The sequence below is a fragment of the Streptomyces sp. PA03-3a genome, assembly GCF_033792735.1.
Classification (GTDB): Bacteria; Actinomycetota; Actinomycetes; order Streptomycetales; family Streptomycetaceae; genus Actinacidiphila.
Genome location: NZ_JARAVM010000038.1, coordinates 1 through 56454, shown reverse-complemented (window position 1 = coordinate 56454; position 56454 = coordinate 1). Strand labels below are relative to the sequence as shown.

The 56454-nt window shown below is 72.0% G+C and carries 54 protein-coding genes (1 of these 54 only partly in view); 10 read left to right on the top strand and 44 right to left on the bottom strand.

Features of this window, described 5'->3' with window-relative positions:
- Both PV342_RS33765 and PV342_RS33760 read right to left on the bottom strand, forming a co-directional pair.
- Positions 1-100, bottom strand: the start of a protein-coding gene (locus PV342_RS33765) for an MFS transporter (RefSeq protein WP_400803123.1). The gene continues 1166 nt to the left of window position 1, outside the view; only the first 100 of its 1266 coding nucleotides appear in the window; its start codon is at positions 98-100; its stop codon lies off the left edge, out of view.
- A 22-nt stretch (positions 101-122) separates the two neighbouring features.
- Entirely contained in the window at positions 123-734 is a 612-nt protein-coding gene (locus PV342_RS33760; RefSeq protein WP_361005812.1) for a helix-turn-helix domain-containing protein, read from the bottom strand.
- Positions 735-816: 82 nt separating this feature from the next.
- On the opposite strand from PV342_RS33760, the gene PV342_RS33755 reads away from it, so the two are divergent.
- Complete coding sequence (locus tag PV342_RS33755) at positions 817-1320, top strand: NUDIX hydrolase (RefSeq protein ID WP_500320001.1); 504 nt, start codon at positions 817-819, stop codon at positions 1318-1320.
- Positions 1321-1323: 3 nt separating this feature from the next.
- Complete coding sequence (locus PV342_RS33750) at positions 1324-2511, top strand: MFS transporter (protein WP_400803116.1); 1188 nt, start codon at positions 1324-1326, stop codon at positions 2509-2511.
- Between the two features lie 27 nt (positions 2512-2538).
- Here PV342_RS33750 and hisF read toward each other — a convergent pair whose 3' ends face one another.
- The 8 genes from hisF to hisD are packed head-to-tail and all read right to left on the bottom strand — an operon-like array spanning position 2539 to position 8292.
- The gene (hisF, locus tag PV342_RS33745) at positions 2539-3303 is read right to left on the bottom strand and encodes an imidazole glycerol phosphate synthase subunit HisF (RefSeq protein WP_400803114.1); all 765 of its coding nucleotides are present in this window, start codon (positions 3301-3303) and stop codon (positions 2539-2541) included.
- Complete coding sequence (locus PV342_RS33740; protein WP_386989351.1) at positions 3300-3716, bottom strand: RidA family protein; 417 nt, start codon at positions 3714-3716, stop codon at positions 3300-3302. The genes hisF and PV342_RS33740 overlap by 4 nt, the downstream gene beginning before the upstream one ends.
- Positions 3713-4447 carry a bifunctional 1-(5-phosphoribosyl)-5-((5-phosphoribosylamino)methylideneamino)imidazole-4-carboxamide isomerase/phosphoribosylanthranilate isomerase PriA gene (priA, locus tag PV342_RS33735; RefSeq protein WP_018557165.1) on the bottom strand — a complete coding sequence of 245 codons (735 nt, stop codon included), beginning with the start codon at positions 4445-4447 and terminating at the stop codon, positions 3713-3715. Before priA ends, PV342_RS33740 begins: the two co-directional genes overlap by 4 nt.
- 13 nt (positions 4448-4460) lie before the next feature.
- Complete coding sequence (gene hisH, locus PV342_RS33730) at positions 4461-5111, bottom strand: imidazole glycerol phosphate synthase subunit HisH (protein WP_386989346.1); 651 nt, start codon at positions 5109-5111, stop codon at positions 4461-4463.
- Positions 5112-5123: 12 nt separating this feature from the next.
- Positions 5124-5276 (bottom strand): CG2302 family histidine operon protein, encoded by a 153-nt coding sequence (locus PV342_RS33725; RefSeq protein WP_018557163.1) that lies wholly within the window; start codon positions 5274-5276, stop codon positions 5124-5126.
- Complete coding sequence (gene hisB, locus PV342_RS33720; protein WP_319661088.1) at positions 5276-5869, bottom strand: imidazoleglycerol-phosphate dehydratase HisB; 594 nt, start codon at positions 5867-5869, stop codon at positions 5276-5278. Before hisB ends, PV342_RS33725 begins: the two co-directional genes overlap by 1 nt.
- A gap of 3 nt (positions 5870-5872) precedes the next feature.
- On the bottom strand, positions 5873-6973 hold the full coding sequence (locus tag PV342_RS33715) for a histidinol-phosphate transaminase (RefSeq protein WP_329188437.1): 1101 nt from the start codon (positions 6971-6973) through the stop codon (positions 5873-5875).
- Positions 6970-8292 (bottom strand): histidinol dehydrogenase, encoded by a 1323-nt coding sequence (gene hisD, locus PV342_RS33710; RefSeq protein WP_400803107.1) that lies wholly within the window; start codon positions 8290-8292, stop codon positions 6970-6972. Before hisD ends, PV342_RS33715 begins: the two co-directional genes overlap by 4 nt.
- 157 nt (positions 8293-8449) lie before the next feature.
- Here hisD and PV342_RS33705 point away from each other — a divergent pair, with 157 nt between their 5' ends.
- The 4 genes from PV342_RS33705 (at position 8450) to PV342_RS33690 (ending at position 11547) form a co-directional block, all read left to right on the top strand.
- Positions 8450-10021: an oxidoreductase gene (locus tag PV342_RS33705; RefSeq protein ID WP_500319997.1), complete on the top strand. Its 1572-nt coding sequence runs from the start codon at positions 8450-8452 to the stop codon at positions 10019-10021.
- A gap of 159 nt (positions 10022-10180) precedes the next feature.
- Positions 10181-10888: an LON peptidase substrate-binding domain-containing protein gene (locus PV342_RS33700; RefSeq protein ID WP_026250632.1), complete on the top strand. Its 708-nt coding sequence runs from the start codon at positions 10181-10183 to the stop codon at positions 10886-10888.
- A gap of 17 nt (positions 10889-10905) precedes the next feature.
- Positions 10906-11406, top strand: a complete 501-nt coding sequence (ybaK, locus tag PV342_RS33695; protein WP_392605535.1) for a Cys-tRNA(Pro) deacylase — start codon at positions 10906-10908, stop codon at positions 11404-11406.
- A 66-nt stretch (positions 11407-11472) separates the two neighbouring features.
- Positions 11473-11547 (top strand): 50S ribosomal protein bL37, encoded by a 75-nt coding sequence (locus PV342_RS33690; protein ID WP_472975013.1) that lies wholly within the window; start codon positions 11473-11475, stop codon positions 11545-11547.
- Between the two features lie 15 nt (positions 11548-11562).
- Here PV342_RS33690 and PV342_RS33685 read toward each other — a convergent pair whose 3' ends face one another.
- The 5 genes from PV342_RS33685 to PV342_RS33665 form a co-directional block, all read right to left on the bottom strand.
- Complete coding sequence (locus tag PV342_RS33685) at positions 11563-12171, bottom strand: ABC transporter permease (protein WP_400803102.1); 609 nt, start codon at positions 12169-12171, stop codon at positions 11563-11565.
- Positions 12172-12236: 65 nt separating this feature from the next.
- The gene (locus tag PV342_RS33680; RefSeq protein ID WP_386989333.1) at positions 12237-13067 is read right to left on the bottom strand and encodes an ABC transporter permease; all 831 of its coding nucleotides are present in this window, start codon (positions 13065-13067) and stop codon (positions 12237-12239) included.
- Positions 13064-13186 (bottom strand): hypothetical protein, encoded by a 123-nt coding sequence (locus tag PV342_RS33675; protein ID WP_500319994.1) that lies wholly within the window; start codon positions 13184-13186, stop codon positions 13064-13066. The genes PV342_RS33680 and PV342_RS33675 overlap by 4 nt, the downstream gene beginning before the upstream one ends.
- Positions 13183-14154 (bottom strand): ABC transporter ATP-binding protein, encoded by a 972-nt coding sequence (locus PV342_RS33670; protein WP_386989673.1) that lies wholly within the window; start codon positions 14152-14154, stop codon positions 13183-13185. Before PV342_RS33670 ends, PV342_RS33675 begins: the two co-directional genes overlap by 4 nt.
- 103 nt (positions 14155-14257) lie before the next feature.
- Positions 14258-15505, bottom strand: coding sequence for an NYN domain-containing protein (locus PV342_RS33665; RefSeq protein ID WP_386989330.1), 1248 nt, complete (start codon positions 15503-15505; stop codon positions 14258-14260).
- Positions 15506-15709: 204 nt separating this feature from the next.
- Here PV342_RS33665 and PV342_RS33660 point away from each other — a divergent pair, with 204 nt between their 5' ends.
- Positions 15710-15880, top strand: coding sequence for a hypothetical protein (locus PV342_RS33660; protein WP_179279628.1), 171 nt, complete (start codon positions 15710-15712; stop codon positions 15878-15880).
- Positions 15881-15972: 92 nt separating this feature from the next.
- On the opposite strand, the gene dnaE is transcribed toward PV342_RS33660, so the two are convergent.
- The 6 genes from dnaE to PV342_RS33630 form a co-directional block, all read right to left on the bottom strand.
- A complete protein-coding gene (dnaE, locus tag PV342_RS33655) occupies positions 15973-19551 on the bottom strand; it encodes a DNA polymerase III subunit alpha (RefSeq protein WP_500319991.1) in 3579 nt (1192 codons plus the stop codon).
- 116 nt (positions 19552-19667) lie between these two features.
- Positions 19668-20642, bottom strand: a complete 975-nt coding sequence (locus PV342_RS33650) for a zinc metalloprotease (RefSeq protein ID WP_500319989.1) — start codon at positions 20640-20642, stop codon at positions 19668-19670.
- 288 nt (positions 20643-20930) lie between these two features.
- Positions 20931-22499 carry an alkaline phosphatase D family protein gene (locus PV342_RS33645; protein ID WP_500320016.1) on the bottom strand — a complete coding sequence of 523 codons (1569 nt, stop codon included), beginning with the start codon at positions 22497-22499 and terminating at the stop codon, positions 20931-20933.
- Positions 22500-22722: 223 nt separating this feature from the next.
- Positions 22723-23529 carry a DsbA family protein gene (locus PV342_RS33640; RefSeq protein WP_361005868.1) on the bottom strand — a complete coding sequence of 269 codons (807 nt, stop codon included), beginning with the start codon at positions 23527-23529 and terminating at the stop codon, positions 22723-22725.
- 53 nt (positions 23530-23582) lie between these two features.
- Positions 23583-24227 carry a hypothetical protein gene (locus PV342_RS33635; RefSeq protein WP_391577174.1) on the bottom strand — a complete coding sequence of 215 codons (645 nt, stop codon included), beginning with the start codon at positions 24225-24227 and terminating at the stop codon, positions 23583-23585.
- Between the two features lie 75 nt (positions 24228-24302).
- Positions 24303-25619 carry a DUF2252 domain-containing protein gene (locus tag PV342_RS33630; RefSeq protein WP_500319986.1) on the bottom strand — a complete coding sequence of 439 codons (1317 nt, stop codon included), beginning with the start codon at positions 25617-25619 and terminating at the stop codon, positions 24303-24305.
- Between the two features lie 157 nt (positions 25620-25776).
- On the opposite strand from PV342_RS33630, the gene PV342_RS33625 reads away from it, so the two are divergent.
- Positions 25777-26313 (top strand): VldE C-terminal domain-containing protein, encoded by a 537-nt coding sequence (locus PV342_RS33625; RefSeq protein WP_386989315.1) that lies wholly within the window; start codon positions 25777-25779, stop codon positions 26311-26313.
- 786 nt (positions 26314-27099) lie between these two features.
- Here the strand turns inward: PV342_RS33625 and PV342_RS33620 are convergent.
- The 4 genes from PV342_RS33620 to PV342_RS33605 all read right to left on the bottom strand — a co-directional run bounded on the left by PV342_RS33620 (position 27100) and on the right by PV342_RS33605 (position 29866).
- Complete coding sequence (locus tag PV342_RS33620) at positions 27100-27522, bottom strand: hypothetical protein (protein ID WP_500319984.1); 423 nt, start codon at positions 27520-27522, stop codon at positions 27100-27102.
- Positions 27523-27672: 150 nt separating this feature from the next.
- The gene (locus PV342_RS33615) at positions 27673-28263 is read right to left on the bottom strand and encodes an XRE family transcriptional regulator (protein ID WP_018557132.1); all 591 of its coding nucleotides are present in this window, start codon (positions 28261-28263) and stop codon (positions 27673-27675) included.
- A gap of 490 nt (positions 28264-28753) precedes the next feature.
- On the bottom strand, positions 28754-29206 hold the full coding sequence (locus PV342_RS33610) for a hypothetical protein (protein WP_018557130.1): 453 nt from the start codon (positions 29204-29206) through the stop codon (positions 28754-28756).
- Between the two features lie 51 nt (positions 29207-29257).
- On the bottom strand, positions 29258-29866 hold the full coding sequence (locus tag PV342_RS33605) for a dienelactone hydrolase family protein (RefSeq protein WP_329188415.1): 609 nt from the start codon (positions 29864-29866) through the stop codon (positions 29258-29260).
- 79 nt (positions 29867-29945) lie between these two features.
- Here PV342_RS33605 and PV342_RS33600 point away from each other — a divergent pair, with 79 nt between their 5' ends.
- Positions 29946-31049 (top strand): mechanosensitive ion channel family protein, encoded by a 1104-nt coding sequence (locus PV342_RS33600; RefSeq protein ID WP_400803075.1) that lies wholly within the window; start codon positions 29946-29948, stop codon positions 31047-31049.
- Between the two features lie 16 nt (positions 31050-31065).
- Here the strand turns inward: PV342_RS33600 and PV342_RS33595 are convergent, their stop codons facing one another.
- From PV342_RS33595 to PV342_RS33575, 5 genes are all read right to left on the bottom strand, one after another.
- Complete coding sequence (locus PV342_RS33595; protein ID WP_361005903.1) at positions 31066-32661, bottom strand: Na+/H+ antiporter; 1596 nt, start codon at positions 32659-32661, stop codon at positions 31066-31068.
- Between the two features lie 36 nt (positions 32662-32697).
- Positions 32698-33135, bottom strand: coding sequence for a GNAT family N-acetyltransferase (locus tag PV342_RS33590; protein ID WP_400803072.1), 438 nt, complete (start codon positions 33133-33135; stop codon positions 32698-32700).
- Positions 33128-34063: an RluA family pseudouridine synthase gene (locus PV342_RS33585; RefSeq protein ID WP_202470412.1), complete on the bottom strand. Its 936-nt coding sequence runs from the start codon at positions 34061-34063 to the stop codon at positions 33128-33130. The genes PV342_RS33590 and PV342_RS33585 overlap by 8 nt, the downstream gene beginning before the upstream one ends.
- A 58-nt stretch (positions 34064-34121) precedes the next feature.
- Positions 34122-34682: a signal peptidase II gene (gene lspA / locus PV342_RS33580; protein WP_018557124.1), complete on the bottom strand. Its 561-nt coding sequence runs from the start codon at positions 34680-34682 to the stop codon at positions 34122-34124.
- 147 nt (positions 34683-34829) lie between these two features.
- The gene (locus tag PV342_RS33575; RefSeq protein WP_400803070.1) at positions 34830-35957 is read right to left on the bottom strand and encodes a TraR/DksA family transcriptional regulator; all 1128 of its coding nucleotides are present in this window, start codon (positions 35955-35957) and stop codon (positions 34830-34832) included.
- Between the two features lie 554 nt (positions 35958-36511).
- On the opposite strand from PV342_RS33575, the gene ileS reads away from it, so the two are divergent.
- Entirely contained in the window at positions 36512-39640 is a 3129-nt protein-coding gene (gene ileS / locus PV342_RS33570; RefSeq protein WP_400803067.1) for an isoleucine--tRNA ligase, read from the top strand.
- A 269-nt stretch (positions 39641-39909) separates the two neighbouring features.
- Here ileS and PV342_RS33565 read toward each other — a convergent pair whose 3' ends face one another.
- The 14 genes from PV342_RS33565 to PV342_RS33500 form a co-directional block, all read right to left on the bottom strand.
- Positions 39910-41145, bottom strand: coding sequence for a DivIVA domain-containing protein (locus PV342_RS33565; RefSeq protein ID WP_386989295.1), 1236 nt, complete (start codon positions 41143-41145; stop codon positions 39910-39912).
- Between the two features lie 46 nt (positions 41146-41191).
- Positions 41192-41482, bottom strand: a complete 291-nt coding sequence (locus PV342_RS33560; RefSeq protein ID WP_018557120.1) for a YggT family protein — start codon at positions 41480-41482, stop codon at positions 41192-41194.
- Positions 41483-41544: 62 nt separating this feature from the next.
- Positions 41545-42126, bottom strand: coding sequence for a cell division protein SepF (locus tag PV342_RS33555; RefSeq protein WP_018557119.1), 582 nt, complete (start codon positions 42124-42126; stop codon positions 41545-41547).
- Positions 42127-42189: 63 nt separating this feature from the next.
- A complete protein-coding gene (locus PV342_RS33550) occupies positions 42190-42951 on the bottom strand; it encodes a YggS family pyridoxal phosphate-dependent enzyme (RefSeq protein ID WP_500319979.1) in 762 nt (253 codons plus the stop codon).
- Positions 42923-43663 (bottom strand): peptidoglycan editing factor PgeF, encoded by a 741-nt coding sequence (gene pgeF, locus PV342_RS33545; RefSeq protein ID WP_386989670.1) that lies wholly within the window; start codon positions 43661-43663, stop codon positions 42923-42925. The genes PV342_RS33550 and pgeF overlap by 29 nt, the downstream gene beginning before the upstream one ends.
- 15 nt (positions 43664-43678) lie before the next feature.
- Complete coding sequence (gene ftsZ / locus PV342_RS33540) at positions 43679-44899, bottom strand: cell division protein FtsZ (RefSeq protein ID WP_361014120.1); 1221 nt, start codon at positions 44897-44899, stop codon at positions 43679-43681.
- A 246-nt stretch (positions 44900-45145) separates the two neighbouring features.
- Positions 45146-45919 (bottom strand): cell division protein FtsQ/DivIB, encoded by a 774-nt coding sequence (locus tag PV342_RS33535; RefSeq protein ID WP_400803060.1) that lies wholly within the window; start codon positions 45917-45919, stop codon positions 45146-45148.
- Between the two features lie 184 nt (positions 45920-46103).
- Complete coding sequence (murG, locus tag PV342_RS33530; RefSeq protein ID WP_018557114.1) at positions 46104-47195, bottom strand: undecaprenyldiphospho-muramoylpentapeptide beta-N-acetylglucosaminyltransferase; 1092 nt, start codon at positions 47193-47195, stop codon at positions 46104-46106.
- A gap of 6 nt (positions 47196-47201) precedes the next feature.
- A complete protein-coding gene (ftsW, locus tag PV342_RS33525) occupies positions 47202-48602 on the bottom strand; it encodes a putative lipid II flippase FtsW (RefSeq protein WP_400803057.1) in 1401 nt (466 codons plus the stop codon).
- A 40-nt stretch (positions 48603-48642) separates the two neighbouring features.
- A complete protein-coding gene (gene murD, locus PV342_RS33520) occupies positions 48643-50052 on the bottom strand; it encodes a UDP-N-acetylmuramoyl-L-alanine--D-glutamate ligase (protein ID WP_361006054.1) in 1410 nt (469 codons plus the stop codon).
- 80 nt (positions 50053-50132) lie between these two features.
- Entirely contained in the window at positions 50133-51197 is a 1065-nt protein-coding gene (gene mraY / locus PV342_RS33515; protein ID WP_018557111.1) for a phospho-N-acetylmuramoyl-pentapeptide-transferase, read from the bottom strand.
- Positions 51197-52621: a UDP-N-acetylmuramoyl-tripeptide--D-alanyl-D-alanine ligase gene (locus PV342_RS33510; RefSeq protein WP_391577191.1), complete on the bottom strand. Its 1425-nt coding sequence runs from the start codon at positions 52619-52621 to the stop codon at positions 51197-51199. The genes mraY and PV342_RS33510 overlap by 1 nt, the downstream gene beginning before the upstream one ends.
- Positions 52618-54213 (bottom strand): UDP-N-acetylmuramoyl-L-alanyl-D-glutamate--2,6-diaminopimelate ligase, encoded by a 1596-nt coding sequence (locus PV342_RS33505; protein ID WP_500319976.1) that lies wholly within the window; start codon positions 54211-54213, stop codon positions 52618-52620. Before PV342_RS33505 ends, PV342_RS33510 begins: the two co-directional genes overlap by 4 nt.
- Positions 54214-54382: 169 nt before the next feature.
- Positions 54383-56454 (bottom strand): peptidoglycan D,D-transpeptidase FtsI family protein (locus PV342_RS33500; protein WP_500319974.1); only part of this gene is annotated, 2072 nt, incomplete at its 5' end.

Here is a 56454-nt window from a genome sequence, read left to right as displayed (position 1 = left end):
AGGCGGTGAACGCGGCCAGCCAGCGCAGGACGTTGGCGTCCCGGTGGGCGGGGGCTCGGGAGGGGGACAGGGGCGGTGCGGCGATGGCGGGCGCCGTCATGAGGTCGCGCCTCCTTCGGGGTTCACGGCCGGTAGGGGAATCCGTACAGGTGCACCGCGACGTGCTCGCGGCCCTCGGTGTCGCCCGCCTCCTCGGCGGCGCGCCCGCGGTCGGTCCAGCGCTTCATCAGCTCGCCCAGCTCCTCGCCGAACCGGTGCATCTCCTCGGCGGTGAGCCGGGGCATGTACTCGGAGCTGAAGGAGGCGTCGGTCCACTCCTTGCCCCAGGCGAGCTGCTGGTCGAGATAGGCGGAGTAGCGCGCGTACCGGGTGGCGAGGAGCTGCCGGGTCACCTCGCCCATGACGGCGGCGCCCTCGGGGCGGTCGGCGAAGTCCGAGGTGCGGAAGGTGAATCCGCGCTCGGAGCTGACCTTCCACCAGCGCTCGCGGCCGTCCGAGCTCTGCCCTGGGGCCTCGGTGATGAAGCCGTGCGCGGCGAGCCTGCGCAGGTGGTAACTGACCAGCGAGACGGCCTCGTCGACCTGGTCGGCCAGCTGGGAGGCGGTCGCGGTGCGGGCGGTGAACAGGGCGCGGTAGAGCTCGATGCGCAGCGGGTGCGTGAAGACCTTGAGCGCGTCGAGGTCGGTGATCCTGCGGGGGTCCGCGCCGGTCTCTTCCGGCTCTTCCTCGGGCATACCCGGGAGGCTAGACAGGAAAGGAAATTTGCGCAACAGAAATTGCGCAACAAATCCTGTGCATCGGCTACGCTCTGCGGCCATGGACGCGAACCAGGGTGGGCCGGCAGCAGACGTCGAGGTGACAGGGATCGCGGTGCCGGTGCCGCGCCCGGGCGAGACCTGGGCCGTCGGCGCGGTCGTCCTCGACGCGGACGGCAGGGCCTTCGCCCAGCGCCGCTCCCCCGGCCGCCGGCTCTTGCCGGACTGCTGGGACCTCGTCGGCGGCCATGTGGAGCCCGGCGAGACCCTCCTGGCGGCCCTCGCCCGCGAAGTGGAGGAAGAGACCGGCCGGCGACTGCGCACCGTGCGGCGGCTGATCGGGGTGTCCACCTGGGAGGGCGACGACGGCCAAGGCCTGCGCCACGAGGCGGACTTCGTCGTCGACGTCGACGGGGACCTCGCACGTCCGCGCCTGGAGCCGGGCAAGCACACGGCCTACGGCTGGTTCGGCCCCGAAGACCTCGAACGGCTGAAGGAGAACCGGGCACCTGGTGAGACCCTGGTGCACGACGTGATCGCCGCAGCGCTCGACCTCCGTGGGTGACGTGTGCCGTACCTGAAGCTGCTCCGCCGGCCCCATGTGGGCCGGTTGCTGTCCGGTTCCCTCGTCGGACGGCTGCCGACCGCCATGGCGGCCCTGGCCATCGCGCTGGCGCTGCGCGCGGCGGGCGCCGACTACCGGCTGGTCGGCGCCGCCGGCGGCGTCTACGCCGTGTCCGGGGCGATCGGCGGGCCGCTCCTGGGACGGTGGGTGGACCGGCTGGGGCAGCCGCGCGTGCTCGTCCTCTCCTCCCTGGTGTCGGCCGCCGGCTTCGCGGCGCTGGCCGCGGCGCCCGGCAGCACGGCGGTGGCCGTATTCGGCCCGGCCGTCGCCGGGGCCGCGTCGCCTCCGCTGGAGCCGTGCCTGCGGGCGCTGTGGCCCGATCTGGTCGAGCCGGACGAACTGGAATCGGCCTACGCCGTGGACGCGGGCGCGCAGGAACTGGTCTTCATCGGCGGCCCGCTGCTGGTCGGCGGCCTGGCCGTGGCGGGCCCGGCCCGGCTGGCGCTGGTGGCCGCGGCGGTCCTCGGGGTGGTGGGCGCGCTCTTCGTCGCGACCTCCGCGCCCTCGCGCGCCTGGGCCTCCGCCGCCCGTTCCGTCCACTGGCTCGGGCCGCTGCGCAGCCGGGCCCTGGTCGTGCTGCTGTGCGCGCTGACCGGCTGCGGCTGGGCCCTGGGCACGTTCAACGTCTTCGCCGTCGCCTATGCCGAGCGCCACCCGCTGCCCGGCGGCGCGGGCACCCTGCTGGCGCTGAACTCCACCGGCGCCCTGATCGGCGCCCTGCTGATCGCGGCCCTGCCCTGGCGGGCGGACGCGGCCACCAAGGCGGCCGTCACCGGAGCCGGGATGGCCCTCACCTTCTGGCCCTTCACCCTGGTCCCCGGACCGCTGCCGATGGCGCTGGTCGCCCTGTTCAGCGGGGTGTTCTTCGCGCCGCTGCTCACCGTGGTCTTCCGGCTTACCGGCGAACTGGCCCCGGCGGGCACCGTCACCGAGGCCTTCGCCTGGCTGGTCACCCTCGTCACCACGGGCATCGCGGGCGGCTCCGCCGTCAGCGGCCTGATCCTCGCCGACGGCTCCCTCCCCACGGCCGCCGTCAGCGCCGCGAGCGGCGTCACCCTCTCGGCCCTCACCCTCGCCGCCGCGCGCCCGGTCCTGGCCCGCGGCCGGGTCACCGTACAGGCGGCCGGCTAGCCGGCGCGGCCGCCGCCGTCACATCGGTCAGCGCACCGGGTGCCCGGCGTCGCGCAGCGTCCGCTTGACCTCGCCGATGCGCAGATCGCCGAAGTGGAAGACGGAGGCGGCCAGGACGGCGTCGGCACCGGCGGCGACGGCCGGGGGGAAGTCGGTGAGCCGGCCCGCGCCGCCCGAGGCGATGACGGGGACGGTGACGTGCCTGCGGACGGCGGCGATCATCTCGGTGTCGTAGCCGTCCTTCGTGCCGTCGGCGTCCATCGAGTTGAGCAGGATCTCGCCGGCGCCGAGCTCGGCCGCGCGGTGCGCCCACTCCACCGCGTCGATGCCGGTGCCCTGGCGGCCGCCGTGCGTGGTCACCTCGAAGCCGGACGGGGTCCCGGCCTCGGTGCGGCGGGCGTCCACGGAGAGCACCAGCACCTGCCGGCCGAACCGCTCGGCGATCTCGCGCAGGAGGTCGGGCCGGGCGATCGCGGCGGTGTTGACGCCGACCTTGTCGGCCCCGGCGCGCAGCAGTTTGTCGACGTCGTCGGCCGAGCGCACGCCGCCGCCGACGGTGAGCGGGATGAAGACCTGCTCGGCGGTGCGCCGCACCACGTCGTAGGTCGTCTCGCGGTTGCCGGAGGACGCGGTGATGTCGAGGAAGGTCAGCTCGTCGGCGCCCTCGGCGTCGTAGAGCTTGGCCATCTCGACGGGGTCGCCCGCGTCCCGCAGGTTCCGGAAGTTGACGCCCTTGACGACCCGGCCGCCGTCCACGTCCAGGCAGGGGATGACTCGGACCGCCAGGGTCATTGCTCTCGTGCTCCTCGGAATGCTCGGAATGCCTCGAGTTCCACTTCGACCAGGACCCGCGGGTCCATGAACCCGGAGACCACGACCATCGTGGTGGCCGGGCGGGCCGCGTCGAAGAACTCCTTGTGCGCCCGCCCGGCCTCGTCCATGTCGCGGGTGTGGGTGAGGTAGATCCGGACGCGGACGACGGACCCGGCGTCCAGGCCGAACTCCTCCAGCGCCGCCAGGGCGTTGGAGAACGCCACCCTGGCCTGTTCGTACGGGTCGCCCTCGCCGTGGAGCACGGTGCCGACGAACGGCATGGTGCCCGCGACGTGGACGCGGTCCCCCGCCGCGACGGCACGTGCGAATCCGAACTGCTCCTCCCAGGGGCTGTCGCTCTGCACTCGCCGCACCTCGGGGGTCTCCGTCATCGGGACACTGCCTCCAGGGCCTCTTCCAGGGTGAACGCCTTGGCGTAGAGGGCCTTTCCGACGATGGCTCCCTCGACCCCCTCGGGAACCAGGGTGGCGATGGCCCGCAGATCGTCGAGGGAGGAGACGCCGCCGGAGGCGACGACCGGCCGGTCGGTGGCCGCGCAGACGTTCTTCAGCAGCTCCAGGTTGGGGCCCTGGAGGGTGCCGTCCTTGTTGATGTCGGTGACGACGTAGCGTGCGCAGCCCTCGGAGTCGAGGCGGGCCAGTGTCTCGTAGAGGTCGCCGCCGTCGCGGGTCCAGCCGCGGCCGCGCAGGGTGGTGCCGCGGACGTCCAGGCCGACCGCGATCCGGTCGCCGTGCTCCGCGATGACCTTGGCGACCCACTCCGGGGTCTCCAGGGCGGCGGTGCCCAGGTTGACCCGGGTGCAGCCGGTGGCGAGGGCCGCGGCCAGCGTGTCGTCGTCGCGGATGCCGCCGGACAGCTCGACCTTGACGTCCATGGAGCGGGCGACCTCGGCGATCTGCGCGCGGTTGTCCCCGGTGCCGAACGCGGCGTCCAGGTCGACCAGGTGCAGCCACTCGGCACCCGCCTGCTGCCAGGCCAGTGCGGCGGCCATCGGGTCGCCGTAGGACGTCTCGGAACCGGACTCGCCGTGGACGAGGCGGACGGCCTGCCCGTCGCGGACGTCGACGGCGGGAAGGAGTTCGAGGCGGTGCGTCGTGCTCATGGCGGCGTACGTCCTAGTCCTTGAAGGTGTCGAGCCAGTTGGTCAGCAGCTGGGCGCCGGCGTCGCCGGACTTCTCGGGGTGGAACTGGGTCGCCCACAGCGGGCCGTTCTCCACCGCGGCGACGAAGGGCTCGCCGTGGGTGGCCCAGGTGACCTTCGGGGCCGCGATGGTGGGGTTGGCGGTCTCCAGCTCCCAGGTGCGCACCGCGTAGGAGTGCACGAAGTAGAAGCGGGCGTCGGCGTCCAGTCCGGCGAACAGCCGTGAGTCCTCCGGCGCCTTGACGGTGTTCCAGCCCATGTGCGGCACGACCGGCGCGCGCAGCGGCTCGACGGTGCCGGGCCACTCGTCGCAGCCCTCGGTCGTGACGCCGTGCTCGACGCCCTTCTCGAAGAGGATCTGCATGCCGACGCAGATCCCCATCACGGGCCTGCCGCCCGACAGCCGGCGCCCGATGATCCACTCACCGCGCACCGCCTTCAGCCCGGCCATGCAGGCCGCGAAGGCGCCGACGCCGGGGACGAGGAGCCCGTCGGCGTTCATCGCCTCGTCGAAGTCGGCGGTGATCTCGACGTCCGCGCCGACCCGGGCGAGCGCGCGCTCGGCGGAACGGACGTTGCCGAAGCCGTAGTCGAGGACCACGACCTTCTTGGCGGCCTTGCTCATCTGCCGGCCCCCCTACAGCCGCAGCAGACCGGCCGCCAGCGACATGGCGGATCCGATACCGAGCAGCACGACGACGCCCTTGGGCAGCTTCTGCTTCCAGAAGGAGTACACCCCGCCGGCCAGGAACAGGCCGAGCAGGATGAAGAGGACCGAGGCCTTGCTCATCAGAGGGCGCCCTTCGTCGACGGGAGGATGCCCGCGGCGCGCGGGTCGCGCTCGGAGGCGTAGCGCAGGGCCCGGGCCAGCGCCTTGAACTGGCACTCCACGATGTGGTGGGCGTTGCGCCCGTACGGCACGTGGACGTGCAGCGCGATCTGCGCCTGGGCGACGAAGGACTCCAGGATGTGCCGGGTCATCGTCGTGTCGTAGGAGCCGATCATCGGCGCCATGTTCTCGGGTTCGGTGTGCACCAGGTACGGGCGGCCCGACAGGTCGACGGTGACCTGGGCGAGGGACTCGTCCAGGGGCACGGTGCAGTTGCCGAAGCGGTAGATGCCCACCTTGTCGCCGAGCGCCTGCTTGAAGGCGGCGCCCAGTGCGAGGGCGGTGTCCTCGATGGTGTGGTGGGTGTCGATGTGCAGGTCGCCCTCGGTCTTGACCGTGAGGTCGAACAGGCCGTGGCGGCCGAGCTGGTCGAGCATGTGGTCGTAGAAGCCGACTCCGGTGGAGATCTCGGTCCTGCCGGTGCCGTCGAGGTCGAGCTCGACGACGACGGACGTCTCCTTGGTCGTGCGCTCCACGCGGCCGACGCGGGTCATGGGTTACTGCTCCTTCTTGAGCTCGCGTACCGCTTCGAGGAACGCGTCGTTCTCGGCCGGGGTGCCCGCGGTGACCCGCAGCCAGCCCGGTACGCCGTTGTCGCGGACGAGCACGCCGCGGTCGAGGATCGCCTGCCAGGCGCGGTGGCTGTCCTCGAAGCGGCCGAACTGGACGAAGTTGGCGTCGGAGTCGGTGACCTCGCAGCCGATCGCCCTCAGCTCGCCGACCAGGCGGTCCCGCTCGGTCTTCAGCTGCTCGACGTACCCCAGCAGCGTATCGGTGTGCTCCAGGGCGGCCAGCGCGGTGGCCTGGGTGACGGCGGACAGGTGGTACGGCAGCCGCACCAGCTGGACGGCGTCGACGACCGCGGGGTCGGCGGCGAGGTAGCCCAGTCGCAGCCCGGCGGCGCCGAAGGCCTTCGACATGGTGCGGCTGACCACCATGTTGGGGCGGCCCTCGATCAGCGGCAGCAGGGACGGGCGGTGGCTGAACTCGCCGTACGCCTCGTCGACCACCACCAGGGAGGGCCGGGCGGCCTGGGCGGCCTCGTACAGCGCCACGACGGTGTCGGCGGCGACGGCGGTGCCGGTGGGGTTGTTGGGCGAGGTGACGAAGACCACGTTCGGCCGCCGCTCGGCGATGACCCGCTCGGCGGCGGCCACGTCGATGGTGAAGTCCTCGCGGCGCGGGCCGGCGATCCAGCCGGTGCCGGTGCCGCGGGAGATCAGTCCGTGCATGGAGTACGAGGGCTCGAAGCCGATCGCGGTGCGCCCGGGGCCGCCGAAGGTCTGCAGCAGCTGCTGGATGACCTCGTTGGAGCCGTTGGCGGCCCACACGTTGGCGAGGCCCACCTCGTGACCGGCGGTGCGGGTCAGGTACTTCGCGAGTTCGGTGCGGAGCTCCACCGCGTCCCGGTCGGGGTAGCGGTTGAGGTCGCGGGCGGCCTCGCGCACCCGCTCGGTGATCCGGTCGACCAGCGGCCCGGGCAGCGGGTACGGGTTCTCGTTGGTGTTCAGGCGTACGGGCACGTCGAGTTGCGGGGCGCCGTAGGGCGACTTGCCGCGCAGTTCGTCCCGGATGGGCAGGTCGTCGATGCCGGTCACGAACCCGGTACCGTCCAATCGAATCGGGCGCGGACCGCGGCGCCGTGCGCGGGCAGGTCCTCGGCGTCGGCCAGGGTCACCACGTGCGGGGCGATCTCGGCGAGCGCCTCGCGGGTGTAGTCCACGACGTGGATGCCGCGCAGGAAGGACTGCACGGACAGGCCCGAGGAGTGGCAGGCACAGCCGCCGGTGGGCAGCACGTGGTTGGAGCCCGCGGCGTAGTCGCCGAGCGAGACCGGGGCGTAGGCGCCGACGAAGACCGCGCCGGCGTTGCGCACCCGGGCGGCGACGGCGGCGGCGTCGGCGGTCTGGATCTCCAGGTGCTCGGCCGCGTAGGCGTCCACCACCTGCAGGCCCTGCTCGATCCCGTCGACCAGGACGATGCCGGACTGGCGGCCGGACAGCGCGGGCGCGATCCGGTCCTCGACGTGCTTGGTGGCGGCGATCTGCCGCTCCAGTTCCTTCTCCACCGCCTCGGCGAGGTCCACGGAGTCGGTGACCAGGACGGCGGCGGCCAGCGGGTCGTGCTCGGCCTGGCTGATCAGGTCGGCGGCGACGTGCACCGGGTCGGCGGTGGCGTCGGCGAGGACGGCGATCTCGGTGGGGCCGGCCTCCGCGTCGATGCCGATGCGGCCCTTGAGCAGGCGCTTGGCCGCGGCGACCCAGATGTTGCCCGGGCCGGTGACCATGCTCACCGGACGGCACTCCTCGGTGCCGTAGGCGAACATCGCGACGGCCTGGGCGCCGCCCGCGGCGTACACCTCGTCGACGCCGAGCAGCGCGCACGCGGCGAGGATCGTCGGGTGCGGGAGCCCGCCGAACTCCTTCTGCGGCGGCGAGGCCACGGCCATCGAGCCGACCTTGGCCTCCTGCGCGGGCACCACGTTCATCACCACGGAGGACGGGTAGACCGAGCGCCCGCCGGGAACGTACAGACCGACCCGCTCGACCGGCACCCAGCGCTCGGTGACCGTGCCGCCCGGCACGACCTGCGTGGTGTGGTCGGTACGGCGCTGCGCGCCGTGGACGAGCCGGGCGCGGCGGATCGACTCCTCCAGCGCGGCCCGCACCTTCGGGTCCAGCTCCTGCAGGGCCCGGGTCAGCGCCTCGGCCGGGACGCGTACCCGGTCGATGGTGACGCCGTCGAACTTCTCCGCGTAGTCGATCAGTGCCGCGGTGCCACGATGCTTCACGTCCTCGCAGATCGGGCGCACCGTCTCCAGTGCGGCCTCGACGTCGAGCTCGGCTCGGGGCAGCAGGTCGCGGTCGACGCCGTCCGCCGGGAAGGCGTCGCCGCGCAGATCGATTCGGGAGATCACCCTCCCAAGTGTAGAGAACCGCCCCTGCGGGCTCGGCCGGGTATCAGTCCGTGATACGCCCGCCGTGTCGAGGCCAAAGATCGCCCCCGCTTGTCGCCCGCGGGCGTGCCCACCGATAGCGTTTCGGTCGTCGCTGTGAGCCACGGGAGGGAGACCGGTGACCGAGCCGTCGGACGTCGCGCCGCCGCACGACTGGACCGCCGTGGAACAGGGCCTGTGGCAGGCCTTCCGCCGCGGGGAGCTGTACGACCTGCGCACCGGCATCCCGGAGCGGGACGACCCGGCCGCCGACCGCTTCTGGGGCCCGGACCGCACGGTGCGGGCCGAGGTGATCGCCAAGCTGCTGCTCGACGGGCCGCAGGCCGCCTCGGGGCGCGTGTCGTGCGTGAAGCTGTCCGGGGCCCAGATCAGCGGGCAGCTCAACCTCTCGGGCGGCACGGTGGTGCCGTACGTGGAGCTGCACGACTGCCGCTTCGAGCAGCAGGTGCTGCTCGCGGAGTGCACCTTCACGACCCTGCGCATGGTGCGCTGCGCCATACCGCGGCTGGAGGCGGCCCGGCTGCACACCTCGGGCGACCTGCACCTGCCGCAGTGCACGATCGAGGGCGGGATACGGCTCACCGACGCCCACATCGGCACGGACCTGCTGCTCAACCAGATCACCCTGCGCAAGGACCGGCACGGCCGGGCGCTGGCGGCCGACGGGCTGAGCGTCGCCCAGGACGTCGAGGCCGAACTGATCGAGGCGACCGGCGAGATCAGCCTGCGCAGCGCCCGCATCGGCGGTCGCCTCAGCCTGCGCGGCAGCCGGCTGCACAATCCGTACGGGCGCTACGCGCTCAACGCGGCCCGCGTCACCGTCGAGCACACCCTCTACCTGAGCGCGGGCTACGTCGGCACCGGCGGCTCCGGCAGCGGCACCCCGCCGCTGGGTGTGCGCACCCGGCGCTTCAGCTCGGACGGCGGGGTGCGGCTGGACGACGGCCGGTTCGGCAACGCGGTGATCATCCACCAGGCGCGGTTCCAGCTCGCCGGGGGGCAGCAGCTGTCGCTGCGCCGGATCCAGACACCCGAGCTGCGGCTCACCCTGGACCAGCCGCCGACCGGGACGATCTCGCTGGCCGGAGCGCGCGTGGGCAACCTCACGGACAGCCGCACCTGCTGGCCCGAGGCCGGCGGCCTCGACCTGACCGGCTTCGCCTACGGCTCCCTCAGCCCCGAGGGCGCCTTCCCGCTGCGCGCCCGGATCGCCTGGCTGGCCGCGGCCACCCCGGAGTACAGCCCCGAGCCGTACGAGCACCTGTCGGCCGCCCTGCGCGCGAGCGGCGAGGACGCCGACGCCCGCGAGGTGCTGCTGGCCAAGCACCGCAGGCGCCGCGAGACCCTCCCGCTCGCGGGCAAGCTGTGGGGCTACCTGCAGGACGTGACCGTGGGCTACGGCTACCGCCCGGGCCGGGCCGCCATCTGGATGGCGCTGCTCTGGGCCTTCGGCGCGGTGTTCTTCAACGTCCACGGCGAGCCGCATCCCGTCGACGGCGGCGCCTTCCCCCACTGGAGCCCCTCCCTCTTCGCCCTCGACCTGCTCCTCCCGGTCATCAACCTCGGCCAGGACAACGCCTGGCGCCTCGGTGGCAGCGCCCAGTGGGCCGCCGCCGTCCTCACCATGCTCGGCTGGATCCTCGCCACCACCGTCGCCGCGGGCGCCTCCCGCCTCCTCCGCCGCGGCTGAGGCCCCGGCTGAGGCCCGCCGAGGCCCCGGCCGAGGTCCTCGCCGAGGTTCCTGCGGGGGCGCGCTCCTGGCGCGGACGGCCCGTTCGGGGCGAAAACGGACGGGGCGGGACGAGGGCGACGATGGGGGTGGGCGTCACAGGCCCTAGGCTTGCTGACCGTGACCGCTCGTCTTCCGCTCTTCCCGCTCGGCTCCGTCCTCTTCCCGGGGCTCGTGCTGCCGCTGAACGTCTTCGAGGAGCGCTACCGCGCGCTCTTCCGCGACCTGCTCGCCCTGCCCGAGGACGCACCGCGCAGGTTCGGCGTCGTGGCGATCCGCGACGGCCACGAGGTCGCCCCCGCGGGGGCCGAGGAGGCGGCGGCCGGGTACGCGGCGGACCTGTCCGGGGCGCTGTACGCACTGGGGTGCACCGCGGACGCGGCGACGATCGGGGAGCGCGAGGACGGCGGCTTCGACGTCGTGGCGACCGGCACGACGCGCTTCAGGCTGCTGTCGGTGGACGCCTCGGGGCCCTATCTGACCGGTGAGGTCGAGGAGGTCGCGGAGGAACCCGGCACCGGCTCGGGGGCGCTGGCGGCCGACGTGGCGCGGGCGTTCCGTACCTACCAGAAGCGGCTGGCCGGCGCACGGGAGCGGAGCCTGGCGGGCAGCCAGGAACTGCCGGACGATCCGACCGTGCTGTCGTACCTGGTGGCGGCCGCGACCGTCGCCGGGACCCCGGCCAAGCAGGCCCTGCTGGAGGCGCCGGACACGGCGGCCCGGCTGGAGGAGGAACTGCGGCTGCTGCGCCGCGAGGCGGCCGTCATCGACAAGCTGGGCGCCCTGCCCGCCGTGGACCTGACGCGGCAGGTGCCGAGCCCCAACTGACGTATCCTCGCAGCGCCATGGTCAAGAAGAAGCAGTCATCCTCCGGCGGCACGCCCGCCACCGTCGCCCTGGAGAAGGCGAACGCCGCCTTCACCGTGCACGCGTACGCCCACGACCCCGCCTCGGAGCTCGGCTACGGGGAGGAGGCCGCACAGGCGCTGGGCACCTCCCCCGACCGGGTGTTCAAGACCCTCGTCGCCGACGTGGACGGGGCGCTGACCGTCGCCGTCGTCCCCGTCGCGGGCTCGCTGGACCTGAAGGCGCTGGCCTCCGCGACCGGCGGGAAACGCGCCGGCATGGCGGACCCGGCCGCCGCCGAGCGGACCACCGGCTACGTCAGGGGCGGCATCTCCCCGCTGGGGCAGCGCAAGCGGCTGCGCACGGTGGTGGACGCGTCGGCGCTGGAGCACGCCACGGTCTTCGTCTCGGCCGGCAAGCGCGGCCTGGAGGTCGAACTGTCTCCGCAGGACCTGGTGCGGCTCACGGACGCGGTCGTCGCACCGATCGGACGCGCCTGACCCCTGGACGGCGCAGCCCTACGGGCGCACTCTGCCCGGAAGCGCACCCGGCTCAGGGGAGGCCCGATGTCCAAGCGCACCCGCAAGCGCAGGTGGCGGATCAAGAAGCGCAGGGCCAACCACGGCAGGCGCCCGGCGTGACCTCCGGGCCCCGGGTCAGACGCCCGGGGGCGGCGGCTTCCATTCCACGGCGGGGGGCTGCTCGTCGCGCGGGCCGAAGCCCGTGGTGAGCAGCAGATGGGTGAGGACGGCCCCTATGGGCCAGGCCAGGAGCGCGCCCTTGGCCTGCAGTTCGAGGGGGCCGTCGAACACCTTCTTCGCGCCGACCGCCCTGGCGTGCGCGATCAGGTCGCTGGTGGGGCCGAGCCAGGTGCCCAGCCGCCAGGCCAGCACGGAGCCCACTACGGCGCCCGCGGCCATGCCGAGGACCACTCCGACGCCGCCGCGCCGGTTCCGCCAGAAGACGACCGCCCCGGTCAGCACCCCGATACCGAGCCCGAGCAGCACGAAGGTGCCGTCGGCGCCGATCGCCTGCTCCCCCTCGGTGTCCTTGAGGTAGACCGCCTTGCCGTCGGAGACCAGCGGGATCCGCGGCGCCAGCCACAGCCACAGCAGGCCGAGGACCACACCCGCCACAGCCACGAGCACCGCGGTCAGTGCGCCGCTCTTGAGCTCCCGGACGGGGTCCATGCGGCTCTCCTGCTCCGGGAACGGCGGCAGCGGCGCGGGCGGCCATTGGTCGTGAGGGGTCAGGGGTGCGGTCACCCTGCCATCGTGCCAGGTCCGTCCGTGGCCCGCGTCACCGGCACCTCACCGCCGCCACCCGGCGGTCACCGGCAGGCGGCACGACGGTAGGCCCAGGTGGCCGCCGCCAGCGACACCAGGCCCACGGCCGCGCACACCGACAGGTCGGCGGTGACCGCCAGCCAGTCGGGGCGGTCGTCGAAGCTGCGGATGAGGGCCTCCACACCGTAGGTGGAGGGCAGCAGATCCCGTACGTAGCGGATGGGCTCGGGCAGGTTGCCGGCCGGCAGCACGCCCAGCAGCAGCGCGGCGGACATGCCGAGCTGGCCGGCCAGGGTGGCCAGCTCCTGGCGCGGCGCGAGCAGCCCGAGCGCCGCGCCCAGCCCGGACAGCGCGGCCCCCGCCAGCGGGATGACCGCGGCGAGGATCCACAGGTTCGCGAAGGGCAGCTGGAACAGCGCGCAGCCGATGCCCGCCGTCACGAGCGTCCCGGGCACGGTGAAGGAGGCGTACGCGCCGGCCGCGCCCAGCACCACGGCGGCCGGGGGCACCGGAAGGGTCGCGTAGTGGTCGAGCCCGCCGGAGGCGCGCAGCTGCCCGAAGTACTGGGCCAGCAGGTTGAGCGCCACAAAGGCGACGACCAGCACGCTTGATCCGGCCACCACCGCGCGTGCGGCCGGGCCGCCGTCGACGACGCCCCTCATCATGATCATGATGCCGACCGACTGGAAGGTCGCCACGAACAGCAGCGGGATCCGGGCGACCTTCGCCCGGGACATCTGCGCCCGGTACACCGCGGCCATCGCCGGCAGCAGCCGGGCGCGCGGGGCCAGCGTGGCGGCCTCCGCCCCCAGGGGGGCAGCGGGCGCCGCCGGTGCCGCCGTACGGGTGTCCGCGCCCGCGGAGATGATCGTCACTCCGCGCCGCCCCGCCGCGCCATGCCGTGCGCCCCGTCCAGATCCGTGTCCAGATCCATGTTCCGGTCCATGTTCCGGTCCGGGTCAGGGGTCAGGTCTCCGCCGTTGCCACCGTTCACGCCTTGACCAGTCCCTTCCTCCGACCGCCGAGCGCCAGGTAGACATCCTCCAGGCTCGGCGCCGTCAGGGTGAAATCGTCGAGCGCGGTGAAGGCCGGCCCGCCGGTCAGCTCCGCGACCACGGCACGGGCCCGCTGCTGCGGCAGCCGCAGCGTCCAGCGGCGTCCGGTGACGCGGGCCGTCTCGCGCAGCGCCGCCACGCCGGGCACGGCCAGCGGGGGCTCGTCCCGCCACACCAGGTCCAGCCGTACCTCGTCGGCGACGAGCGCCTTGAGCCCGGCCGGGGTGTCGCAGGCGATGACCCGGCCCTCGTCGATGACCGCGACGCGGTCGAGCACGGTCTCCGCCTCGATCACGTTGTGGGTGACGAGCAGCACCGTGGTGCCGCGTTCGGCGCGCCGCCGGTCGACCGCCGCCCAGACCGCGCGCCGGGCGACCGGGTCCATGGCGGTGGTCGGCTCGTCCAGTACGAGCACGGGCCGTTCGCCCACCAGGGCGGCGGCGAAGCAGGCCAGCCGCCGCTCCCCGCCCGACAGGCGCTTCAGCGGCCGCGAGGCGAGGGCGGTCAGTTCCAGTTCCTCCAGGACGGCGTCCCGCTCGGCGCGCGCGGCCCTGAGGTCGAGGCCGCGCAGCCGTCCGGTGGTCTCGGCGGCGAGGGCCACGGTCAGTTCGTCCAGCGCGCTCGACTCCTGGCCGAGGTAGCCCACCAGCCGTGCCGCGCGCTCCGGGTGCCGGACGATGTCGTGGCCGAGCAGTTCGACGCTGCCCGCGTCGGGACGCAGCAGCCCCGTCAACTGGCGTACGAGGGTGGTCTTCCCGGCACCGTTGGGGCCGAGCAGCCCGAAGATCTCCCCGCCCCGGATGTCCAGGTCGATGCCGTCGTTGGCGCGTACCGGGGGGCTCGCGGCGCCGCGCCGGCCCCGCCCGGCCGGATAGCTCTTCACCAGCCCGCGCACGGTCACCACCATCGCCGTCCGCGCGGTGGCGTCCTGTTCCGTGCCCGTACTCACGAGGCCCGAGCCTACGCTGCATCCCGGCCGGGACATGCCGCAGGGTCGGATCCGGGCGCGCTCACTCGCCCGGAGAGGCCCTCGCGACGACGGCGCGGGCGTCGATCTCCCGCCAGAAGCCCGCCCGGATGGCGTAGCGGTCGTGCTCGTCGATCTGGTCGTCCTTGTGGGCCAGCAGCCCGAACCGGGCGGCGTAGCGCAGCAGCTCGCCGTCGATGCGGTGCGGGACGCGGGGGTACTCGGCGGAGAGCACCTGGAGGTGGGTCGCGTCGGCGAGCCGGCCGATCCAGCGGCCGGCGAAGACCTGGCCGACCTCGTACGGGTCGCCGCTGACGGCCGTGATGTCCTCCTCGCGGTCCGCCCAGCGCTGTTCGGCGCTGGTGAGCTGGGCCAGCGTGGGCAGGGTCGCGTCGGCGCCCTCGGCGCCGCCTACCAGCCCGCGGTCGGAGGACCAGCGCAGAGTGGCGCCGGCGGCCGCCGGGGACGCGGGGTGCGGGGAGGAGTGCCCGCGGTGGACGATGCCGGCGACGTCCTTCGGGGTGGGCACCAGGCCGCGACCGGCGGTGGCGGCGGGTGCGTCGGGACTCGGGCGGGTGCCGTTGCGCTCGGCGGTGACGACCTGGGGCGCGGCGGCGGCCGGCTCCGCGGGCTGGTCGGCCGCGGGCTGCGACTCGGCGCCCTGGGCGGTCTCGGGCAGCGGTGCGGAGAGGATCGCGGCGATCTCGGGGCGCGGGGTGAGCGGTGCGCAGACGCCTGCCGGCTCCCGTACGTGGATGGCCCGGGTGATCCACTCCCGGTCCAGGACGCGCCGCTCGTCGGCCTCGGCGACCAGGTCCTCGGACTGGTTGAAGTCGCCGTCCGCGGCCTGCACGGCCCACAGATGGACGGCGACGCCGTGCTCCTTCGCCGACATCATGCCGGGCAGGAGGTCGCCGTCGCCGGTGACCAGGACGACGTCGGAGCACGCGCGGTTGCGGGCCAGCTCGGACAGCTCGGCGTGCATCGCCGCGTCGACGCCCTTCTGCGCCCAGCGTCCGTCGGTGCGGGTCAGCGCGCCGAGGCGGACCGTCACGCGCGGCATCACGCGCAGCCTGCGGTGCTCCGGCTGCGGTACGCGGTCGGGGGCGCCGTCGAACCAGTAGATGCGCAGCAGCGGCTGCCCGGTCTCCTTCTCGGCGCGCTCCCGCAGACCCGCGACGATCTCGGAGTGGTCGACGGTGATCCGGGACCGGGAGGGCTCTCCGGCGAGGAGGCTCGCGGCGGCTCCGAGCAGGTAGCCGGCGTCCACGAGGACGACGCAGCGGTCCATCGGTCTCACCCTCTTCTCCGAAAGTCCTGCCGTCCGACCCCCCGGTAACACTGTTGCCCCGAGTCTGCCCGAACTCGGGGGCGTTGTGACCGGTTACGCGATCACCGGCGCGCCACACTCTGCAACTGCCCGAAATGCGACCTTCGTACTCCCGTGCAAGCCTGAGTGCGGCCCATCATCCGAGATTTCCCCCAAGGAGGAATCGTGGGCAAGAACAAGAACCGGGGCGAACGTACCGGCCAGCAGCACGACCGCGGCGCCGCGACCACCGAAGAGCACGCGAAGAGCGCAGGCGGACGCGAGCCGGCGATGACGGTCCCGGGCGCCGAACCGCACGTGTCGCAGAAGCGGCAGAAGAAGTTCGGCCACAACTAGCGCGCAGGCGCCGGTCGCTCATGATCGAGGGTGGCACCCCTTCCGGAAGGGGTGCCACCCTCGTCGCTTCCGCCCGCCGGCTCAGCGCGTGATCAGCCCGCCTGCTGCTGGGCGGTGGCGAGACAGGAGGGGCCGAGGAGGGCCTTGAGGTCGCCGAAGAGCGCCGGGTCGGCAGTGACGCGGTGGCGGTCGAGCCGCAGCACCGTCGTCTTGCGGGCGCCCTGCAGCCGCACGCGGACCTCGGTGCTCCCCTTGTGGCTGGCAAGGACCTCGCCGAGGCGGGCGACCAGCGGCGGAGTCACCTTCACCGTCGGGATGGAGATCGTCACCGGGGCGTTGGTCCCGGCGTCCGTGAGGTCGGGGACCATCAGCTCCATGGCCACCAGGCGCGGGATGTCCTCGCGCTTGTCGAGCCGGCCCTTGACGAAGACGACGGCGTCCTCGACGAGCTGGGTCGAGATCAACTGGTAGGTGGCCGGGAAGAACATGCAGTCGATGGAGCCGCCGAGGTCCTCGACGGTGGCGATGGCCCAGGCGTTGCCCTGCTTGGTCATCTTGCGCTGCAGACCGGAGATGATGCCGCCGATGGTGACGATCGAGCCGTCGGAGTAGTCGCCTGCCAGCGCCGAGACGGAGGCGTCCGCCTTGTCGTTGAGGACGTGCTCGATGCCGAAGAGCGGGTGGTCGGAGACGTACAGACCGAGCATCTCGCGCTCCTGCGCGAGCAGGTACGTCTTGTCCCACTCGACGTCGGAGAAGGTGACGTCGAGGCCGAAGCCCGGTTCGTCGCCCCCGTCGTCGTCGCCCATGCCGCCGAAGAGGTCGAACTGCCCCTCGGCCTCCTTGCGCTTCACCGCGACCACGTTGTCGATCATCGGCTCGTAGTGCTCGGTGAGGCCCTTGCGGGTGTGTCCCATCTCGTCGAACGCGCCGGCCTTGATCAGCGATTCCACGGTGCGCTTGTTGCAGACCACGGCCTCGACCTTGTCGAGGAAGTCGGGGAAGGAGGTGTACTTCCCCTTGGACTTGCGGCAGCGGATGATCGAGTCCACCACGTTCTGGCCGACGTTGCGGACGGCGGTGAGGCCGAACAGGATGACGTCGTCGCCCTGCGCGGTGAAGTTGGCGTCCGACTCGTTCACGTTCGGCGGGAGCACCCTGATGCCCATGCGGCGGCACTCGTTGAGGTAGATCGCCGACTTGTCCTTGTCGTCGCGCACCGAGGTGAGCAGCGCCGCCATGTACTCGGCCGGGTAGTTGGCCTTGAGATAGGCCGTCCAGTAGGAGACCAGGCCGTACGCGGCGGAGTGCGCCTTGTTGAAGGCGTAGCCGGCGAACGGCACCAGGACGTCCCACAGCGCCTGGATCGACTCGTCGCTGTAGCCGTTCTTCCGGGCGCCCTCCTGGAAGATGGTGAAGTTCTTCGCCAGCTCCTCGGGCTTCTTCTTGCCCATGACGCGGCGGAGGATGTCGGCCTCGCCGAGGGAGTAGCCGGCGATGATCTGGGCGGCCTTCTGCACCTGCTCCTGGTAGACGATCAGACCGTAGGTGACGTCGAGGACCTCCTTGAGGGGGGCCTCGAGCGCCGGGTGGATCGGGGTGATCTCCTGCTGCTTGTTCTTCCGCAGCGCGTAGTTGATGTGCGAGTTCATGCCCATCGGGCCCGGCCGGTAGAGGGCCGAGACGGCGGAGATGTCCTCGAAGTTGTCGGGCTTCATCATGCGCAGCAGGGAGCGCATGGGGCCGCCGTCGAACTGGAAGACGCCGAGGGTGTCGCCCCGGCCCAGCAGTTCGAAGGTCTTGGGGTCGTCGAAGGGCAGGGCCAGCAGCTCGATGTCGACGCCCTTGTTGGCCTTCACCAGCTTGACGGCGTCGTCCATGATCGTGAGGTTGCGCAGGCCCAGGAAGTCCATCTTCAGCAGGCCGAGCGACTCGCAGCTCGGGTAGTCCCACTGCGTGATGGTGACGCCGTCGGAGTGCCGCACCCAGACCGGGGCGTGGTCGACGATCGGCTCGCTGGACATGATCACGCCGGCGGCGTGCACGCCCATCTGCCGGACCAGGCCCTCCACGCCGCGGGCGAGGTCGATGACCTTCTTGGCGTCGGGCTCGTTCTCGTACATCGACCGGATCTCGCCGGCCTCGCTGTAGCGCGGGTGCGCGGGGTCGGTGATGCCGGAGAGCGGGATGCCCTTGCCGAGGACGTCGGCGGGCATCGCCTTGGTGAGGCGGTCGCCGACGGCGTACGGGTAGCCCAGGACGCGGGCGGAGTCCTTGATCGCGTTCTTGGCCTTGATGGTGCCGTAGGTGCCGATCATGGCGACCTTGTCGGCGCCGTACTTCTCCGTGACGTACCGGATCACCTCGGCGCGCCGGCGCTCGTCGAAGTCGATGTCGACATCGGGCATGGAGATGCGCTCGGGGTTGAGGAAGCGCTCGAAGATCAGGCCGTGGTCGATCGGGTCGAGGTCGGTGATGCCCATGGCGTACGCGACGATCGAGCCGGCCGCCGAACCCCGGCCGGGGCCCACGGCGATGCCGTTGTTCTTGGCCCACATGATGAAGTCGGCGACGACGAGGAAGTAGCCCGGGAACCCCATCTGGATGATGGTGTCCATCTCGTACTCGACCTGCTTCATCCGGTCGTCCGGGATGCCTCCGGGGTAGCGGCGGTGCATGCCGCGCATGGTCTCCTCGCGGAACCAGGTGACCTCGGTGTAGCCCTCGGGGACGTCGAAGCGGGGCATCAGGTTCCGCGCCTGGAACATGCCCTCGGTGTCGACCTGCTGCGCGACGAGCAGCGTGGTGTTGCGGCAGCCCTCCTGCCAGGCGTCGGACGAGTCGATGCCGAGCATCTCGTCCGTGGTCTTCAGGTAGTAGCCGGTGCCGTCGAAGCGGAAGCGATCGGGGTCGGAGACGTTCTTGCCGGTCTGGATGCACAGCAGCGCGTCGTGGGCGTCGGCCTCGTGCGCGTAGGTGTAGTGCGAGTCGTTGGTGACGACCGGGGGGATGCCGAGCTTCTTGCCGATCTCCAGCAGCCCGTCGCGGACCCGGCGCTCGATCTCGATGCCGTGGTCCATCAGCTCCAGGAAGTACCGCTCCTTGCCGAAGATGTCCTGGTACTCGGCGGCGGCCTTCACCGCCTCGTCGAACTGGCCGAGGCGGAGCCTGGTCTGCACCTCGCCCGAGGGGCAGCCGGTGGAGGCCATCAGGCCCTCCGACCACTGGGCGATGGTCTCCTTGTCCATGCGCGGATACTTGGTCAGCCAGCCCTCGGCGTAGGCGTCCGAGGAGAGCCGGAAGAGGTTGTGCAGACCCGTCGCGTTCGCCGCCCAGATGGTCTTGTGCAGATAGGAACCGGAGGCCGAGACGTCGTCGCGCTTCTGGTGCGGCTGGCCCCAGGTGACCTTGCGCTTGTTGCGCCGGGACTCCGGCGCGACGTACGCCTCGATGCCGATGATCGGCGTGATCCCGGCGCCCTTGGCCTGGTGGAAGAAGTCGTACGCCCCGTGCAGGTTGCCGTGGTCGGTCATGGCGATGTGCGTCATGCCCATCTCACCGCAGGCCTTGAACATGTCCTTGAGTCGTGCCGCCCCGTCGAGCAGGGAGTACTGGGTGTGGACATGCAGGTGGGTGAACGGCGTGGTCACGGGAAGCGACACCTCCGGCATCGGTCGTCATCTGGCGGCGTTGGAATCCTACGCCGGGGGTCCGACAGCCGATGCCATTCCCGCGCGTCCCGCCGCGCCCGGCCGGCCCCGTGACCGGCCGGACGCGGAGGGTGGCGTCAGCTCGCCCGGTAGGCGGTCCAGGAGCTCTTCATACGGCTCACCTGGCCCGCGGTGAACTGGTACATGCAGGAGTCGTAGGTGTAGTCCATGAAGTTGTGGATCGGGTCCGCGCCACTGGCCGTGCAGGTGTCGCGGCCGGTCGGGCAGGCGCTGGCGGCGGTCTTCTCGGCGGGCGTGTCGGAGACGTAGTCGCCGTTTGCGCCGCAGCCGCCCTGGAAGGTGTGGTAGAGGCCCATCCAGTGGCCGACCTCGTGGGTGGCGGTGTCGCCCTGGTTGTAGTTGGTGGCGGAACCGCCCGGCACGGACGCGTCGAGGATCACGACGCCGTCGTCCTTGGGGTCGCCGGCGTACCAGCTCGGGAAGGTGGCCCAGCCGAGCAGGTCCTCCTGGAGGTTGGCCGAGTAGATGTTGAGCGCGCTCACCCCGCCCTTGCGGAGGCCGGTCTTCATCGCGGTCTCGGCCGAGGAGCCCTCGGTCAGGTTGTACCAGGCGGCCTTGTCGGTGTAGTCGGTCGCGACCAGCGAGAACCGGAAGCCGGAGTCGACGTTGCCGGTGCCCTGGCCCGCGTAGGCGGCGTTGAGCACAGCTATCTGGCCGGAGATGGCGGAGGCGCTGAGCTTGCCGGTGCTGCCGCTGTGGATGACGTGCCAGTAGACCGGGATGGTCGTCGTCGCGGCGGCGGCGACCCGGGAGCCCTTGCCCTCGGCCTTGATCCTGGCGACGCGCTTCTCGAGGTCCGCGTCCATCGCCTTGGCGGTGGCGTCGCTGACGGCGTTGGGCTCGTGGGCCGTGGAGCCCTTCATCTTGCGGGCCGCGGCGTCGCCGCTGTCCGCGCACTGCTCGGCGGGGGTTCTCGCGTGAGCTGAGGCGCTGCTCACGGTCGCCGTGGCGCCGGTGAGGGGAAGCAGGGCCAGGGTTCCGGTCACGGCGGCGAGACCGACGAGACGGCGGGAACGGGGGGTGCGTGACATGGGGGGGCACTCCTCGTGGGACGTACGGGAGGAATTTCCTCCTCGCCGCCCGGAGGTTATGTGTCCATGCCAGAACCGGTGCAGCCCTCTTCCGGCCCATTGGCGGACAGAGGGTAATCCCTAGACAACGAAGGTCCCTTGAGGGTCCGCGCCGGCCGGCGTGACGTCCCCGGAGCGCGGGGCGGGCGGTGTGTCCGGATTCGGACCCGGGGGCTCCCCGCCGCCCGCCCCGCGACGGCCGGTCCGCGCACGAGGCGGGGACCGGCCGGAAATCGACGTTCGGGCGGCTCAGCGTACCGGCGCGTGGACCCGCTCGACCTTCTGCGTGCCCGACAGGGTGCGGTACGAACGCTCCCAGGTGGAGGAGGCGTTCGGGTCGGTCCGGTCGGAGAGCGCGTAGTAGTCCATCTGCGCCCGCTCACCGGTGATGTCCAGCACGCCGTAGCCGTGGGAGTCCATGTCCAGCCACTTCACATGGCGGTTGGCGGCCTTCACGGCGGCCTCGGCCACCGTGGAGAGCGTGCCCGGGGCCACCTTGAGGATGTCGTCCAGGTTGTCGGAGGTGACCGAGGTGACCACGAACTCGGTCGCGGCCGAGGCCGAGAGCGGATAGGTCGCCGCCTTCACCGGGACGTCGTTCGCCCACGCCATGTGGATGTCGCCGGTCAGGAAGACCGTGTTGCGGATGCCGTTGTCCCGCAGGTGGGCCAGGATCTCGCGGCGGTCGTCGGTGTAGCCGTCCCACTGGTCGACGTTGACCGCCAGGCCCTCGGCGGGCAGGCCGAGCAGCTCCGCCAGCGGCGCCAGGAGGTGGCCCGGCAGCGCGCCGAAGGCGACCGGCGAGATCATCACCGAGTTGCCGATCAGGCGCCAGGTGGTGTCCGAGGCCTTCAGGCCGGCCTTCAGCCAGTCCAGCTGGGCCCGGCCGGTGATCGTCCGGTCCGGGTCGTCCACCGAACCGCTGCCGATCGAGGCCTGCTGGGAGCGGAAGGAGCGCAGGTCGAGCAGGGACAGGTCGGCGAGCCTGCCGAAGCGCAGCCGCCGGTAGGTGGTGCCGGCGATCGAGGGACGCACCGGCATCCACTCGAAGTAGGCCTGCTTGGCCGCCGCCACCCGGGCCGTCCAGGCGCCCTCCGCGCCCTCGGTGTGGTTCTCGGCGCCGCCGGACCAGGCGTCGTTGGCGAACTCGTGGTCGTCCCAGATCGCCACCACCGGGGCGGCGGCGTGCAGCGCCTGCAGGTCGGCGTCGGTCTTGTAGCGGCCGTGCCGGATGCGGTAGTCGGCCGCCGTGACGATCTCGTGGGCGGGCGCGTGCGGACGGACGACGGTGCCGCGGGCGGCGTAGCCCCCGGTGGCGTACTCGTAGAGGTAGTCGCCCAGGTGCAGCCAGGCGTCCAGGTCGCCGCGGGCGGCCAGGTGCCGGTACGAGGAGAAGTACCCGGCCTCCCAGTTGGCGCAGGAGACCACGCCGAAGCGCAGCCGGTCGGCGGTGGCGTTCTCGGCGGGCGCGGTACGGGTGCGGCCGGCCGGCGAGGTCACGCCGCCGGCGGTGAAGCGGAACCAGTAGTCCGTGGCGGGCTGCAGGCCGCGCACGTCGGCCTTGACGGTGTGGTCGGAGGCGGCCGTCGCGGTGGCCGTACCGGTCGCCACGACGGAGGTGAACGCCCGGTCCCGGGCGACGGTCCAGCCCACCTCGGCCGCCGGGCCGAGCCCGGAGCCCGGGACGGCCTCGGGGACGGGGGTCACCCGCGTCCACAGCAGCACACCGTCGGGCAGCGGGTCCCCGGAGGCCACGCCGTGCAGGAAGGCGGGCTCCGCGGCGGCGGATGCGGGGCCGGCGCCGGCCGTCAGCGGCATCAGCGCGGCGCCGGTCACAACGGCGCCGGCCTTGACGACCGAACGGCGGCTGGGTGTTCTCGATGAGGTCTGTGAGGGTGCAGAGGTCTCGGTCACGGCCGGTCAGATTACGCGTCAGTAACCCCTTTCCGGGACCCCGTGCGCAAGAGTTCGGAAGGACTTCGCCCCCCGGCCCCCGGCACGACGCCGGGGACCGGAGGGCGAAGCGGCCCGCGGGCTGGTGCTATCCCTTGCCGATGATCTGGTCGACGGCGGCCGTGTACTGCTCGGGGGTCATCGCCTGCACGCTCTCGAGGGGCTTGTCGTCGAGCTTCACGGTCGGCGTCGCGTTGATGCCGTCCGCGCTGAACTGCTTGTCCATGGTCAGCGCCCACTTGTCGTAGGTGCCGTTGCGGACCGCGTTCTCGAAGGTCTTGTTGCCCTTGAGCGCGTCGACCTTCTGCGCCAGTTCGATCAGCTTGTCGGCGCTGCCGAAGTCGTCCTTGGTCTCCTCGGGGTGGACGTCCTTGGAGTACAGCAGCGTGTGGTAGTCGACGAACGCCTCCTTGCTGACGTTCAGGGCGGCGCCCAGCGCGCTCAGCGCCTTCTTCGAGCCCTGGCCCTGGCCGAGGCTGTTGTCGAGGAAGGCCCCCATGGTGTAGGAGATCTTGTACTTGCCGTCCTTGGCGTCCTTCTGGACGGTCTCGCCCGAGGTCTGCTCGAACTGCGCGCACACCGGGCAGCGCAGGTCCTCGTACACCTTCAGCGTGTGCTTGGCGTTCTCGTCGCCGATGACGATCGACGTACCGTCCTTGCCCGAGGAGTTGGCCGGCTTGACCAGCGGCTTGTCCGCGGCCTTCTCCCAGTAGGTGGGCGCGTTCATCTTGACGACGGCCACGGCTATGCCGGCACCGAGCGCCAGCACGCCCAGGACGCTGCCGCCGACGACGAGCTGCCGCCGCAGCTTGTCCCGCTTCGCCTGCCGCTCGCGTTCGACGCGCAGCCGCTCACGGGCGGCGGTCTTGGCGGCCTGGCTGTTTCGCTTGCTCATGGTGGTGTGATCTCCGACTCGTACGTACGTGGGTGAGGGGTGGGGCGCCGTGCTCAGCGGAAGCCGAGGCGGGCGGGCGGCCCTCGCCGTACGACGGAGTGCAGGAGCAGGGGCAGCGCCGGGGCGGCGGCCGCGGGCCCGGCAGCGCCGGGACGGGTCGTACCGCGCGGCCCGGGCGTCCGGAGGACGGCCACCGCGACGAGCAGCGGCCTGAAGGCCGCGCGCAGCAGGCGGTGCAGGGCGTCCTCGCCGGCCCGCAGCCACCCGGCGGCGACCAGGCCGACGCAGACGTGCGCCAGGAGCAGCAGCCACGGCGAGGTGCCGGTGCCGGACACCCCCGGCGCGCCGGCGAGTGAGCCGCCGACGTCGCCGTGGCAGACCAGCGCCTCGTTGAGCGAGCGCCACGAACCGGTGACGGGACCGCCGCCCGGGCCGTAACAGGTGTTCTGACCGGCGGTGAACAGCGTGTCGACGGCCAGTTCCAGCGGGACGAGCAGGCCGGCGATCGGCCAGTAGCCGCGCTCGCGGCGGCCGAGCGCGTACGCGACCGCGAAGACGCCCGCGAAGGCCCCCGCCGTGGTCGTCATCGGCAGGGGCTCCCGCGAGAGCATGATGTGGGCGGTCGCGGACAGCGTCACGCACAGCGCGGCGAAGCATCCCGCGCGCAGTGCCCTCAGCCGGGGTCCGGTCCCTTCCATGGCGCAGAGTGTGTCATGCCGGTGTGTAAGCAGTGCCTAAACCCCGCAACAAGGTGCCGGGGGCAGGGCCCCCGATCAGAGCCCCGGGATGCGGCCGTTGCGGAACAGGTCCACGAAGATCTGGTGGTCGGCGCGGGCCCGGGCCCCGTAGGAGTGGGCGAACTCCACCAGCGATTCGGCGAAGCCCTCCTCGTCTCGCGCTATGGCCGCGTCGATGGCGTCCTCCGTGGAGAACGGCACCAGGGAGTGCCCGCTCTCGTCGTCCGCCGCCGCGTGCATGCCGGCGGTGGCCCGGCCGAGGTCCGCGACGACGGCCTCGATCTGCTCCGGGTCGTCGATGTCCGACCAGTCCAGGTCCACCGCGTACGGCGACACCTCCGCGACCAGCTGGCCGACGCCGTCCAGTTCGGTCCAGCCCAGGTACGGGTCGGCGTGCGCCTGCAGCGCGCGCTGCGAGATCACGGTGCGGTGGCCCTCGTGGCGGAAGTAGTCGCGCACCGCCGGGTCGGTGATGTGCCGGGAGACCGCCGGGGTCTGCCCCTGTTTCATGTAGATGACGACGTCGTTCTCCAGGGCGTCGGTGTGGCCCTCGAGGAGGATGTTGTACGAGGGCAGGCCCGCGCTGCCGATGCCCACGCCGCGACGGCCCACCACGTCCTTGACCCGGTGGCTCTCCGGGTTGATCCGGCTGGTCTCCGGCAGCGTGTCCAGGTACGCCTCGAAGGCCCGCAGCACCTTCTCGCGGGTGCCGCCGTCCAGGTCCACCGCGCCGCCGCCCTCGGCGAAGCGGCGGTCCCAGGCGCGGATCTCCGTCATCGAGTCCAGCAGTGCCACCCGGGTCTGCGAGCGGGCGTGGCGGAGCGCGTCCAGCAGCGGGCCCTCGGCGGAGTCCAGCGCCAGGGAGGCGACGGCCTCGCCCTGGGCGAGGGCCCGGATGCGCTCGCGGTAGGCGGTGGCGTAGCTGCGCACCAGACCGGAGATCACGTCGTCGGCCAGCGCCTTGCTGTAGCCGATCAGCGCAATGGAGGCGGCGAAGCGCTGCAGGTCCCAGGTGAACGGGCCGACGTAGGCCTCGTCGAAGTCGTTGACGTTGAAGATCAGGCGGCCGTTGGCGTCCAGGTACGTGCCGAAGTTCTCGGCGTGCAGGTCGCCGTGGATCCACACCCGGGACGTGCGCTCGTCCAGGTACGGGCCGCTGTCCTTGGCGTCGGCGAGGTCGGCGTAGTAAAGGCACGCGGTGCCCCGGTAGAAGGCGAAGGCCGACGCCGCCATCTTGCGGAACTTGACCCGGAACGCGGCCGGATCGGCCGCCAGCAGCTCCCCGAACGCGGTGCCGAAGACCTCGAGGATCCGCTCGCCGCGCTCTTCGTCCGTCGTCATGCCTGTGGCCATCGGTGCAGTGCCTCCTGGGCTGGTCCGTGTCTGCCGGGTCAACGCAGGAGCGTACGCTCGCGTGCCCGGCGACGAACCCGGCGGGACGTAATTCGCGTCACCGTCGACCGGCTTCCGACCGGGCACTTCCGGTCACGGTCGAGCGTTCTGGCTTGCGATGAACACCACCAGGGGGCGGGACACCGCGCGTCGCGGCCGGCGGCGCACCATATTCGGACTGCTGCTGATCGGCGGCCTCGTGCTGGCCGCCATTGCGTGGCCCACGCTCTCCGCGCAGGTCCGCGCGGCCAACTGGCCGAAGGAGCAGCCACGCGGGCCTCAGCACATCACCGCACGCATGGAGGCCGTCCGCGACGCCGTCGTCAAGGAGTTCGGCCCCCGCGGCCTGGAGGGCGCCCCCGGCTGCTACCGCGAGGAAGGCGGCATCGCCGGCGGCGGCGAACACCCCCTCGGCCGCGCCTGCGACTTCATGCTGATGCCCGCGGGCGAGAAGGCCACGGGCAAACCCGACGCACTGGGCGAGGCGATCGTGGCCTGGGTACGGGAGCATGCGGACGAATACGGCATCTGGTACGTCATCTACGAGCAGCACATATGGTCCAGCCGGCTCCCGCAGCAGGGGTGGAAGCTGATGGAGGACCGCGGGTCCATCACCCAGAACCACTTCGACCATGTGCACATATCGGTCTACTGAGCGGCTGTCTGGCTGAGCTGCAGCTTCGTGACGAAACGGCCCGCTGACCAGGTTGTCGCTGTCAGTGGTCGTCAACGCCGCGCCGGCGTCGCGGTTGCGCTCGTCCCCCGGAACTACGACGACCCACCATGGCCGGGCCTGGAGCCTGCCGGCGTACGCGTCCTGGAGGGGGCACGCCGTGCGAGATGAAGAGACCGAGTACGGGAGCACGGAGGGCGCGCTCGCAACAGAGGCCGCTCTGCTGCTCCGCGACTGGAAGTACCTCGTGGCAGCGATCGAGGAGGGATACGGGTGGAGTGCGCCCGAACTGGACCATGACGCCTGGTGCCGACGATCCCTGGCACACCTGTGGCCGAACCCGCCCGAGGCGTTGCAACGGAGACTGCGGCCGGTCCTCGACGGTCTGGACGTAAGGTTCCGCGCAGCGACAGTTCCCTGGCCCGCCACCCATGCCGCGCTTGAGGGCGAGTGGTGGACTCGGCGCATCCCACGGCTTCTGGAGCCCGAGGGCAGGGTGGTGTATCGGAACGGATGGCCAGTTGGTTGGGACATGCTGCCCTTCCCCCGACCGGATTCCGTGAGCGTGATCTGACGTGCGCAAGAACGCTGCCGCCCCCATGACGGTCGGTGATCGGACTGCGCTGAACTTCGTGAATCGAGAACGGCTTTGGACTGGAGCCGGGCTCAGGGGGTGGGGCGGAAACATGTACGCGGAGAGACGCGAGTACCGGAAGCCCGAGTTGTGACGCCGCGGCGACCGGCATCATCGGTAGTGCGGCCGGAGGCTCACGGTTCTCCCGGTACCGACCTCCGCGGACGCATGGCCCGCCGGCCGGCGGTGACGACCGCGTACGCCCGCTCGATCTCGGCCAGGTACTGCTCCAGGCGGAAGCGCACCTCCTCGACGGCAGTGCCGTCGTCGCCGGGGTACAGCAGGCCCGACCAGATGACCGTCCCGCCCCGAAGCCGTAGCCGGATGCTCAGCCTGACCGGCCCCGGCCCGGGCTGCCCCTCGGCTGCCACCTCGACCTCACGCGGCATGTGTTCCGGATAGAGCGGCCCGCCCGGTCGAAGCAGTCGCCGCGGATCGAGGCCGGCCATCCGGCTGTCGCTGCGCGCGACCACGTCGAGACCGTCGACGAAGAGATACGTGTGAACGGCAACGCACAGCGGCCGCCCCGGACATGAACCGATGAGCAGCGAGCTCACCGCGCCATCGCCTCGCCCGCCGGACCCGGCGGCCCGCACCTCGCGCGGCGACCTACGCGGCATCCGCCTGATGTGACGTCATACGCCGATCGTAGCGGCCCCGCCGGACCAGCGGCCGGCGACCACGTCCCACCCGTGAGGACGTCCGGGTCACGTCCCCCGGCCGGGCCTCGCACGGACGTGCATGCGTTCGCCCTGGCTGCCGAAGAGGCTGAGGATCTCGACGGATCGGTCGTCGGCGCTGCCGAACCAGTGGGGCAGCCGGGTGTCGAACTCGGCGGCCTCGCCGACGCCGAGGACGACCTCGCGGTCGCCCAGCAGGAGGCGGAGGCGTCCGGAGAGCACGTACAGCCACTCGTAGCCCTCGTGTACGCGGAGGTCGGGCTCACACGGGGCGGCCGCCGGGATGACGACCTTCCACGCCTGCGGGGAGCCCGGTTGCCGGGTCAGGGGCAGCACGGTACGGCCGTTCACGCGGCGGGGCCTGAGGCGGACCCGGGGGTCGCCGACCTCGGGGGCGCCGACGAGTTCGTCCAGCGGTACGCGGTGGGCCTGGGCGATCGGGAGGAGGAGTTCGAGGCTGGGGCGGCGCCGGCCGGTCTCCAGGCGGGACAGCGTGCTCGTGGAGATGCCCGTGGCCTCGGACAGCGCGGCCAGCGTGACGCCCCGCTGCGTGCGCAGGCGCTTGAGACGCGGGCCGACCTCGGCCAGGGCCGCGGCGATCGAGGTCAGGTCTTCCATGCGCCCATTGCACCCCGGCGGTCCCCGGAACGGCAACAGGCGCCGTCGCGTTCGGCCGCCGGCACGGCGCCGGGCCGCGATCCGCTATGTTGAACGCGTTCAAACGGTGTTCGCCACGGGGGAAGGGGCGGTCATGGGGGCTGAGGCGGGGCGGCCGCATACACGGCCGGATGCGCGGCCGGATGCGCGGCCGGGCATCGGCCGCCGGCAGTGGGCGCTGGCGGTGGGGGCGCCGGCTGCGGCGGTGCCCGGGCTGCTCCACGGGCTGGACAGCCACCACGGCGGCTTCTTCGTACTGACCGTCGTCCCGTTGGCGCTGCCGCCGCTCCTGGGGCGGTTCCCCAAGGTCTTCGCCCAGGCCTGCGTCGTCATCGCACTCGCGCTGGTCTCCTGGTCCGTCATCGGCGCGGTGATCACGATGTACGTGTTCCTGCCCTCGGCCGCGCTCCTGCTGCTCGCCGCGGCGCCGGGACCCGCGGGCCGCCTTGGCTCAGGGGCGTATCCAGCAGTAGAGGCGCCGCCCGTCCGCCGACGCACGGCCGGCCAGCCCGGCGAGCTCCTTGAGGAACAGCCCGAGGACGTCGGGGCCGTGGACGCCGTGGAGGCCTCCGGAGCTGCGGGACCACCCCATGGCGACGTCGTCGAGCAGATCCGCGTCGAAGGCGGCGAGCGCGTCGCGGAAGCTGTCGGTGAGCGAGACCGCGACGACCCTGCCCTCACCGGCAACCCCCACCAGGGCGCCGCGGCGCGGGTCGGAGCGTACGTCCTCGGGGGCGCGGCCGGTGATGAGGACCTCCGCGGGGAGCAGCTCCACGACCGGGTCGATGCCCTGGGTCACGTGCTGGTCGCGGCCTCCGGACTCCGCCCGGCGGAACTCGCGGACCACGGCGCGGGCGGCGTCCTTGTCGTCGGCGGCCGAGTAGTACCCGTAGAGAACACCCATGTCCCGGATGATCTCAGCGGCCACTGACAACGGCCCCCGCCCACAGGGCCGTTAGGCGCCCTTCCCGGTCTCCCCGGTCTCCCCCGCCTCCGCCGCCAGATCCGCGAGGAAGTCCAGGGCGACCGCCCAGGCCTGCTCGGCCGCCTCCGCGTCGTAGTCGTCGAGGCCGGGGTCGGTGAAGAGGTGGCCGGCGCCGCGGTAGCGGTGGATCTCCACGTCGGCGCCCGCCTTGCGCATGCGCAGGTACCAGGCGTTCAGCCAGTCGTCGGGCTCGAAGGGGTCGGGCTCGGCGACGTGCAGCTGGACGGGGAGCTCGGTGGCCGCGTCGTCGGCGATGTCGGAGGTGCCGTGCAGCAGCAGGAGGCCGCGGGCCCTCTCGTCGGCGAGGGCGAGGTTCTGCGCGATGGAACCGCCCAGCGAGAACCCGGCGTAGACCAGGCCTCGGTCGGAGAGCGGTCCGGAGACGGTGACGGCGCGCATCAGCAGTTCGTCGCGGCCGATCTCGTCCTTGATGGCCATGCCCTCCTCGACGGTGTCCGCGGTGCGGCCCTCGTAGAGGTCGGGCACGTGCACCTCGTGGCCGGCCGCCCGCAGCCGGTCCGCGGCGGCGTGCACGGCGGGACGGAGTCCGTAGGCCGAGTGGAACAGCACAATGGTCATGCCGGAGCTCACAATTTCACTTCCCATGATCGGCGCACGGTCGGGTACGGGCTCCATCATGCCCGTTACCGTCGAAGACATGGATTCCGTCATACGACCGCTCGGCGTGGTGGGCGGCTCTCTCGTCGTCACGCTCGCCGTGGGCTGGGCCGTGGACCACGCGCTGCGCCGGGCGGACGCCCGGCACCCGGAGACCCCGCTGTGGAACCTGCTGCGGCGCGCGCGGCTGCCGCTCCAGCTGGTGATCTGCGGTTCGCTGCTGCGCGGCTCGTACGAACAGGCGCACCTGGCCCGCGGCCACACCCGCGGGATCGGGCAGGTGCTGACGCTGGTGCTGATAGGGGCCTGCGCCTGGCTGATCGTCAGGGTCGCGGCCGCCGTCGTCGAGGCGTCCTACTCGCGGTACGCCTCCGCCGCCCAGGACGCGGCGCGGGTACGGCGGGTGCGAACCCAGGTGACGCTGATCCAGCGGGTCGTCACCGCGGTCGTCGGCGTGGTCGCGGTCGCGGCCATGCTGCTGACCTTCCCCGCGATGCGCGGCTTCGGCGCCTCCATGCTGGCCTCCGCGGGGGTGATCGGCATCGTGGCGGGCATCGCCGCCCAGTCGACGCTGGGCAACCTCTTCGCGGGGCTGCAGATCGCCTTCGGGGACATGGTCCGGATCGGCGACGCGGTGGTCGTGGAGGGCGAGTGGGGGACGGTGGAGGAGATCACCCTCACCTATCTCGTGGTGCGCACCTGGGACGAGCGGCGGATCACCATGCCGGTCTCGTACTTCACCAGCAAGCCCTTCGAGAACTGGTCCCGCGGCAACGCCCGGATGACCGGCACCGTCTACTTCCATCTGGACCACGCCACACCCGTCGACCTGATGCGCGAGCATCTGCACAACGTCCTCAAGGGGTGCGAGCAGTGGGACGGCCGGGCCTGGGGCCTGGTGGTGACGGACAGCACGCCGTCGACGATCGAGGTGCGGGCCCTGGCCACGGCGAAGGACGCGGACGACATCTGGACGGTGCGCTGCGTGGTGCGGGAGCACATGATCGACTGGCTCCGCCGCGAGCACCCGTACGCCCTGCCGCGCATCAACACCGCCACCGCCCCCGGCCTGGCCGAGGCCCCGGACCGGAGGCAGGCCACTCCCGGGGCCGAGGACATCGGTCCCGGTCCCGGGGCCAGGTAGGGGCCGGGCGGCAGCGCTAGCGGGACACACGCAGGCTGCGCACGTCGAGCTGGCGCAGCACCCGGTCGACGATCTCGGGGTCGTAGCCGGGCTCGCTGCGCGCGGCGAGGACCTCGTGCCGGGCGGCGGAGAGCATGTCGCGCTGGACGCGCTCGACCGTCCTGATGCGCCGCACCCGGGCGGTGTGCCGGTCGCGCTTCTCGTCGTCGACGATGTCGGGGCAGATACGGGCCCCGACGTCGAAGGCGCGGCGGTGCAGGAGTTCGGAGACCTCCTCGGAGAACTCCTCGGTGGCCTCGACCTCCTTCAGCCGCTGCTTGGCGGCGGCCATGGCGCGCAGCGCGAGCAACATCTCCATGTCGTGCTCCACCTGGGTGTCGCTGCTCACCCCGAGCCGTTTGACGACCTGCGGAAGGGTGAGCCCCTGCAGCACCAGGGTGGTGAGGACGACGGAGAAGGCGATGAAGAGGATCTCGTCCCGCGCCGGGAAGGGCGCGCCGCTCTCCGTGGTGTGCGGGATGGCCAGCGCCAGGGCGACGGACGCCACGCCGCGCATGCCGGCCCACCACATGACGACGGTCTCGCGCCACGACATGGGAATGTCCTCGTCCAGGTCCCGCCGTTTGTGCAGCCGTCTCGTCACCGCCGCGGCCGGCATCAGATAGGCCAGCCGTACGAGGACGACCGCGCCGACGACCAACGCCGCGTGGCTCAGCATGGTGCCCCAGCGGCCGGCGCCGACACCGAAGACGTTGTGCAGCTCCAGGCCGATGAGGCCGAAGGCGACGCCGGTGACGAGCGTGTCGACGACCTCCCAGAAGGTGGCGCCGACCAGTCGGCCGGTCACGTCGTCGGCGTCGCGGGCGTGTTCGGCGAGGAAGAGCGCGGTGGTGAGCACGGCGAGGACGCCGGAGCCGTGCGCCTCGTCGGCGATCGCGTACGAGGCGAACGGGACGAGCAGCGAGAGCCCGATCTGCAGGGTGGGGTCGCCGACGACCCCCATCAGTTTGGAGGCGGTCCAGCCCAGCACGATGCCGACGGCGACCGCGACGACCGCCGACAGCAGCAGTTCGCCGAGCGCCTCCGGCCACGAGAAGGAACCCGTCACTGCCGCGGCCACGGCCACGTTGTAGACGACGATCGCGGTGACGTCGTTGAAGAGGCCCTCGCCCTCCAGGGTCGACACCATGCGGCGCGGCAGTCCCAGCCGCCCGGCGACGGCGGTCGCGGCCACCGGGTCGGGCGGGGCGACCAGTGCGCCGAGCGCGATGGCGGCGGCCAGCGAGATACCGGGGACGACGGCGTCGGCGATGGCGCCGACCGCCGCGGTGGTGATCAGCACCAGGGCGACGGCCAGCAGGAAGATGGCCTTCTTGTTGGCGGCGAACTGCCGCCAGGACGTGCGCTGTACGGAGGCGTAGAGCAGCGGCGGCAGCACGAGCGGCAGGATGAGCCCGGGGTTGATCTGGACGTTCGGCACGAACGGCAGAAGGGCCAGCACGACCCCGAGCAGTGTCATCAGAACGGGCGACGGCAGCCCCATCCGGTCGCCCAGCGGCACCATCACGATGGCCGCGAGCATCAGGGCGAAGAACAGCGCGAGTTGATCCACGCCCCTAGCGTGGCACGTCCGCCGCCCCGGCCCCGGTCAGAGCACGCGCCTCATCGAGAGGTGCGGAATGCCCGCTTCCTCGTACTCCGCGCCGAAGGAGGTGTAGCCGAGGCGCTCGTAGAAGCCGACGGCGTGGGTCTGGGCGTGCAGTTCGACGGCGGACAGACCGTGCCGCCGGGCCTCGTCCTCGATGGCGCGCACCAGCGCCACGCCGATGCCCAGCCCGCGGGAGGCGCCGGTCACGGCGAGCCGGCCGAGGATGCCGGTGCCGTCCTCGCCGAGCAGCAGCCGGCCCGCGCCGAGTGCGCCGTGGGGGCCGGTCGCCAGGACGTGCACGGCGGAGGCGTCGTGGGCGTCGTACTCGAGATCGGCGGGGACCTGCTGCTCGACGACGAAGACCTCGTGCCGGACCGCGTAGTACGCCTTCAGGTCGTCCGGGTCTGCGGCGACCCGGACCTCGTAGTCCTCAGGCACTGTCGTCCCGCACGGTGTCGAGGGCGTGCTGCAGGTCGTCCGGGTAGGTGCTCTCGAACTCCACCCAGCGCCCGTCCTCGGGGTGGGAGAAGCCCAGGCGCACGGCGTGCAGCCACTGGCGGGTGAGTTTCAGCCGCTTGGCGAGGGTGGGGTCGGCGCCGTAGGTCAGGTCGCCGACGCAGGGGTGGCGGTGGGCGGCCATGTGGACCCGGATCTGGTGGGTGCGGCCGGTCTCCAGCTTGATGTCGAGCAGGGAGGCCGCGCGGAACGCCTCGACGAGGTCGTAGTGCGTGACGCTGGGCTTGCCCTCCGCGGTCACGGCCCACTTGTAGTCGTGCTGGGGGTGGCGGCCGATCGGGGCGTCGATGGTGCCGCTGAGCGGGTCGGGGTGACCCTGGACCAGCGCGTGGTAGCGCTTGTCGACGGTGCGCTCCCGGAACTGCTGCTTGAGGTCGCTGTAGGCGATCTCCGACTTGGCGACGGCCATCAGGCCTGAGGTGCCGACGTCGAGCCGGTGGACGATGCCCTGGCGCTCGGCGGCCCCGGAGGTGGAGATCCGGTAGCCGGCGGCGGCCAGCCCGCCGATGACCGTGGTGCCGGTCCAGCCGGGGCTGGGGTGGGCGGCCACGCCCACGGGCTTGTCGATCACGACCACGTGGTCGTCGTCGTACACGATGCGCATGCCGGGCACCGGCTCGGCGACGATCTCCACCGGGCGCGGCGGTGCGGGCATCTCGACCTCGAGCCAGGCACCGCCCGAGACCCGGTCGGACTTGCCGGCCGCGCTGCCGTCGATCGTCACCTTCCCGGCGGCGGCCAGCTCGGCCGCCTTGGTCCGCGAGAAACCGAACATACGGGCGATGGCGGCGTCGACGCGCTCGCCCTCGAGGCCATCGGGGACGGGGAGGGATCGAACTTCGGCAGGCATACTCACCTGATCGAGTATGCCGGATCCGCGAGGCACCCCTCGCCGCCGTGCTCCCGGCTCAGTCCTTGTGCACGGTTCCGTCCGGGTCGAGACCGCGGAAGGACAGCAGGACGATCAGGATGCCGCCGCAGACGATCGCCGAGTCGGCCAGGTTGAACACCGCGAAGTGGGTCGGCGCGATGAAGTCGACCACGTGGCCCTGCAGGAAGCCCGGCGCGCGGAAGATCCGGTCGGTGAGGTTGCCGAAGGCGCCCCCGAGCAGCAGCCCCAGCGCGATCGCCCACGGCACGCTGTGCAGCTTGCGGGCGATCCTGGCGATCACCACGACCACCGTGACGGCGATCACCGTGAAGACGATGGTCATGCCCTGGCCGAAGCCGAAGGCCGCGCCGGCGTTGCGCACCGCCTCGAAGCGCAGGTAGCTGCCGATCACCTCGATGGGCTCGTGTCCCTCGAGGCTGGTCACCACCCAGATCTTCGTGAGGAGGTCGAGGACGTACGCGAGCGCCGCGACGCTCAGGAGCACGGCGATGCGCCGCGGCCCCTTGCCGGTGACCTCGCCCGTACCGCCGGTCGGCTCCTCGGCCGTGTCCGCCGCGGTCTCCTGTGCCTTCGCCATGTGAGTCCTTCAGCCCTGATCTGCGCCAGTCCGGATCCTGACGCAGACGAGGTTACGGCACATACGTCCGAACAGCGGGGCTGCGAGGGTTCGGGCCCCGCGATTCCCCGTTTCCGCGCCCGGTGCCCCGCGGCCGGCGACCGGCGGTCAGTGGCGTTCCTGGCGCTGCTTGCAGTCCACGCAGAGCGTCGCACGGGGGAAGGCCTGCATCCTCGCCTTGCCGATCGGCTTGCCGCAGGACTCGCAGAGCCCGTACGTGCCGGAGTCCAGCCGCTCCAGCGCGTGCCCGGTCTGCGCGAGCATCTCGCGGGCGTTGGCGGTCAGGGCCATCTCGTGCTCGCGCGTGATGTTCTTGGTGCCGGTGTCGGCCTGGTCGTCACCGGCACCGTCGCCCGAGTCGCGCAGCAGCCCGGTGATGGCGTCCTCCGAGGTGGTGATCTCGGACCGCAGCCGGTCCATCTCGGCCAGCAGCTCGGTGCGCGCCGCCTCCACCTCCGCCTCGGACCACGGCTCCTCGTCCGGCCGTACGGCCAGGTCGCCCGCGGCGACGGCACCCGCCGCCTCGGCGATGCGGGCCGTGGGGACCGCGGAGGCGGACGCCCCTGCCGCGGCCGTACCGGCCGCCGTCTTCTTCGCTGCCACCTTTTTGGCTCCCGTCTTCGTGGCCTTCGCGGTCTTCGTGGTCTTCGTGGTCTTCGCGGGTGCGGCCGCAGCGGCCGTACCGGCGCTCCTGGCGGTCTTGGTGGTGCCGGTGGTGCCGGTGGTCCTGGCGGTGGCGGTCTTGGCCGTCTTCGCGGCCTTCTTCGCCGGCGCGGCCTTCTTGGCCGCGGCCGGCGCCTTCGCGGGCTTCTCCGCCGCCGTCACCGCCTTCTTGGCGGGCGGCGCGGTCCTGCTCGCCGTACGTCCCGTGGTCTTGCGTGTGGACGCCGCCTTCGTCGTCTCCTCCGCCACGGCCGCCTTCTTTCCTGCGGCCTTGGCCGCGGTCTTCCCCGCGGCGGGCGCCGCGGCCTTCTTCGCGGCGGGTGCCGCCTTGCGTACGACAGCCTTCTTCGCGGGCGCCTTCTTCCCGGCCGCGGCCTTCCTCGCGGTGCTCCGCTTCCCCTCGGCCGTTCCCTCGCCCGCCGCGGGGGCCTTCCTGCGAGCGGGCGCGGCCGGGCGCTTGGCCGCCGCCTTCCGCGCGGCGGGCGCGGCATGCGTGCGGGCCGCGGAGGCGGCCGCCGGTGCCGTCTTCTTCGCCGTCGTCTTCTTCGTGACGGTGGTCTTCTTCCCCACCATGGCCGGGGCCCCTTCACATATTGCGATCTTGGCCGCGAATCGTGCCGGAACGATAAATCGGCTCCGGACCCGCGGCAACGGGGCACGCCGCCTGATCCGCCTGCCGTGCCGGGTCGGGAGGCAGGTCTGCATCCGTTGTGCCCAGCTCTCCGCGAGGTATTCAGGTACCAACGGGTAACAGGGTGCGGACCGGGCCATTAGGGTCACACCGGCCCCCCGCGGAAACCCGGCCGACACCGCGCCCCGCGGCCCCTTACACTGGGCGGAGCGAAAGGCGTGGAAGGGGACGAGTAGCGCCGCACGCAGCCCATAGCGACCCGGGGACGGTGGAAGCCCGGGGGTGTGCGCGACGTGAAGATCACCCCGGAGCCGCCGGAAGAAAGCCCGCGAGGGCGAGTAGAGCCGGCAGCGCGACCCCAATGAGGGGGTTGCGGAGGAGCCCCCAGGGGCCCGTCCGCGGCCAAGGAGGGTGGTACCGCGGGAGCACTCACAGCAGGCGCTCTCGTCCCTCTGACGGAATACGCACGCGAACGTGTCCGCCGGAGGCAGATCCGATGACGCAGTACCGCCAGGTCCCCGCCCAGGTCGACCTGCCCGCGCTGGAGCACGAGGTGCTCGCGTTCTGGCAGGAGAACAAGGTCTTCGCCCGCTCGCTGGAGCAGACCGAGGGCAAGCCGGAGTGGGTCTTCTACGAGGGCCCGCCGACCGCCAACGGCATGCCGGGCGCGCACCACATCGAGGCCCGCGTCTTCAAGGACGTCTTCCCGCGCTTCAAGACGATGCAGGGCCACCACGTGACCCGCAAGGCCGGCTGGGACTGCCATGGCCTTCCGGTCGAGCTCGCCGTCGAGAAGGAGCTGGGCTTCTCCGGCAAGAAGGACATCGAGGCGTACGGCATCGCCGAGTTCAACGCCATGTGCCGCGCGTCCGTCACCCGGCACACCGACGCCTTCGCCGAGCTGACCACCCGCATGGGGTACTGGGTCGACCTCGACGACGCCTACCGGACGATGGACCCGGAGTACATCGAGTCCGTCTGGTGGTCGCTCAAGCAGATCTTCGACAAGGGCCTGCTGGTCCAGGACCACCGCGTCGCGCCCTGGTGCCCGCGCTGCGGCACCGGCCTGTCCGACCACGAGCTGGCGCAGGGCTACGAGACCGTGGTCGACCCCTCGGTGTACGTGCGCTTCCCGCTCACCTCCGGCCCGCTCGCGGGCGAGGCCGCGCTCCTGGTGTGGACGACCACCCCCTGGACGCTCGTCTCCAACACCGCGGTCGCCGCCCACCCCGACGTCACCTACGTCGTCGCCACGGACGGCCGGGAGAAGCTGGTCGTCGCCGAGCCGCTGCTCGGCAAGGCGCTCGGCGAAGGCTGGGAGGCCACCGGCCAGAGCTTCACCGGCCGCGAGATGGAGCGCTGGACGTACCAGCGCCCCTTCGACCTGGTCGAGTTGGAGGGCGCGCACTTCGTCGTCAACGCCGAGTACGTCACGACCGAGGACGGCACCGGCCTGGTCCACCAGGCGCCCGCCTTCGGTGAGGACGACCTCAGGACCTGCCGCGCCTACGGGCTGCCCGTGGTCAACCCGGTGCGCCCCGACGGCACCTTCGAGGAGGACCTGGAGCTGGTCGGCGGCCAGTTCTTCAAGAAGGCCGACGAGGCCCTGGTCGACGACCTCCAGGCGCGCGGGCTGCTCTTCCGCCACCTGCCGTACGAGCACAGCTACCCGCACTGCTGGCGCTGCCACACCGCGCTGCTCTACTACGCGCAGCCGTCCTGGTACATCCGCACGACCGCGGTCAAGGACGCCCTGCTCCGCGAGAACGAGCGCACCAACTGGTACCCGGAGGCGGTCAAGCACGGCCGCTTCGGCGACTGGCTGAACAACAACATCGACTGGGCGCTGTCCCGCAACCGCTACTGGGGCACGCCGCTGCCCATCTGGCGCTGCGAGGAGGGCCACCTCACCTGCGTCGGCTCGCTGGCCGAGCTGTCGGAGCTGACCGGCGCCGACCAGACCGGCCTGGACCCGCACCGCCCCTTCATCGACGACGTCACCTTCGGGTGCCCGCAGTGCTCCGCCACGGCCGTGCGCGTGCCCGAGGTCATCGACGCCTGGTACGACTCGGGCTCCATGCCGTTCGCGCAGTGGGGCTACCCGTACCGGAACAAGGAGCTCTTCGAGGGCACCTACCCTGCGCAGTTCATCTCCGAGGCGATCGACCAGACCCGCGGCTGGTTCTACACGCTGATGGCGGTCGGCACCCTCGTCTTCGACCGGAACGCGTACGAGAACGTGGTCTGCCTGGGCCACATCCTCGCCGAGGACGGCCGGAAGATGTCCAAGCACCTGGGCAACATCCTCCAGCCCATCCCGCTGATGGACCAGCACGGCGCCGACGCGGTGCGCTGGTTCATGGCGGCCGGCGGCTCGCCCTGGGCCGCCCGCCGGGTCGGCCACGGAACGATCCAGGAGGTCGTCCGCAAGACCCTCCTGACGTACTGGAACACGGTCGCCTTCCAGGCCCTGTACGCCCGCACCTCCGGCTGGGCCCCGAGCGAGGCCGACCCGGCCCCGGCCGACCGACCGCTGCTGGACCGCTGGCTGCTGGGCGAACTGGGCACGCTGGTACGGGACGTCACCGACGCCCTGGAGTCCTACGACACCCAGCGCGCGGGCAAGCTGCTCTCGTCCTTCGTCGACGACCTGTCCAACTGGTACGTGCGCCGCTCCCGCCGCCGCTTCTGGCAGGGCGACAAGGCGGCGCTGCGCACCCTGCACGACGTCGTCGAGACGGTGACCCGGCTGATGGCGCCGCTGGTGCCGTTCATCACCGAACGCGTCTGGCAGGACCTGGTCGTCCCGGTCACCCCGGGCGCCCCCGGCTCGGTGCACCTGGCGAGCTGGCCCGCGGTGGACGAGGCGCTGGTCGACCCCGTCCTGTCCGAGCAGATGGCCCTCGTACGCCGCCTGGTGGAGCTGGGCCGCGCCACGCGTGCCGAGTCCGGGGTCAAGACCCGCCAGCCCCTCTCGCGGGCCCTGGTGGCCGCCTCGGGCTTCGAGGCGCTGGGCGAGGAACTGCGGGCGCAGATCGCCGAGGAGCTCAACGTCGCCTCCCTGGCGTCCCTGAGCGAGGTCGGCGGCTCCCTGGTCGACACCACGGCCAAGGCCAACTTCCGCGCCCTCGGCAAGCGCTTCGGCAAGGGCGTCCAGGCCGTCGCCAAGGCCGTCGCCGAGTGCGACGCGGCGGCGCTGTCCCTGGCGCTGCGCGAGGGCAACGCGTCCGTGGTCGTGGACGGCGAGCCGGTCGCCCTCTCCGCGGAGGAAGTGATCATCACGGAGACCCCGCGCGAGGGCTGGTCCGTCGCGTCCGACTCCGGCGCGACCGTGGCGCTCGACCTCGAGATCACCCCGGAGCTGCGCCGGGCGGGCCTGGCCCGCGACGTCATCCGGCTCGTCCAGGAGGCCCGCAAGAACAGCGGCCTGGACGTCGCGGACCGCATCGCGCTGCGCTGGGCCGCCGCCGACGCGGAACTGGCGGAGGCGCTCGCGGAGCACGCGCGGCTCGTCGCGGACGAGGTCCTCGCGACGGACTTCGCCTCCGGCGCCCCGGAGGAGGGGTACGGTCCCGCCTTCACGGACGAGGCACTCGGGCTCACGTTCCACCTCCGCAAGCGCTGACCCCTCCGGGGTCGTGCACCGCGCGACGGCCCCTCGCCCACGTTTCCCGTGGGCGGGGGGGCCGTCGTTGTGTGCGGGTGGACGCCCGCCGCAGGCGCAAACGGACCCGCACACAACCACCGGCCGCAAGGCGCACCCCGGACCGAAGGCGCAAGGCACTCGCTCACAACCACCCGGGGTCGGGCGCGAAAGGGCCGGGCCCCCGAGGGAAGCGATTCCCTGGGGGCCCGGCCCTGTGGTGCCGCAGTCGCAAGCGACCACGCAGACGACTAGTTGTCGTCCTCGTCGATCAGGAACCCACGCATCGGCGTCGGCGCCTGCTGCAGCGGCGCCGGCCCCTGGGGCCGCACCGGTGCCATCGGCTGCGTCATGGCCGGCGACATCTGCTGCTGGCCGCCGTACGTCGGGTTCTGCCCGCCGACGCCGCCCATGCCCTGGCCGCCGTAGCCCTGGTTGCCACCCATGGTGCCGGCACCGGCCGTGGCCATGCCGCCGCCCATCGTGCCGCCCATGCCGCCGCCGCCCATGGTGCCGCCCATTCCTCCGGAACCGGAGGAGAGGGAGGCGGCCGCGGGGGTGCGCGGCGGGGCGAGCGAGTCGTCGGCCTGGTTCTCCAGCTGACGCAGCTGGCTCTCCAGGTACGACTTCAGGCGGGTGCGGTACTCGCGCTCGAAGCCGCGCAGGTCCTCGACCTTGCGCTCCAGCGTGGCGCGGGCGGACTCCAGGGAGCCCATGGCCACGCGGTGCTTCTCCTGCGCGTCCCGCTCAAGCGCGTCCGCCTTGGCGCGGGCGTCGCGCTCCAGGCCCTCGGCGCGGCTGCGGGCCTCGCCGACGATCTTGTTCGCCTCGGCACGCGCCTCGGCGATCGCCTGGTCGGCCGTCTGCTGGGCGAGCGAGAGCACACGGGCGGCGCTGTCGCCACCGGGGCCCTGCTGCTGCATCGGGTGACCACCCTGCATGGGGTGCTGCTGTCCCATCGGGCCCTGGCCCATGGGACCGCCCTGCATCTGGCCCATCGGACCTTGACCCATCGGGCCCTGGCCCATGGGGCCGCCCTGCATCGGGCCCTGGCCCATCGGACCTTGACCCATGGGGCCCTGGCCCATGGGGCCGCCCTGCATCGGACCCTGGCCCATCGGACCGGGGCCCTGCTGAGCACTGGGCCCGGCGGGCAGGGCGAGGCCACTGCCGGGTCCCTGGGGACCGGGGCCGCCCATCTGCTGGGGCGGCACCGGCTGCGGTCCGGATATGGCGGCGGGCACGGGAGCCCCGGGACCGCGGCCGTCCTGCGGCTCGGGCTTGCGCATGCCCTGCTGCTGGTTCTGGGCGGCGGCACGGGTCGCCGCGGCCAGCTTGGCGCGCAGGTCCTCGTTCTCGCGGAGCAGTCGGGTCAGTTCCGCCTCGACCTCGTCGAGGAAGGCGTCCACCTCGTCCTCGTCATAGCCTTCTCGGAGGCGGACGGTTGTGAACTGCTTGTTCCGCACGTCCTCGGGGGTCAGTGGCATCTCTTCACCTCAACGTGATCGTCGACATATCGGGAGCCCGCATCGGTCATCCTCGCAAGCCCCCTACGACGGTGAGCAGGATGTACACGATGATCATCAATACGAAGAAGGACAGGTCGAGCGCCACGCCCCCGAGGCGCAGCGGCGGGATGAACCGCCGCAGAAGCTTGAGTGGCGGATCGGTGACAGTGTAGGTGGCCTCCAGGACGACCACCATGGGCTTCCCAGGCTGCCACGATCGAGCGAACTGGAAAACATAGTCCATCACCAACCGGAAGATCAGGACAAGCAGGAAGCACATCAGCGCGATCCACAGCACCTGGAGTGCGATGTCCATCGCGCTGCCCTCTCCCCTGCCTGTTCATGGGCCTCACGGCCGGTTTCGTACGGTTGCGTATCTCAGCTCTGATTGAAGAACCCGCCTTCGGCGATGCGGGCCTTGTCCTCCGCCGTGACATCGACGTTAGCAGGCGACAGCAGAAACACCTTCTGCGTCACCCGCTCGATGCTGCCGTGCAGCCCGAAGACCAGTCCGGCGGCAAAGTCGACAAGTCGCTTCGCGTCCGTGTCGTCCATCTCCGTCAGATTCATGATCACCGGAGTGCCTTCACGGAAGTGTTCCCCGATCGTACGGGCTTCGTTGTACGTCCGGGGGTGGAGTGTCGTGATCCGGTACGGCTCTCGTTCCGACACGACCTTGGGCATGATCACCGGCGCGTTCTTCTCCAGGCTATGGCGTTCTTGTGTGATGGATGCCACTGCGGCGATCCGGGGTTCCCGGGGGGCCGGAGCATGCACGATGCGTGCCGGTTCCTCCGGTTGTGTCTGATGTGGTGGCTGGTGGGACTGGTGCGGTCGGCGGGAGCGCTCCGGCTCGGGTTCGGGTTCGAACTCGTCGTCGGGGTCGAATCCCGGGCCGTCGTACCCGTCGTCCTCCACGAGGCCGAGGTAGACCGCCATCTTGCGCATCGCGCCGGCCATGCTCTGCGTCCTCTCAGCGGGGAAAGACCATATTTTTTGTGTGGTCCGACTTGTTTGGTGACGTTACCCGAGCCCGGTCCGGACTCCGAGTACCGCGCTACCGATGCGTACGTGTGTCGCACCGGCGGCGATGGCCTCTTCGAGGTCCGCGCTCATCCCTGCCGAGACCATGTTCGCAGCCGGATGCGCGGCGCGCAGGCAGGATGCGATTTCCGCCAGCCGATCGAAGGCGGCGCGGGGTTGACCCGCGTACGGCCCCGCCAGCGGCGCGACCGTCATCAGTCCGTCAAGGCGGAGCCCGGGGGCGGTCGCGACGGCTTCGGCGATCCCTTCGACGGCATCGGGTGCGATTCCGCCGCGGGAGCCCGCCGCCCCGGACTCGGCGTCCAGCGCGACCTGGAGCAGACAGCCGAGCTCGCGGTCGGCCCGCTCGGACTTCATGACGGCCGCCGAGAGCGCGTCGACCAACCGGAGGCGGTCGACCGAGTGCACGAGGTCCGCGTACCGCACCACCGAGCGCACCTTGTTGGTCTGCAGCTGGCCCACGAAGTGCCAGGTCAACGGCAGGTCGGCGCAGGCCTCGGCCTTGGGGGCGGCGTCCTGGTCGCGGTTCTCCGCCACCTCGCGGACACCGAGCTCCGACAGGATCCGCACGTCGCTCGCCGGGTAGGTCTTGGTGACCACGATCAAGGTCACTTCGTCCCGCGCCCGGCCGGCCGCCTCGCAGGCCGCCGCGATGCGCTCCTCTACCGCGGCCAGGTTCCCGGCCAGCTCGGCCCTTCGCTCTTGCGTACGGTCAGTCACTCGGTCCGTCCAGCCAGACATATCCCGCGAGCCGTCCGGTGGTCCGCTCGCGGCGGTACGAGAAGTGGTCTCCGGACTCCATCGTACAAATATGGGATTTCTCACCCATCGGCACACCCAGTCGGGCGAGTTGGGCGTGCACTCCGGTGGCGATGTCCAGGGAGGGGGTGCCCCAGCTGGTGGAGGCGCGGGCCTCGGGGACGGCGGCGGCCACCTCGTCGCGCATCGGCTCGGGGACCTCGTAGCAGGAGCCGCAGACCGAGGGACCGGTGATCGCGGTGATCCGCTCCGCGCGGGCGCCGAGACCGACCATGGCCTCGACCGCGGCGGGGACGACCCCGGCCAGCAGACCCGGGCGGCCGGCGTGGGCCGCGGCCACCACTCCGGCGTGCGCGTCGGCCATCAGGACCGGGACGCAGTCGGCGGTCAGCACCGCGAGGGCGAGTCCGGGCCGGGTGGTGACGACAGCGTCCACCTCGGGGACCCGGCCGTCGGCCCAGGGGGCGGCGACGACGGCGACGTCGTTGCCGTGCACCTGGTTCATCCACACCACGCGGGCGGGGTCGAGGCCCAGACCGCGTGCGGCGGCCTCGCGATTGGAAAGGACGGCGGCCGGGTCGTCACCGACGGCGCCGCCGAGGTTGAGGCTGTCGTACGGAGCGGCGCTCACCCCGCCCCACCTGTCGGTGAAGGCGAAATGGGCGCCGCCCGGACGTGCTTGGCTGAGCGTTATCACGTGTGGCTGTGCTTACTTCAGGAAGTCGGGTACGTCGAGTTCCTCGGCTGCGGTGTCCTGGTAGGGACGCGCCGGGGGAACCTGCGGGGCGATCGGCTGGGCCGGGACCTCGGCCACCGGCTCGGGCTTCGGCTCCTCTTCACGCTGCGTGACACTGCCCAGGCCGCTGAAGGCCGGGCGGGCCGGCTCGGCGGGCTGGGCGGCCGGACGGGACGGCGCCGGGGAGGAGTTCTCCTCGCGGGAGGAGTACGAGCCGAGCACCTTGTCGCGGTTGCGGGTCGGCGGCTGCCCGCCGTCGAAGCCGGCCGCGATGACGGTGACCCGGACCTCGTCGCCCAGGGCGTCGTCGATGACCGCACCGAAGATGATGTTGGCCTCGGGGTGCGCCGCCTCGCTGACCAGCTGGGCGGACTCGTTGATCTCGAACAGACCGAGGTCCGAACCACCGGAGATGGAGAGCAGCACGCCCCGGGCGCCGTCGATGGACGCCTCCAGCAGCGGCGAGGAGATCGCCATCTCGGCGGCGGCGACCGCGCGGTCGTCCCCGCGGGCCGAGCCGATGCCCATGAGGGCCGAACCCGCCTCGGACATCACGGACTTCACGTCGGCGAAGTCGAGGTTGATCAGACCGGGGGTGGTGATCAGGTCGGTGATGCCCTGGACACCGGAGAGGAGTACCTGGTCCGCGGAGCGGAAGGCGTCCAGCACGCTCACCTGGCGGTCGGAGATCGACAGGAGGCGGTCGTTGGGGATCACGATGAGGGTGTCGACCTCGTCGCGCAGCCCGGCGATGCCGTCCTCGGCCTGGTTGGCCCGGCGGCGGCCCTCGAAGGTGAACGGGCGGGTGACCACACCGATGGTCAGGGCACCCAGCGAGCGGGCGATGTTGGCGACCACGGGCGCCCCGCCGGTGCCGGTGCCGCCGCCCTCGCCCGCGGTGACGAAGACCATGTCGGCGCCCTTGAGCACCTCTTCGATCTCCTCGCGGTGGTCCTCGGCGGCCTTGCGGCCGACATCGGGGTTGGCGCCGGCGCCGAGTCCACGAGTGAGCTCCCGGCCGACGTCCAGCTTGACGTCGGCGTCGCTCATGAGCAGGGCCTGTGCATCGGTGTTGATCGCGATGAACTCGACGCCCTTGAGACCGACCTCGATCATCCTGTTGATGGCGTTCACGCCACCGCCGCCGATGCCGACGACCTTGATGACTGCGAGGTAGTTCTGCGGTGCTGCCACGTCGAAGGCCTCTCGCCTCGAGTTACGTATACCTGTGGGGACGGTCGGGAAGGCCGGCCGATCCGAACCCTAACCCTGAGGTTTAGGGTTACCAGTATGTCTGTCCCGCACTGTCTTTGGGACAGGACACTAAATCGACAAGCGGTTCGCGTTCAACGAACACGCCGAACCTCCCGTTTTTCTTTTGACCCTATGTGATCACGCCAGAGCCGGACCAACCAGGGTGTCGAACACAAGGCTGGGACGTCAACCGTCCGATGCGGCAGGGGATGTTGGGGCGCTCACGTCGAAGAACTCGGCATGCCGCTCGACTTTCATCAGGGCGGCGAGAGCGACCGCTTTCTCCGCCCCTTGATCCGCGCTCCCCCACATCACCGCGCGCCCACCCGTCAGTTCGACCGTAATGTCATCATATGAGCGCACCTCGATGAGCTGCGCGTCCCGGTATGCGACCTTCGGCAGGTCCGCCGCGACTCGAACAGCCGCCGCCAATAGCCGTTTTGTACCGAAAAGTCGATAGCTCGCGGAGTCGCGGTCGGGGCGCAATTCGATGATGGGCACACCCTTCAGAGGAGTGTCCCGCTCGTCGAACCGGAAGCCGTCCGCGTCCACTTCGGCGAAGTACCCGTCACCTTTCACCAGGGCGGCGGGAGTTCGCTCCGTCACTTTCAGTGTGATCGCGTGCGGCCACGAACGCTCCACTTCCACCGTGGAGATGCGCGGCAGCCGGTCCTTCAGCCGGCGGGCGATCACATCGGTGTCCACGGAAACCAGCGGCCCGTTGAGCGGGACCTGCGCGGCGTCGCGGACCTCGTCGGGGTGGAGCACCTCGGTGCCCGTCACGCGGACCTGGGTCGCGCGCAGCCACGCGGAGCCGTACAGCAGCCAGGTCCCGGTGCCGCCCAGCACGGTGGCTGCGACGAGCGCCGTCAGGACGATGAGGCGCCGGCTCCGCCGCGGCGGGAGTCCGGTCCCGCCGTCCTGGTCGCCGGCCGCCTCGACGGTCGTCGGTACGGCCACGTTCGCCTCCGGTGTCGTCGGAACTGCCTTCCGCTTCCGGGCAGGCTAGTCGTCGTACTGGGTGGCCGGGCGGCCGCGCGCCGCCCGGCGGGCCGGGCCCGCTCCCCCGTGACCCCAACGGAGCACGGGGCACCCCCGGCGCCGTGCGCGGGGGGTGCCGGAGGTGCCCGGCCGGCACCGGGGGTCAGCCGCGGCGGGCGGCGATCGCCTCGTGGACCATGCCGACGAGCAGCTCGTCGGCATGGGGGCGGCCGAACTCGGCGGCCGCGCGCGACATTTCGTACAGGCGGTGCGGATCGGTCAGGACCGGGAGCACGTTGCCGAGCACCCAGTCCGCGCTCAGGTCGGCGTCGTCGACGATGACGCCGCCGCCCGCCTTGACGACCGGCTGCGCGTTCAGCCGCTGCTCGCCGTTGCCGATCGGCAGCGGGACGTACGCGGCCGGCAGGCCCACGGCCGAGAGCTCGGCGACGGTCATGGCGCCGGCCCGGCAGAGCATCATGTCGGCGGCGGCGTAGGCGAGGTCCATCCGGTCCAGGTAGGGGACCGGGATGTACTGCGGCATGCCGGGCATGTTGTCCGCGTGCGGGAGCTCGTTCTTCGGGCCGACGGCGTGCAGGATCTGGACGCCGGACTGCTGCAGGCGCGGGGCTACGGAGGCGATCACCTCGTTGAGCCGCCGGGCGCCCTGGGAGCCGCCGGAGACCAGCAGCGTCGGCAGGGTCGGGTCGAGACCGAAGGCGGCACGCGCCTCGGCGCGGACCGCGGCGCGGTCGAGGGTCGCGATGGACCGGCGCAGCGGGATGCCGACGTAGCGGGAGTGCCGGAGCTTGCTGTCCGGGGTGCTCACGGCCACGAAGCTGGTGTAGCGGGAGCCGATCTTGTTGGCGAGGCCCGGACGCGCGTTGGCCTCGTGCACCACGATCGGCACGCCGAGCCGCTTGGCGGCCAGGTAGCCGGGCAGGGCGACGTAGCCGCCGAAGCCGACGAGCGCGTCGGCCTTGGTGCGCTCCAGGATCTGCTCGGCGGCCTTGATGGTGCCGCGCAGCCGCCCTGGGACGGTGATCAGCTCGGGGGTGGGCTTGCGCGGCAGCGGGACCGCGGGGATGAGCGCCAGATCGTAGCCGCGTTCGGGCACGAGACGGGTCTCCAGACCCCGCTCGGTGCCGAGTGCCGTGATCCCCACGGTCGGGTCCTGCCTGCGCAGGGCGTCGGCGAGCGCGAGCGCGGGCTCGATGTGGCCGGCGGTCCCCCCACCGGCGAGTACGACATGCACCGAAATTCACCGCTCTCCGGACGGTCGCCGTCTGACGAACCGCCTCATCGTCCGTGTCATTGCCCCCGGCCAGTAGCCGGGCCCCCGCGCGTTGAGCGCCGCTCGCGCGCCGGGCTCGCTCCTCGCGAAGGAGATGAGCAGCCCGATCGCGAACATGGTCGGCAGGAGGGCCGAGCCTCCGTAGGAGAACAGCGGGAGCGGGACTCCGGCGATCGGCAGCAGGCCGAGCACCGCGCCGATGTTGACCACGAACTGCGCCGTGATCCACGTCGTCACGCCTCCCGCGGCAAACCTGACGAAGGAGTCCTCCGTTCGACCGGCCACGCGGATACCCGCATAGCCTAGAGCCGCGAAGAGTGCGAGCACCGACAGCGTGCCCGCCAACCCCAGTTCCTCCCCGGTCACGGCGAAGATGAAGTCGTTGTGCGGTTCGGGCAATTGGCCCCATTTCTCCACGCTCGCACCGAGCCCGGAGCCGAACCATCCGCCCGAGGCGAGGGCGTAGATCCCGTGCACCGCCTGCCAGCAGTCGCCACTGGGAGTGATCTCAGTGGCGCCGATGCACGCCAGTCGCTCCATGCGGTTGCCGCTGGTCTTGATCAGCAGGAAACCGATCACGCCTGCCACGCCCAGCACCCCCGCGAACAGCCGGGTGGGGGCACCGGCGATCCACAGCAGCCCGAACAGGATCGCGGTGAGGATGATCGCGGTGCCCATGTCACCGCCGAGCATGATCAGGCCGAGCAGCAGGAACGCCATCGGCACCAGCGGGATCAGCAGGTGCTTCCACTGGACGAGGAGCTTCAGGTCCTCCTTGCGGGCCAGCAGGTCCGCGCCCCACAGCACGAGCGCGAGCTTGCCGAACTCGCTGGGCTGCAACTGGAACGGGCCGCCGAGGTAGAGCCAGTTCTGGTTGCCGTTGACCGACTGCCCTATCCCCGGCACCTGGACCAGGATCATGAGGAACACCGAGCCGACGAGCAGCGGGTAGGAAAGCGCGCGGTGCAGCCTCACCGGCACCCGCGTGGCCGCGACGAGCAGGCCGGTGCCGAGCACGGCGGCGAAAAGCTGCTTGCGGAAGTAGTACGTGGACGGCAGTCCGTCCTCCAGCGCCTTGATCTGCGAGGCGGAGAAGACCATCACCAGGCCGAGCACGGTGATCAGCAGGCTGCTGCCCAGGATGACGTAGTAGGCGGTCAGCGGGCGGTCCCAGGCCCGCATGGCGCGGTCCAGGACGACCCTGGCGCCGCGCAGCACGCTGCCCCGCGGCGCCTTGCCGCCGGGCGTACGCGCCCCGCGGGCCGCGGCCCCGGGGCGGGGCGGCGCCGCCCGCGGGGGGCGGGCGGGCGCCCTCAGGGCGTTGCGGGAACGAGAACCGGAGGCGTCACCGTGGTCGGCTGCCGTCATGTCCCCTCCTAGGTCGCGGTGCGGGCCGGAGCGGCTCCGGCTACTGCCCGGCGCCGGGCGCCCGCAGATCCCGTACGGCCTCCGCGAAGGCGTTTCCGCGAGCCTTGTAGTTCGCGAACATGTCCATCGAGGCGCAGGCCGGTGCCAGGAGCACCGTGTCCCCCGGGTGGGCGAGGTCCCGCGCGGCGTGGACGGCCGCCGCCATCGCCCCAGTGTCGGTGCGGTCGAGGTCGACGACCGGGACCTCGGGGGCGTGTCGCGCGAGCGCTTCACGGATGAGGGCGCGGTCGGCCCCCATCAGCACGGCGCCGCGCAGCCTCTTGGCCGCGGCCTTGACCATCTCGTCGAAGGCGGCGCCCTTGGCGAGGCCGCCGCCGATCCAGACGATGTGCTCGTACGCGGCGAGGGAGGCCTCGGCGGCGTGGGTGTTGGTGGCCTTGGAGTCGTCGACGTAGTCCACGTCGTCGATCCGGTCCACGTGGGCGATGCGGTGTGCGTCCGGCCGGAAGGCGCGCAGGCCGTCCCGGACCGCGGCCGGCGGGACCCCGAACGCGCGGGCGAGGGCGGCCGCCGCCAGGGCGTTGGCGATGTTGTGCGGCGCCGGCGGGTGGACGTCGGAGACCTCGGCCAGCTCCTGCGCGTTCTTGTGCCGCTCGGGCGCGAAGGCCCGGTCGACCAGGATGCCGTCGACGACGCCGAGCTCCGAGGGCCGCGGGCTGCCCAGGCCGAAGCCGATCGCGCGGCAGCCCTCCTCGACGTCGGCCTCGCGCACCAGCGCCTCGGTGGCCGGGTCGGCGAGGTTGTAGACGCAGGCGACCTTGTTGCCCTCGTAGATGCGGCCCTTGTCGGCGGCGTAGGCGGCCATGGAGCCGTGCCAGTCGAGGTGGTCCGGGGCGAGGTTGAGGACCGCGGCCGAGTGCGGGCGGACCGAGGGGGCCCAGTGCAGCTGGTAGCTGGACAGCTCGACGGCGAGGACGTCGTACTCCTCGCCGGACAGGACGACGTCCAGGACCGGCGTGCCGATGTTGCCGACCGCGGCGGTGCGCAGGCCCGCGGCGGCCAGGATGGAGGCGAGCATCTGCACGGTCGTCGTCTTGCCGTTGGTGCCGGTGACGGCGAGCCAGGGCGCGGCCCCGGGGCCGCGCAGCCGCCAGGCCAGCTCCACGTCGCCCCACACTGGCACGCCCGCGGCCTCGGCGGCCGTGAAGAGTGGGGCGGCGGGCTGCCAGCCCGGCGAGGTGACGATCAGTTCGGTGCCCTCGGGCAGGGTCCGGCCGTCCCCGAGCCGCACGGTGACGCCCAGCGCCTCCAGTTCGGCGGCCTGGGCCCGGGCCGGCTCGTCGTCGCCGTCGTTGACGACCGTGACGCGGGCGCCGAGGGCGTGCAGCGCCTTGGCGGCGGGCACCCCCGAGACGCCCAGGCCGGCGACGGTGACCCGGCGGCCCGGCAGGCCGAGCCGCCCGGCCGCCTCGACGGCGGCCGGCGGAGGTCCGTCCTGACGGGGACCGGGTTCCTGCCCGGGGACAGGGGTCACTGCGCGGCCACCCAGCCCGCGTAGAAGAGACCGAGACCGACGGCCATGCACATGCCCTGGATGATCCAGAAGCGGACCACGACCAGGACCTCGCTCCAGCCCTTGAGCTCGAAGTGGTGCTGCAGCGGCGCCATGCGGAACACGCGCTTGCCGGTCAGGCGGAAGGAGCCGACCTGGATGACCACGGAGAGGGTGATCAGGACGAAGAGGCCGCCCAGGATCGCCAGCAGCATCTCGGTGCGGGAGCAGATGGCCAGACCGGCCAGGGCTCCGCCGAGCGCGAGGGAGCCGGTGTCACCCATGAAGATCTTGGCCGGCGAGGTGTTCCACCACAGGAAACCGAAGCAGGCGCCCATGAGCGCGGCGGCCACGACTGCCAGGTCGAGCGGATGCGGTACGTCGTAGCAGCCCGGTCCCGCGGTGATGACGTTGGAGCAGGACTGGCCGTACTGCCACACGCCGATGACGGTGTAGGAGGCGAAGACCATCACCGAGGCGCCGGTGGCCAGGCCGTCGAGGCCGTCGGTGAGGTTCACGCCGTTCGACATCGCGAGGATCATGAACAGCGCCCAGATCACGAAGATCACCGGGCCGAGCGACCAGCCGAAGTCCTGTGTGAACGACAGCCGGGTGGAGGCCGGGGTGACGCCGCGGGAGTCGGCGAACTGCAGCGACAGCACCGCGAAGGTGATGCCGACGATCAGCTGGCCCGCCATCTTCGCCTTGGCCCGCAGACCGAGGCTGCGCTGCTTGACGATCTTGATGTAGTCGTCGAGGAACCCGACCACGCCCAGGCCCGTGAAGAGGAAGAGCACCAGCACGCCGGAGATCGTCGGGCGCTCGGAGGTGATGACCTTGGTGAGTGCGTACGCGACGAGCGTGGCCAGGATGAAGGCGATGCCGCCCATGGTGGGCGTACCGCGCTTGCTGTGGTGCTCCTTCGGGCCGTCGTCGCGGATGAACTGCCCGTAGCCCTTGCGGGCCAGCAGCTTGATCAGCATCGGGGTTCCGATGAGGGACAGGAACAGCCCGAGCACGCCCGAGACCAGGATCTGGTTCATTACTGAGCGCCCCCGCCCTCGACGCCGTCGAGCAGCGCGAGTGCGACCCGCTCCAGGCCGACCGCCCTCGATGCCTTCACCAGCACGACGTCCCCCGGACGCAGTTCACTGCGCAACAGGTCGATCGCCGCCTCAGCGTCGGACACGTGCACCGACTCCTCACCCCACGAACCCTCGTTGTAGGCGCCCATTTGCACCCAGGCGGCCGCCTGGCCGCCGACTGCCACGAGCTTGCTGACGTTGAGCCGGACGGCGAGCCGTCCGACAGCGTCGTGCTCCGCGAGGGCCTCCCCGCCGAGCTCCGCCATCTCGCCCAGCACCGCCCACGTGCGTCCCCCGCGTGCCTCGGCGGCACGCCCCATGGCCGCGAGCGCGCGCAGGGCGGCTCGCATGGACTCGGGGTTCGCGTTGTAGGCGTCGTTCACGACCGTTACGCCGTCAGGCCGTTCGACGACCTCCATACGCCAGCGGGACAGCGTCCCCGCTTCGGAGAGCGCGGTGGCGATCTCTTCGACGGGCATGCCGAGTTCACGGGCAACGGCGGCCGCGGCAAGCGCGTTCGACACGTGGTGCTCACCGTACAGGCGCAAGGTCACTTCGCTGCACCCGGTAGGTGTTGTGAGCGTGAAGACGGCCTGACCTCGGTCGTTGAGGCGGACGTTCTCGGCGCGGACGTCGGCGTCGGCGGACTCGCCGAACAGCACGACGCGCGCCGCGGTGCGGGAGGACATGGCGCGTACGAGGGGATCGTCCGCATTCAGCACGGCGACGCCGCCTTCGGCGGCCTCCGGCAGCGCCTCGACCAGCTCGCCCTTGGCCCGGGCGATCTGCTCGCGGCCGCCGAACTCACCGATGTGGGCGGTGCCGACGTTGAGGACGACGCCGATGCGCGGCGGGGTCAGCTCGGTGAGGTAGCGGATGTGGCCGATGCCGCGGGCGCCCATCTCCAGCACCAGGTGCCGGGTGGAGGCGTCGGCGCGCAGCGCGGTCAGCGGGAGCCCGATCTCGTTGTTGAGCGAGCCGGGTGTCCAGACGGTCGGGGCGAGCCGCTTGAGCACCTGTGCGGTGAGGTCCTTGGTGCTGGTCTTGCCCGCCGATCCGGTCAGCGCCACGAGGGTCGCGCCGAGCCGTTCGATGACGTGCGCGGCCAGGGCGCCGAGGGCGAGCTGGACGTCGTCCACGACGATCGCGGGCACGCCGACCGGCCGGGCGGCCAGTACGGCCACCGCCCCGGACGCCACGGCCTGCTTCGCGTAGTCGTGGCCGTCCACGCGCTCGCCCTGGAAAGCGACGAACAGGCCGCCCGGCGTCACCTTGCGGGAGTCGATCTCGACGGACCCGGTGACGGGCAGCGTCAGGTCCGGTATGTCGTGCGTGCTCCCGCCGACCGCGTGTGCGACCTCGGCGAGGGTGAGTGGGATCACAGCTGGTCCTGGTCCTTCTCCTGCGCTGGTGTGGCGGCGGCCCGTTCGATGGCCGCGCGCAGCACTTGTCGGTCGTCGAAGGGGCGTACCACTCCGGCGATGTCCTGGCCCTGCTCATGGCCCTTGCCGGCCACCAGTACGGTGTCGTCCGGCCGGGCGAGGGCGACGGCGGTCGCGATGGCCGCCGCCCGGTCGGGTTCGACGACGACATGACCCCGCTCGTGCGCGGGCACCCCGGCCGCTCCCGCCAGCATCGCGGTGAGGATCGCGAGCGGGTCCTCGGAGCGGGGGTTGTCGGAGGTCAGCACGGCCGTGTCGGCCAGCCGTGCCGCGGCGGCGCCCATCGGGCCGCGTTTGGTCTCGTCGCGGTCGCCGCCGCAGCCGAGGACGATGTGCAGGCTGCCCTTGGTGACCTTGCGCAGGGCCCGCAGCACCGATTCCACGGCGTCGGTCTTGTGTGCGTAGTCGACGACCGCGAGGTACGGCTGTCCCGCGTCGACGCGCTCCAGCCGGCCCGGCACGCCCGGGACGGCGGCGACGCCCTGGGCGGCCGTCTGCGGGTCGATCCCGGCCACCGCCAGGGCGGTGATCGCGGCAAGCGCGTTGGCGACGTTGAAGGGCCCGGGAAGGGGCGAGGCGGCCTCGATCCGCACGCCGCCGGGACCGGCCACGGTGAAGGTGGAGCGCAGCGGCCCGGTCACGACGTGCTCGGCGCGCCAGTCGGCGTCCGGGTGGCCCTCGGCGGAGAAGGTGGTGACCGGGACCTGGGACTCGCGGACCAGGCGGCGGCCGTACTCGTCGTCGATGTTGACCACCCCGGCCCTGCTGCGGCGCGGGGTGAACAGCTGCGCCTTGGCCTGGAAGTAGTCCTCCATGCCCGAGTGGAACTCCATGTGCTCGGGGCTGAGGTTGTTGAAGACGGCGACGTCGAAGACCGCTCCGTCCACCCGTCCCAGCACCAGGGCGTGGCTGGAGACCTCCATGACCAGGGCCTCGATGCCGCGCTCGCGCATCACCGCGAAGAGCGCCTGCAGGTCCGTGGCCTCGGGGGTGGTGCGCTCGCTCTTGAGCCGCTCGTCGCCGATGCGCGATTCGACCGTGCCGATGAGCCCGGTCCTGTCACCGTGCACGGCGCGCAGGCCGCCCTCGATGAGGTAGGCGGTGGTGGTCTTGCCGGAGGTCCCGGTGATCCCGATCTGGAGCAGGCTCCCACCCGGCCGGCCGTAGATCTCGGCGGCGAGGTCGCCCATCCGGGACCTGGGGTCCTCGACCGTCAGCACCGGGAGGCCGGTCGCGGCGGCGCGCTCGGCGCCCGCCGGGTCGGTGAGGATCGCCGCGGCCCCCAGTTCGGCCGCCTGCGGCGCGAAGTCGGCGCCGTGGAAGCGGGCTCCGGGCAGCGCGGCGTACAGGTCGCCGCGGCGGACGGCCCGTGAGTCGTGCGTGATCCCGGTGACCGGGGCGGCATCGGGCGCGGACGGTTCCACGCCCAGCCGCGCGGCCAGTTCCGCGGGGGGTACGGGGCGGACCTGGGCCGGGCGGGGTGCGCCCGGCTGCTTCTGTTCGGGGCCGGGGGGCTGATCAGCGTGTGACACGGCCGTGAGAGTACCCGCCGGGCCGGGCTCCGGGCCAAAAGCCCCTCGCCGGGCTTCCGGCCTGCCGCTTCCTCCGGTACGGTCCGCGTGCGCGGGGCTACCGCCCGTGCCCGGGGCTGTGGGGTCGTGTCGGTTCACGGCCGCCGTTCCTTCCTCCCCTGCTCGCCGGTCACGGCTTCGAGGGGTCCCACTCGACCGGCAGGTTCGGGGTCTTGGCTCCGCTCGGCGCCACCTGCAGGGACTTCAGGGCGAACTCCATGACCCGCTTGAACACCGGGCCGCAGATCTGACCACCGAAATAACTGCCGCGGGTCGGGTTCTGGATCACGCACGACACGGTCAGGCGCGGGTCGTCCGCGGGAGCGAACCCCATGAAGGAGGCCGTGTAGCCGCTGTAGGTGCCCGTTTCCGGGTCCACCCGGTTGGCCGTGCCGGTCTTGCCCGCCACGCGGTACCCGGCGATCCGGGCCTTGGTTCCGGTGCCCTGCTCGTCGCCGACCACGGACTCCAGCATGGTGGAGAGCGTCCTGGCGGTCTTCGTGCTGACCACCCGGGTCTTCGCCGGCTCCTGCGACGGGACGAAGCGGCCGTCCGGGCCGGTCGTGCCGCGCACCAGGCTGGGCTCGACCCGTACCCCGCCGTTGGCGATCGTCGAGTAGACCGAGGTGGCCTGCAGCGCGTTGAGCGACAGGCCCTGCCCGAAGGGGATGGTGTACTGCTGGGACGCGTTCCACTGGTCCGGCCTCGCCAGGATGCCGGGCGTCTCTCCGGGGAACCCGACCCCCGTGGGCCGCCCGATGCCGAATTTCCTCAGATAAGAGTAGAGGACGCGGTTCGCCTGCTTCTGGTTCTTGCCGAGCTGTTCGGCGGCCAGGATCGTGCCGATGTTGCTGGACTTGGCGAGCACGCCGTTCAGGGTCAGGTGCCAGGTGCCGTGGTCCACGTCGTCGTGGAAGACCCGGTCGGCGCGCGGCAGGGTGCCGGGCACCGTGACGTGGGTGTCCGGGGTGGCCACGCCCTCGTCGAGGACCGCGGCCATGGACATCAGCTTGCTGACGCTGCCGGGCTCGTACGCGTCCTGCAGGGCGGCGTTGCCGAGGGCGGTGGGGTCCGCCCGGGACAGGTCGTTGGGGTCAAAACCGGGAGCGTTGGCCATGGCCAGCACCTGCCCGGTGCGGGTGTCCTGGACGATCACATAGCCGCGGTCGGCGTCGGACGCCCGCACCTGCTGGGTGATCGCCCGCTGGGCCGCCCACTGGATGTCCCGGTCCAGCGTCAGCTGCACGTCGGTGCCGGGCTCCGCGGCGCGCTCCTGCATGCTGGCCGTCGGCACCCGGCGGCCGTTGGACTGGGCGTAGGTGACGGTGCCGTCCTTTCCCGCGAGCGCCTTGTCCAGGCGGCTCTCCAGGCCGCCCCCGCCCGCGCCGGAGGCGTTGACCCAGCCGACCACGCCCGCCGCGAGGTCGCTCGCGGGGTAGACCCGCTTGGCGTGCCGGAGCCGGAAGACGCCGGCGAGGTAGTTGACGCCGTCGCCCTTCTCGGCCCGGTCGGCGAGCGCGCTCTGCAGGTCCTTGATCTGGTTCCAGACCTGCGGCGACTGCTGCCGGGCGATGATCTCGTTGCGCGATCCCGGGTAGTTGGCGAGCTGCCGCGCGATCTTCTTCTCGTCCCCGTCGACGATCGGCGCGAGCAGTTCGGCGGCGCGTGCCGGGGCGTCCTGGGCCTCGGCGTACTCGGGGGTGAAGAGCATCGGGTCGGCCGTGATGTCGTACGCGTCCACGGTGGTGGCCAGGTCGACCCCGTTCCGGTCGGTGATCGTCCCGCGCTCGGCGGCGAGGGTCACCTTGACGTTGCGGTTGACCTCGGCCTTGGCGGCGTACGTCGCGGCGTCCACGGCCTGCACCTGGAAGAGCCGGATGACGAAGGTCAGCATCACCAGGGTCAGCGCGAAGCTGACCAGCCGCAGGCGGGGGCGCGGCCTGCCGAGCCGCAGCAGCGGGGCACCGGCCGGTGTGACCGGGCGCGGGGGCCTGCGCCGCGGCGGTACGGCCGCACGTACGGCCCGGTCCCGGGCGGCGGCGTCGCGGTCGCGCCCGCCGGCCGGCTTGCGGGCGCCGGAGGTCTGGCGGTGCGCGACGCCGGAGGTGCCCGGTCCCTCCTCGCCGGAGGCGGGCCTGCGGGCGCGCGGGTCGCGGCCCGTCGCACGGGCGGCCCGGGCGGCGTCCTCGCGCGGCCGGGCGC

Excerpts from the sequence above, each read along its gene's own strand:
- PV342_RS33560 (WP_018557120.1), bottom strand. The coding sequence starts at position 41,482 with ATGGACATCGCACTCCAGGTGCTGTGGATCGCGCTGATGTGCTTCCTG.
- PV342_RS33630 (WP_500319986.1), bottom strand. The coding sequence starts at position 25,619 with ATGGCCACAGGCATGACGACGGACGAAGAGCGCGGCGAGCGGATCCTC.
- PV342_RS33725 (WP_018557163.1), bottom strand. The coding sequence starts at position 5,276 with ATGAGCAAGGCCTCGGTCCTCTTCATCCTGCTCGGCCTGTTCCTGGCC.
- hisB (WP_319661088.1), bottom strand. The coding sequence starts at position 5,869 with ATGACCCGCGTCGGCCGCGTGGAGCGCACGACCAAGGAGACGTCCGTC.
- PV342_RS33760 (WP_361005812.1), bottom strand. The coding sequence starts at position 734 with ATGCCCGAGGAAGAGCCGGAAGAGACCGGCGCGGACCCCCGCAGGATC.
- PV342_RS33650 (WP_500319989.1), bottom strand. The coding sequence starts at position 20,642 with ATGTCACGCACCCCCCGTTCCCGCCGTCTCGTCGGTCTCGCCGCCGTG.
- PV342_RS33605 (WP_329188415.1), bottom strand. The coding sequence starts at position 29,866 with ATGACCATTGTGCTGTTCCACTCGGCCTACGGACTCCGTCCCGCCGTG.
- PV342_RS33585 (WP_202470412.1), bottom strand. The coding sequence starts at position 34,063 with ATGCCTGCCGAAGTTCGATCCCTCCCCGTCCCCGATGGCCTCGAGGGC.
- PV342_RS33615 (WP_018557132.1), bottom strand. The coding sequence starts at position 28,263 with ATGGAAGACCTGACCTCGATCGCCGCGGCCCTGGCCGAGGTCGGCCCG.
- hisF (WP_400803114.1), bottom strand. The coding sequence starts at position 3,303 with ATGACCCTGGCGGTCCGAGTCATCCCCTGCCTGGACGTGGACGGCGGC.
- ftsW (WP_400803057.1), bottom strand. The coding sequence starts at position 48,602 with ATGACGGCAGCCGACCACGGTGACGCCTCCGGTTCTCGTTCCCGCAAC.
- PV342_RS33740 (WP_386989351.1), bottom strand. The coding sequence starts at position 3,716 with ATGACGGAGACCCCCGAGGTGCGGCGAGTGCAGAGCGACAGCCCCTGG.
- hisH (WP_386989346.1), bottom strand. The coding sequence starts at position 5,111 with ATGAGCAAGGCCGCCAAGAAGGTCGTGGTCCTCGACTACGGCTTCGGC.
- PV342_RS33635 (WP_391577174.1), bottom strand. The coding sequence starts at position 24,227 with ATGGAAGGGACCGGACCCCGGCTGAGGGCACTGCGCGCGGGATGCTTC.
- priA (WP_018557165.1), bottom strand. The coding sequence starts at position 4,447 with ATGAGCACGACGCACCGCCTCGAACTCCTTCCCGCCGTCGACGTCCGC.
- PV342_RS33755 (WP_500320001.1), top strand. The coding sequence starts at position 817 with ATGGACGCGAACCAGGGTGGGCCGGCAGCAGACGTCGAGGTGACAGGG.
- PV342_RS33600 (WP_400803075.1), top strand. The coding sequence starts at position 29,946 with ATGGATTCCGTCATACGACCGCTCGGCGTGGTGGGCGGCTCTCTCGTC.
- PV342_RS33625 (WP_386989315.1), top strand. The coding sequence starts at position 25,777 with ATGAACACCACCAGGGGGCGGGACACCGCGCGTCGCGGCCGGCGGCGC.
- lspA (WP_018557124.1), bottom strand. The coding sequence starts at position 34,682 with ATGGCGAAGGCACAGGAGACCGCGGCGGACACGGCCGAGGAGCCGACC.
- PV342_RS33645 (WP_500320016.1), bottom strand. The coding sequence starts at position 22,499 with ATGCCGCTGACGGCCGGCGCCGGCCCCGCATCCGCCGCCGCGGAGCCC.
- PV342_RS33565 (WP_386989295.1), bottom strand. The coding sequence starts at position 41,145 with ATGCCACTGACCCCCGAGGACGTGCGGAACAAGCAGTTCACAACCGTC.
- PV342_RS33550 (WP_500319979.1), bottom strand. The coding sequence starts at position 42,951 with ATGTCTGGCTGGACGGACCGAGTGACTGACCGTACGCAAGAGCGAAGG.
- ybaK (WP_392605535.1), top strand. The coding sequence starts at position 10,906 with ATGGTCAAGAAGAAGCAGTCATCCTCCGGCGGCACGCCCGCCACCGTC.
- PV342_RS33640 (WP_361005868.1), bottom strand. The coding sequence starts at position 23,529 with ATGAGCAAGCGAAACAGCCAGGCCGCCAAGACCGCCGCCCGTGAGCGG.
- PV342_RS33610 (WP_018557130.1), bottom strand. The coding sequence starts at position 29,206 with ATGGGTGTTCTCTACGGGTACTACTCGGCCGCCGACGACAAGGACGCC.
- ileS (WP_400803067.1), top strand. The coding sequence starts at position 36,512 with ATGACGCAGTACCGCCAGGTCCCCGCCCAGGTCGACCTGCCCGCGCTG.
- PV342_RS33670 (WP_386989673.1), bottom strand. The coding sequence starts at position 14,154 with ATGGTGGTGACCGTGCGCGGGCTGGTGAAGAGCTATCCGGCCGGGCGG.
- mraY (WP_018557111.1), bottom strand. The coding sequence starts at position 51,197 with ATGAACCAGATCCTGGTCTCGGGCGTGCTCGGGCTGTTCCTGTCCCTC.
- dnaE (WP_500319991.1), bottom strand. The coding sequence starts at position 19,551 with ATGCCGGAGGTGTCGCTTCCCGTGACCACGCCGTTCACCCACCTGCAT.
- PV342_RS33575 (WP_400803070.1), bottom strand. The coding sequence starts at position 35,957 with ATGGTGGGGAAGAAGACCACCGTCACGAAGAAGACGACGGCGAAGAAG.
- PV342_RS33555 (WP_018557119.1), bottom strand. The coding sequence starts at position 42,126 with ATGGCCGGCGCGATGCGCAAGATGGCGGTCTACCTCGGCCTCGTGGAG.
- PV342_RS33665 (WP_386989330.1), bottom strand. The coding sequence starts at position 15,505 with ATGGACCGCTGCGTCGTCCTCGTGGACGCCGGCTACCTGCTCGGAGCC.